Origin of the sequence: Chlorobaculum sp. 24CR, assembly GCF_004118635.1 — a bacterium.
In the GTDB taxonomy this organism is placed as follows: Bacteria; Bacteroidota; Chlorobiia; order Chlorobiales; family Chlorobiaceae; genus Chlorobaculum.
The window spans coordinates 34374-92044 of sequence record NZ_SDGU01000005.1; the positions used below are offsets into that span (position 1 = coordinate 34374).

A 57671-nucleotide genomic window follows, 5' to 3' on the forward strand; every position below is an offset into this window, starting at 1 on the left:
CGCCGCTTCGAGCATATCCCAAGGCTTGTCGCAAGGCAGAAGAATGACGCCATTGCCGAAATGCCGGACAATCACCTCCTTGCCCTCGAAACGATACTCTTTCGGCAACCGAACCGCCTGACTGCGACCCGAAGTAAATATTTTCGCTGTGTCCATGTGCTCTCCTCCTGATGATATATATCAGAGATAATCATCAAAAAGAACAATTCAAAACGCACAGAAGTTTTCGTGTCAAGTCAAGACAGAACCGCCGTGTACATTCCCCCGTCATTGCGAGGAGCATAGCGACGCCGCAATCCATGCGGAGTCAGTGAAGGCGCACAACAGGGATGGATCGCCACGTCCCGACCTGTCGGGACTCGCGATGACGGTGTCCGGGGTCAATGCGAAACGAAACAGACAACTTCGATTTCGATGGCGATTTCGACAAAGTGAACACCCAGGAAAACTATGCGTGTTCAGGGAAAGACTATTTCCGGTTTTTCCTGTCATTCTGAGTCCAACGCAGTTGGGGGAAGAATCCAACTTTTTCGGGTAGCATCGAGGCGTTTCGACTGGATTCTTCACTTCGTTCAGAATGACAAAAAAAATAAGGGCGGCCACAAGAGCCGCCCCTACAAATCCAATCTCCCCTCTCTTCAATTCATCATTTAGAACTCATCATTCATCATTCGCTTCACCCTTCGTGCAGCGTAAAGCGCACAGGAATGGTCATCCAGACCCGCACCCTTCTGCCGTTCTGCACTCCTGCGGTGTACTTCGTCTCCATCGCGATGCGCGTCGCCTCCTTGTCGAACACTGTCTGGTCGGCGGGGATGCGCTTGACGATCTCGGCTTTCATCGGACGGCCCTCCTCACTGATGAGTACGCGCACGAAAACCCGCCCCTCGATTCCGGCGATCCTCGCCATTTCGGGGTACATGAGCCTCGGTGTGCTGACCACCGTCGGCGGATTCTGGCAATTCACAAACTCCACGATGGTTTCGCATGATCCCGATCCGCCGCCATCCTGAGGCGCGCCCTGCTGGATCGCCTGCTTGATCTCCTTCTGCGTAGCGAAGGTTTGATCCGGCGGCGCTTCAGCCACCTTCTTGATCTTGCCCACCTTCGGCGCGTCCACCGGTGCTGCTGCCGCGCTCGCCTTCGGCGGCTCAGGAGCCATTGGCGGAGGAGGAGGCAACTGCGTCACGTTGGTGACGATCTCGTAGCACTGCACATCTGTCTGGGCGTTATGGCCGCCTCCAAACATGCCCATCACGCGATTCCAGTTCGCGCTGACAAGCCAGAAGAGCGACAAGAGCAGCACGGCCACCACCACGCCGTGAGTCAGAAACAGATGAGCCTCGCGCCTCAGACTGAGATTGCCGTAATCGATCTTTCTCAGCCGGTCGGTATCGAGGAACTGCTCGCGGAACGTCCAGCGCTGCGCCTTTCTCGCCGCATCTTCATGTACCTGTTTGAACTTTGACGACACCTTTCCGTACTCCTGTTTTCTGGTTCACGAACTGCACAAAACCGCGCCCCGCCCCTTCACTGCATGGCCACGACCTTCTGAATTGCGGCCTCGTCCTGCGCGGTGAACTCGTCGAGGCTGAACCGGTCGATCTTCATCATGTTGAACTCGTCGATGATGTCAACCAGCGATTTGTACTTGGCCTTGTCGCTGATCTTGACGACAATCACCAGCTTTTTGTTGTTCCCGAACTGCTGGCGCAGCACCTGGCGAAGCTCTTTGCTGAGCATGGCGAAGTTCTCGCTCTGGTCGTAGAGCGGTGTGCGGCGCGGCGCGTCCTCACCGAGCGACCAGTAGGCGAAGCCGTCGCCGGGCACGCGGAGCGTCATGACGTTCAGCTCCGCCACATCCACCTCGCCGGTCTCTGGCGGAATGTTGATCTCCATCGTGTTCGACTTGGCGAAGGTGGTTGTCAGCATGAAAAAGGTGAGCAGAAGGAACGCTACATCCACCATCGGCGTCATGTCGAGCCGGAACCCGAGCCGTTTGCGCTGGCGCGCGCTTCGCTTCGAGCCGCGCCGCTCTCCGGGGGAATCGACCATACCCATCAGCGCACCTCCTTTTCGAGAACGGTCACGAGGTTGAAGTTGAGCAGGTTCATCTTTTTAAACACCTTGATGACGTAGTTGACCGCTTCATAATCGGCCTTGTTGTCCGCCTTGATGACCGGCCTCATCCGCTGGTCGGCGAAGCGCGACATCATGATGTAACGGGCCAGCTCCTCTTTTTCGATTTTAAAGCTGTCGTCGAGCCTGAACTTCCGGAGCGAATCGGCCACCGCCGCCTGGGAGATGCCCGCATTTTCGAGCTTCGGCCTGACCACCGTGTCGAAAAGCCGCTCCCTGGTGCGCTGCGACGAAACCCCCATGTAGATCGAGTTGTCCTTCGCGACGGTCACGGTGAGCACATCGGACTCCGGCAGCTTCATGTTCGAGTGCGACGACGGCAGGTCGATCGTCACCGTTTCCGGCGGACGAAACTTGGTGGTCAGCATGAAGAAGGTCAGGAGCAGGAACGCTACATCGACCATCGGCGTCATGTCGAGCCGGAAGCCTACCCGTTTTCGTTTGATTTTGGACATGGGTCACGATTGAACTTTTCCGGTGCCGAGCGTCTGGATGATGTAGAAGGCCGCTTCGTCGATCTGGTAGCTGAACTTGTCAACCCGGTTGGTGAAGACGTTGTAGGTCACGATGCCCATGATGCCGCCGAGGATGCCGAGCGCCGTGTTGAAGAGCGCCTCGGAGATACCGAGCGAAAGCTGCACGGCGTCCGGCGCGCCGCTGGTGGCCATCGCCGTGAAGGCGCGGATCATGCCAAGCGTGGTGCCGAGCAGGCCGACCATCGTGGAGATCGAGGCGATGGTCGAAATAGCCACGAGGTTCTTTTCGAGCAGCGGCATCTCCATGACGGTCGCCTCTTCGACCGCCTTCTGCATTTCGCTGACACGCTTTTCACGGTCGGTCACATTGTGCGCGGCGAGCATCTTGTAGCGGTCGAGCACGGCCCGCATCACGGCGGCAAGCGAACTCTGGTGGTCGTCGCAGCGGGAGATCGCCTGGTCGATGGAACCCGAATCGACATCCTGCTTGAGGCTCTGCACGAACTCCGTCATGGAGCCTTTTCCGGAAGCCTTGTTCAAGGCCACGATTCGCTCGACGATGTAGGCGATCACCATCAGAATCAGCGCCATCAGCACCGACACGACCGGCCCGCCTTTCCAGACGGCGTGGAACATGGATTCCGGTGGCGTCGTGCCCATCCAGACATAAAAACCGAGGGATACCGCGTAGGTCACCACAATCAGTATCGCCGTAAAAAATCCCTGTTTCATATGGTTGGTATTGAGATGTTGGAAGTAACGGAATCCACGACAAAGCCCTCTTTCAAGTCAGAATAAAGCGCATCCGGAAGGTCACTTGCAAGCCCGCCAGCGGGGCAGGCGTTTCGGGAAAGGATACTCATGAGGCGGTATGAAGAAACTGCAAGGCCGATAATTCTAAAACCAATCAGAAAAGGAGGCTGTCACTGTGATAATGTAGTAATAAAGCATAGACTCGCCAACCTGCCACGGAAGGAACTCCCGGAGAAATCGTGTAAAACAGTAATTATTTTCAAAAAAAGTAGCCTCTGGACGGCAGAATCGCTGAACGTTGCGATTTCTTTTTTTTCAGCTTATCATAGCATCGAACAGAAAAAAGGACGAGCAATGGCAGGCATGATACCGGAACGAGTGATCGACGAGGTTCGTCAGAGCACGGACATTGTTGATGTCGTGTCGGATTATGTCCGGCTGCAACCGTCGGGCCACCGCTTCAAGGCGCTCTCGCCCTTCACGCAGGAGAAAACCCCGTCGTTCATCGTCTCGCCCGACAAACAGATTTACAAGTGCTTTTCGAGCGGCAAGGGGGGCAACGTCTTCACCTTCATCATGGAAATGGAGAAGGTGAGTTTCCCCGAAGCGGTTGAGATGCTGGCCAAGCGCGCCAATATCGACATCGGCAAGTACCGGCAGCAGCACGCGCGGCAGGAGGAGGAGAAGCAGCAGGAGAGCAGCCAGTTCGATACGCTCCGCTGGGCAGCGCGGCTCTTTCACCGCACCCTCGAAAGCGAAGCCGGAAGCCCGGCGCTCGCCTACCTCATCAGCAACCGTGGACTCGAACCCGCCACGATCCGCCGCTTCGGCCTCGGCTTCGCGCCCGAGTCGTGGGACTTTCTGCTCCACGCGGCGGAGCGGGACAAGGCGCCGATGGAGCAGCTTATCGCGCTCGGCCTGTTGACGCGCCACCCAAAGCGCCATACGCTCTACGACACCTTCCGCAACCGCGTCATCTTTCCGATTCTCACCATCGGCGGCCAAGTCGCGGGCTTCGGCGGGCGGACGCTTTCGAGCGACGCCGAGACGCCGAAGTACATCAACTCGCCGGAGAGCGCCTCCTTCGAGAAGTCGAAGCTGCTCTACGGAATGCACGCCGCGAAGGACGAAATCCGGCGGCAGGAGACAGCCATTCTCGTCGAGGGGTACATGGATGTGATCGCCATGCACCAGGCGGGCTTCCCGAACACGGTTGCCTCGTGCGGCACCGCGCTGACCCGCTACCAGTCCAAAATCCTGAAGCGCTACACCTCGCGCGTGCTCTTCCTCTACGACGGCGACAACGCTGGCAAGAAATCGATGCTCGCCGGAATCGACATTCTGCTCGCCGAAGGCCTGACGCCGTGGGTGGTGATGCTGCCCGGCGCGGAAGACCCCGACAGCTTCATCCGCAATCGGGGCAAGGAGGCGTTCGCAGAGGTGCTGGAGCACGAACGCGCCTCGTTCCAGGATTTCCAGCTCCGCTGCTACCGCGACGCCGGATGGATGGAGAGTCCCGACACGGCCTCGAAAGCGGTCTCCGTCATGACGCGGAGCATCTCGCTCATCGCCGATCCGGTACAGAAGGAGCTGTACATCGACGAACTGTCCAGAAAGCTCGACCTCAGCCGACAGACGCTGCGCAAGGCGATGGCAGGCAGCGGCGGACGCGGTGGCTCGCGGGAGCCGTACCGGCAGCGCAACGAACCGCCGCCGGAACTGCCAGCGCAATCGGCGCCGCTCTCCGTGCCGGAGCGCACCTTTCTCGAAGCGCTGCTCGAAAGCACCTTCTACGGCAACGAAGTGCTCGACTTCGCCGCCTCGCACGAAACGATGTTCCACCTCGCGAACCCCGCCGCCCGCGCCATCTTCAGCCATCTGGTCAAACGCTTCCGCGAAACGGGCGAACGGGACGGCCACCTCGACATCACCTCGGAGATCAGCTCCATCGGCATGGAGGAGGCGAGCAACCTCGGCTTCGACATCCTCTTCCGCCTGCCGGTCAACGAAACCACGCACCCAACCCTCGCCGAAATCGAACAGCACGCCCGCCGCTGCCTCACCCACTTCCTCGTCGCGGTGAAGACGCTCGTGCTTGAGCCGATGCAGAAAGAGAAGCAAAGAATTATCGCGCAACTCCAGTCAGCTCCCGTCGCGAGCGAACAGGAACAGCTATCGAGAGAGTTGCTCGAACACAACAAGCAATTCCGGGCGATGGAGCAGGAGGTGAACGAGTCGATCCGGGGGATTCTTGGGGAGTGAGGGGGAAGAAAAGCGCTGCGGACTTTGTGGACAGAGTGGACTTGGTTGACGAAGATCGAATGCCTTTCTTTTTTTCCCTTGTCCACTCAGTCCACGCCGTCCACAAAGTCCACTCAGTCCACCCTCACTGCAACCGGTTCGGGTAGTTCCGGCTCTTTGCCGCGTGCCACTCACCGAGGAGCCAGCGCACCACTGGACGGAGCAGTAACGCCACGAGGATGATCGCGGCCAGAACGATAACGGCAATCACGGCAAGTATCGACGGCATTCTTTCCCCTCTTTTGGTCTCTCGTTTTCGTTCAATATAGCCACAACCCGTTACAGGTCGCACACCTGGCCCACAGAATGCGGAGAAAACAAACGGCTACACGACAAAGAATAACTATTAATTATTTCGCATATTTTTCATTATATTTAATCGTTGCGGTACTCCCAAACTCCTTCGCAGCAAAACATGAGCACCATACCCCTCAACCCCGATCATGGCGGATACAGAGAGCTGAAAAGCTTTCAGGTCGCGCGGCTGCTCTATGACGTAACCGTGCGATTCTGCAATCGCTATATCGAAAAGCATGGTCAAATCCACGACCGGATGGTGCAGTTCGCGCGATCTGGAGTTGAAAACATTGCTGAAGGTTATCGAACCGCCGGTGATCCAAAAATGAACGAACTCAAACTGACCCTCGAAGCTCGCTCATACATAGCTGAGTTGCGGGGCGATTATGAGGATTTTCTTTTTCAGAATAACCTGCCCATCTGGCCACATGATGATTGGCGGCGCAAATCACTGATGAACCGTCAATGTTCCTCGGTCGATGAAGTCGCCCTCTGGGTTCTGCGAAAGCACAAGAGCCAGCCAAGCAAGCACAACCCGTCCGCTCCCGCCCAGGCTTCCCTGCCCGAAATTTCCGCCAATGCCGCCATTACGCTAACCATCGTTGCCTGTAACCTCCTTGACCGCCAGATCAGCGCTCTCGAAAAACGCTTCGGAACGAAATGAACTGAATAGACCCCGTGGACAAAAAACAAGCATCCGCTCTTCATCCACAAAGTCCACTTTTTCACACAAAAAAAGCCGGCCACCTTTGCGGGGCGCCGGCCTTTGTAATGCTTTGGTGCTGCCTGCTTATGACTGCAAACCGTAGCCGTTCAGCGGAAACTGCAAGCACAGTTCTTTGACTTCCTGCCTGACCTGCTTGCAGACCTCGGCGACGTTGGCGTCGTTGGCGGCTGAAATGACGCGGTCGATCAGTTCGACGATCTTCTCGCTTTCGGCGACCAACATGCCGCGCGTGGTCATGGCCGGGGTGCCGACGCGGATGCCGCTGGTGACGAAGGGCGATTTGTCGTCGAAGGGCACCATGTTCTTGTTGACCGTGATGCCCGCTTCGTGCAAGAGATTCTCGGCGACCTTGCCGGTGACGTTCTTGTTACGCAGGTCGAGCAGCATGAGGTGGTTCTTCGTTCCGCCGCTGACGATGTGGTAGTCGGCTTCGAGAAACTTCGCGGCCATCGCAGCGGCGTTCTCCTTGATCTGCCGGGCGTAGGCCTTGAACTCCGGCCGGAGCGCTTCGCCAAAGGCGACCGCCTTGCCGGCAATGATGTGCATCAGCGGGCCACCCTGGATGCCGGGCATCACCTCGGCGTCCATCACCTCGCTCATCAACTTGACGCGCGGGCCGTTCTTGGTGTTGATGGTCAGGCCGAGCGGGTTCTCGAAATCCTTGCCCATCATAATCATGCCGCCGCGCGGGCCTCGCAGGGTTTTGTGCGTGGTGGTGGTCACGAAGTGGCAGTGCGGCATCGGGTCGGCGGAGAGGCCCGCGGCGACCAGACCCGCCGGGTGGGCGATGTCGGCCATGAGCAGCGCGCCCGCCTTGTCGGCGACCTCGCGGAACGCCTTGAAGTCGAAGCCCTGCGAGTAAGCGCTCGCGCCGGTGATGATGAGTTTCGGCTTGACCTGCATGGCCAGCTCCTCGACCTTGTTCATGTCGATGATGCCGGTCTCCTTGTCAACGCCGTAGGAGTGTGCGTCGAAGAACTGACCGGAGAAGTTCACCTTGCTGCCGTGAGTCAGGTGGCCGCCGTGGGAGAGGTCGAGGCCCATGATGGCGTCGCCCGGCTTGAGCACGGCGAACAGCACCGCCATGTTGGCGCTGGAGCCGGAGTGCGGCTGCACGTTGACGTAGTCGCAGCCGAAGAGCTTTTTGGCGCGGTCACGGGCCAGGTTCTCGGCCACATCGACGAACTCGCAGCCGCCGTAGTAACGCTTGCCGGGGTAGCCCTCGGCGTATTTGTTGGTCATCACCGAGCCGCACGCTTCCATGACCGCGTTGCTGGTGAAGTTCTCCGAAGCGATCAGTTCGAGCGTCTCGGTCTGGCGTTTCGTTTCATTGGCGATCGCCTCGAAAACCTCGGGGTCGAGCCGTTTGAGAATATCGTTATCCATCGTTCTTTTTTCTCCCGGTGGAGGTTAATCTTTTTTGTGCTGTTTCAACTGTTCGTCGGCAAGGCGCTCGAAGAGGATGCGTTCGTTGCCCGTCGCCATTTCAATCATGTGGCCAAGCTTGTCGCGCTTGGTTTCGAGATAGTGGCGGTTCACCTCGTTCGGTTCGATTTCGAGCGGCAGGCGCTCGACGATTTCGAGGCCGTAGCCTTCGAGGCCGACGATCTTTTTCGGATTGTTGGTCAAGAGACGCATCTTGCGGACGCCGAGATCCTGAAGAATCTGCGCCCCGATACCGTAGTCGCGCAGGTCGGCCTTGAAGCCGAGCTTCTCGTTGGCCTCGACCGTGTCGAAACCCTCGTCCTGCAAATTATAGGCCTTGAGTTTGTTGATGAGGCCGATGCCGCGCCCCTCCTGCATGAGATAAACCAGCACGCCGCGCCCCTCCTTTTCGATCATGCGCAGGGCGGTTTCGAGCTGGTGGCCGCAATCGCAGCGCAGCGAGCCGAAGGTGTCGCCCGTGGCGCACTGCGAGTGCACCCGAACCAGCACCGGTTCGCCGTCGGCGACGTCGCCCTTGACGAAGGCCATGTGGTTTTGCTGATCGACGAGGGTTTCGTAGGCAATCAGGCCGAACTCGCCATGCGCGGTGGGAAGCTTCGACTCCACGGCGCGGTGCACCAGCTTGCTCTCCTGCATCCGGTAAGCGACCAGATCCTTGATGGTGACGATCTTCATGCCGAGCTTCTCCTTGAGCTTCAAAAGCTCAGGCACGCGCGCCATGCTGCCGTCGTCGTGCAGGATTTCGCAAAGCAGACCGGCGGGCTGGCAACCAGCCAGGCGGCAGAGATCGACGGCGGCCTCGGTGTGACCAACCCTGCGGAGCACGCCGCCATCCATCGCCCGAAGCGGAAAGATGTGGCCGGGGCGAGAGAAGTCATCCGCCGAGCACGACGGATCGGCGATCATCTTGAGGGTCATGTAGCGATCGTAGGCCGAAATGCCCGTGGTGACTCCTTCGGCGAGCGCGTCGATGGAGACGGTGAAGTTGGTTTCGTGCTGCGAGGTGTTGCGCTGCACCATCGGTTCGAGCTGCAACTCGCGAGCGCGCTGCATGGGAATGGCCACGCAGAGCAGGCCGCGCGCCTCTTTGGTGATAAAATTCACCATCTCGGGGGTCACGTGCTCGGCGGCGGCGATGAAATCGCCTTCGTCTTCGCGGTCTTCGTCATCGACGACGATGATGAGTTTACCGTTCCTGATGTCTTCGAGGGCCGATGCTATAGAGTCAAACTTTTTATCGCTCATCGCAAAGTATGCTTACTGGACTGATGCCTATGGTTAACGGTCGGAAATTACACGAAAAGAGAAGAATATAATAGCGATAGTCGAAAAAACTTCCGGAACCGGCCCGCGCGGCGGTGGCTGAAAGGGACGGGCACAAGACCCGTCCCTACAGTAGAGAGGTGGCAGGATAATCATGTTCATGGTTCGAGTGCGGTATCCAATCCCGACTTCGGGATGGCTCGCAATGGCGGTGGATGCGGGACATTGTCCCCATTGACTCGACACTTTCCTGAACTTTGAGTTCGGACGCCTTTTTATTATACTCCGGCGGTTGTAAAGTACGGCCATGAATTGTTAACTTTGGCGACGCTCTTCAAACATGATTTTCCAATACGACGCTGCATGACCACACCACTCCCTGAACTCTCCGGCGAGGCGCAGAATCTCGCGCTCAGGTTGCCCGCTCCGAAGATGAAAAAGGCCAAGGAGCACGGCTTTTCCGATTTCCAGATTGCTACCATATTCCAGACCGGCGAAGCCACAGTACGCGAGCTGCGCACCCACTACGGCGTGGTGTCGGTCTTCAAGACCGTCGATACCTGCGCCGCCGAGTTTGACGCCAGCACCCCCTACCACTACTCGACCTACGACGAGGAGAACGAGTCGGTGCGCTCCGATCGCAAAAAAGTGATTATCCTCGGCGGCGGCCCCAACCGCATCGGCCAGGGCATCGAGTTCGACTACTGCTGCGTGCAGGCGGTCTTTGCCCTGCGCGAAGCGGGGTACGAAACCATCATGGTCAACTGCAACCCCGAAACGGTTTCGACCGACTACGACATCGCCGACAAGCTCTACTTCGAGCCGCTCACCTTCGAGGACGTCATCCGCATCATCGAGCACGAACAGCCGCTCGGCGTGATCGTCAGCTTCGGCGGCCAGACCCCGCTCAAACTCTCGACCAAGCTCGACAAAGCCGGCGTGAACATCCTCGGCACCTCCTCGGACGGTATCGACCTGGCCGAAGACCGCAAGCGGTTCGGCGCCTTGCTCGAAAAGCTCGACATTCCGCATCCCGACTACGGCACGGCCACCACCTTCGCCGAAGCGCAGGAGATCACCCGTCGCATCGGCTATCCGGTGCTGGTGCGCCCCAGCTACGTGCTTGGCGGACGCGCCATGAAGATCATCTACAGCGATGACTCGCTCAAGGAGTACGTTGACCAGGCGCTCTTCATCACCGAAAAGTATCCGCTGCTCATCGACCGCTTCCTCGAAACCGCCGTCGAGTTCGACATCGACGCCATCGCCGACCGCACCGACTGCGTCATCAGCGGCATCATGCAGCACGTCGAGGCCGCCGGCATCCACAGCGGCGACTCCACCTCGATTCTGCCCTACTACAATATCGATCCGGCGGCCATCGCCACTATGAAGGAGCACACGCGCAAGCTCGCCGAGCACATCGGCGTCGTTGGCCTGATGAACGTGCAGTACGCCGTGCAGAACGGCAAAGTCTATGTGATCGAGGTCAACCCGCGCGCCAGCCGCACCGTGCCCTTCGTAGGCAAGGCCACGGCGATTCCGGTGGTCAAGATCGCCACACGCGTCATGCTCGGCGAAAAACTCAGCGACCTGCGCCGTGAGTTCGACCTGAAGGATTGCGACGAGCTTGGCCTGAAGCATATGGCCATCAAGGAGCCGGTCTTCCCCTTCTCAAAGTTCGTCAAGTCCGGCGTCTATCTCGGCCCCGAAATGCGCTCCACCGGCGAGGCGATGAGCCTGGCTGAATCGTTCCCCGAAGCATTCGCCAAAGCCTACCAGGCGGCCAACATGCACCTGCCGCTCTCCGGCACGGTCTTCATCAGCGTCAACGAGCAGGACAAAAACCAGCGAATCCTCAACGTCGCCCGCGAACTCTACCGCATGGACTTCGACCTGGTGGCTACCACCGGCACCCACGCTTTTTTGACCGAAAACGGCATTGAGTGCAAGAAGGTTTTCAAGGTGGGCGAAGAGGGACGGCCAAACATCTTCGACATCATCAAGCTCGGCAAGGTGGACTTCGTCATCAACACTCCGCGCGGCGAAAAGGCGCTGCACGACGAGGAGGCCATCGGCTCGGCCTCGGTGCAGAGCGGCGTGCCGTTCGTCACCACCGTCGAGGCCGCCGAAGCCTCGGTGCGGGCAATCGACTGCACCCGCTGCCAGCCCTTCGGCGTCAAGAGCTTGCAGGAGTACGCGAAGTATCGCGAGCAGTAGGTGTTTCGCTCGTTCTTTAAAGAAAAGGACTTCAGGGACAGCAAGGACTGAAGGGACAAAGAGCATTGAATCGCACTCCTTGCTGTCCCTGAAGTCCCTGATGTCCTTTGCGTCCCTTTCCTCTTCAATGTCGCCGCCGTTCATTATCTTGCCCCTGTTTGAAATTCAAGTCACCCGTCACCGACACCTGTTACTTCCATGTCAACCTCACCGACCATCGCCGCTCTGCTCGACGAATCGATACAGCTCGAACTCAATCTCGCGAAGCTTTATACTCTTTTCAACGACCGGTTCGAAGAGGACGAGGAGTTCTGGTGGCAGCTCTCGATGGAGGAGCGCAGCCACGCCGCCCTGCTCCAGCAGGAGAAAAAGCAGCCGCAGCCGTTGCCGTTTTTTCCGGAAAATCTGCTCTCCAGAGACCTCGAAGCCCTGAAGGCGAACAACGCCCGCATCCTCGCCGAGGCGGAGCGCTTCGCCGCCTCGCCGTTCTCGCGGGAGGAGGCGCTGAACCTGGCGCTGCACATCGAAATGTCCGCCGGAGAGGCGCACTTCCAGGAGTTCATGGACAGCGACACCGGCTCCTTGACCGCCGATATTTTCAAACAGCTCGCCAGCGAAGACCAGAACCACGCAGTCCGCATCCGCGAGTACATGAAAGAACTGGGTGTCAAGGAAGAGAAACTCTCCTGAAAAACCCCGCCCGGATCGTCAGAACGCAAAGCTCAGCGAGGGTCTTGCGCTCACACGCTATTGTTGTCGCAGTCGAGGTTTCGATTGGGGCAACGATTCCGCCGGTCTCCCCCGTTACACCGAAACTCTCGTTTTATTGAGAAGAGCGAGTTGCCCTGCCAGTTCCTGAAAAGCCCTGCGCTGAAACGATCAGCCGCCCGGCATGGTTGAAATGCCCTGACAGACAATCGCAAAACCAACCATCAGCAAAAAGAGGTGTACCCATGCTCAGCAAAAAACTTCAGCAAGCGTTCAACGAACAGATCAACCACGAGATGGCTTCGGCCTACCTCTACCTGTCGATGGCCGCCTACGCCCACTCGATGAATCTTCCCGGCTTCGCACACTGGCTCGAACTCCAGTTCAAGGAGGAGCAGGGCCATGCTATGAAGCTCTACAAATTCGTCAACGAACGCGGCGTCAAGGTGGAGCTGCTCCCTATCGCCCAGCCGACGTCGGACTTCCAGTCCCCGGCGCACCTGTTCGAGGAGGTGCTGAACCACGAGCGCAAAATCACCGCGCTCATCAACAAGCTGTATGAAGCCGCCGTCGATGCCAAAGATTACGCGGCGCAGGTGCTTCTGCACTGGTTCATCGAAGAGCAGGTCGAGGAGGAGGCTGCCGCCAGCGAGATTCTCGGCACCATCAAAATGGCCGGAGAAAAGGGGCACGCACTCGTTATGATGGATCGCCAACTCGCCCGCCGCGGCATGAACTGATGCGCCGGCGAACGCTCCCTTCTTGCGATCAACACTCGAACCCTGGCATCCGCCGGGGTTCTTTTTTTGCACCCGGAGTCAGAAAAAAGCCGACACGCTACCGCTTGAGGGCGAGGTTGACGAAGCGGTGCGACCACCTGCCGTTCGCGCCGATGGTCAGCTCGCCGTACCGTTCGGGAGAGTAGCGGAAACTGCCGCCGTTGATAAAGTCCATGCCGCCAACCTGATAGACCTGGAAACGGTGGAAGTGGCCGTGCAGCACCAGTTTCGCGCCGAGACCTTTCATCGCCCCGAGGTATTCGTCGCGATTCTTGAACTCCATGGTCCAGTCGAACGCCTGATCGACCAGCATACCGGTGCCATAGACCTTGTAGGCGTGGTGACAGAGGCCGATGACGAAACTTTCGTCGAGCGCCTGCCGGACATTCGGCTCCCGGAGCGCCTTGAGCGTTTCGTGCGAAACGCTGCCTCGCGCGCCGAGCGGATTGTCTGCTCCCGACCACGGATCGACCGTATTGACCGCCACGAACGAGAGCGCAATCTGGCCAAAACGCATCACCTTGACAAAGGGCACGCCCGCCGCCTCTCCGCCGTCGCCGCTGATGAGCGGACGGAAAACGGCGTTGAACTGCCGGAGACGATGGTCAAGTCTTCGCTGACGGCTCCGGTCATCGGGATTGAGCGCGTTGTAAAAGCGCATCTCCTCTTCGAGGTCGATCAGGTCGTGATTGCCCGGTATCACCGTGGTTTTTGTCCAGTCGAACAGCCCGTGGCGCACCAGAGCGTCCCGGATGATCGTCCAGAGCACCGGTGAGGCGGTGTCGATCAGGTCGCCGGTCATCACGAGATGATCGTACCGGCGGCGAACGAACTCGGCAAACATGACGTCAAGCCTCGCTATCAGGTAACGATCGTTCTTGCTTGCAAAGTGCAGATCGGAAAGATGGGCGATAGTTACTTTCTTATCAAAGGACACCGTTGCACTGTTGATTTACGGATTGAAAGACTTAAATTCAGCAAGGTAACGAATGAATCTGGCTGGATCGGAGCCGCCGTGAATCCCGATACCCCTTTGTTCATCCCCGCATCCTTTTCACGGATGCTCTCTGTAAGATACTCCGTTTTCTTAACCTGCGCCACTTTCGGAACGTAGCAAAACCCGCAAATCCAACATGTCGAAAAATATCTCCGCTGTAAAAAAACTTTCCCGGAACCTCTGGTGGTCATGGGACACCGATGCCAAATCGCTCTTCAAGAACCTGTCGCCGCTGCTCTGGGAACGGGTCAACCACAATCCGGTCGAGCTGCTTCGGCACATTTCAGCCGATGAACTCGAAGCGCTCTGCTCGTGCGAACTGGGCGTCACGATCGACCAGGTGAGCAAACGGTTCGAGCAGTACATGGTCGAAAAAAACACCTGGGCCGCCCAGCACGCTCCGCAGCTCGTCTCCAACCCGGTCGCCTACTTCAGCGCCGAATTCGGCGTTCACGAGAGCCTCCGCATCTACTCGGGCGGCCTCGGCATTCTTTCGGGCGACCACATCAAATCGGCCAGTGACCTCGGCCTCAATTTCATCGGCATCACCCTCTTTTACAAAGAGGGCTATTTCCGCCAGCACCTGAACCAGGACGGCTGGCAGAATGAGGATTACCCGCTGCAATACCCCGAAAGCCTGCCTATCGAAAAGGTCACGACCGCGGACGGCAAGGATCTGATTATCGAAATCACCATCGCGCAGAGCACGGTGTTCGCCCAGGCATGGAGCCTGAAGGTCGGACGCGCCACGCTCTACCTGCTCGACACCAACATTCCGGTCAACGAAATGCACTACCGGGATATTTGCTCGCGGGTCTATGGCGGCGACCAGAACATGCGCATCAACCAGGAGATTCTGCTCGGCATCGGCGGCGTCAAGCTGCTGAAGGCCCTGAAGCTCGAACCCGCCGTCTATCACATGAACGAGGGCCACTCCGCTTTCCTGACGCTCGAACTGCTTGCTGGCGAACTCGCCAGCGGGCGCTCTTTCGACGAGGCGAAGGCCAAGGTCAAGGAGCAGTGCGTCTTTACCACCCACACGCCGGTTCCGGCGGGGCACGACCGTTTTTCTCGCGACATGATGCAATATACTTTCTCGAAGTACGTGGCGCTCTCCGGCATGGAGATGGAGGAGGTCTTGCGGCTCGGATCCGAAAATCCGGCAGACACTTCGGGACTGTTCACCATGACCGTGCTCGCCTTGCAGCTCTCCCGCTGCGCCAACGGCGTCTCGAAGCTGCACGGCGAAGTTTCACGCGAAATGTGGAAGCATCTGTACGGAACGGACGATCCAAAAGAGGTGCCGATCGGCCACATTACCAACGGCATCCATACCAAAAGCTGGAGCAGCGGCTACACCGAGCGCTTCTGGAGAAACCGTGCCGAAAGCATCGAAGAGTTGTTCGCCTCAAGGGAATCCGCAGAAGCGGTGCTGTCGAAAGTTTCCGACAGCGAGCTGTGGTGCCTGCGCTACCACCTGAAGCGCAACCTCATGGACTACATCGCGCGCTACCTGTCGAACCAGCTCTACCATCAGCACCAGTACACCACGCCGTACAAACCGTGCGACTCTTCAAAATCGGCCAAGAGCGCGCTGTCGCCCGACGTGCTGACCATCGGTTTCGCCCGGCGCTTCGCCACCTACAAGCGCGCGCCGCTGATTTTCCAGGATCTCGACCGGCTCAACGCCATCGTCAACCACCCGAACATGCCGGTGCAGATCATCTTCGCAGGCAAGGCGCACCCGCACGACGATGCCGGAAAAGAGTACATCCGCCAGATCGTGGAGCACTCCCGCCGTCCGCAATTCCTCGGCAAGGTGGTCTTTCTTGAAAACTACAACATCGGCGTAGCCAAGCGGCTCGTGTCCGGCGTCGATGTCTGGCTCAACAACCCCGTCAGGCCGATGGAGGCGAGCGGTACCTCCGGCCAGAAGACGGTGCTGCACGGCGGGCTGAACCTGAGCATCATGGACGGATGGTGGTGCGAGGCCTACAACGGCACCAACGGCTGGTCGATCGGCCACGGCGAGGAGAATGAGAACTACGACGAGCAGTACGGCTTCGACGCGAACAGTCTCTACGAGGTGCTCGAACACCAGATCATCCCGACCTTCTACGAGCGCAACGAGCACAACGTGCCGGTCAGGTGGCTGAAGAATATCCGCAATGCCATCGCTACCATCGCGCCGGTTTACAACACCGACCGCATGGTCAAGGAATATACCATGCGCTACTACCTCGAAGAGCCGCGCCCCTGAGCCATCGAAACAGCATTATGATTTCACCTTCGACAACAACAACCATGAACTCCCCTGCCGCCGTCAGTCTCGGCAGGGGACTCGACCTTCGCTCGCCGGTCATGCTCGCCTCCGGCACCGCTTCATACGGCCAGGAGCTTTCGCAGCTCTGCGACCTGACGAAAATCGGCGGCCTCGTCACCAAGGCGATCTCTCCCGAACCGCGCACCGGCAATCCGCCGCAGCGCATCGCCGAGACCTCGTGCGGCATGATCAATGCCATCGGTCTGGCCAACGTCGGCCTCGACAAATTTGTCTCGGACAAGGTTCCGTTTTTGCAGACGATTGGTACGCGGGTGATCGTCAACATCGCCGGAAAGTCGATTGACGACTACCGCCAGGTGGTCGAACGGCTCGACGCGGTCGAAGGCATCGCGGCCTACGAGTTGAACCTCTCGTGCCCGAACGTCAAGGGGGAGTGCATGATTATGGGGGTCAGCCCGGAGGCGACCCGCGAGATCGTCTCGACCTTGCGCAAGCTGACCGGGCGGCACCTGATGGTCAAGCTCACGCCGAACGTCACCTCGATCAGCGCGATCGCGATCGCCGCCGAACAGGCTGGCGCGGATTCGGTCTCGCTCATCAACACCGTGGTCGGCATGGCGGTCGATCACCGCACCCGCAAGCCGCTGCTGAAAAACGTAACCGGCGGCCTCTCAGGCCCGGCCATCAAGCCGATAGCGCTGGCCAAGGTGTGGGAGGTGTCGCGAGCCGTGAAGATTCCGGTGGTCGGCATGGGCGGCATCGCCTCGTTTGCCGATGCGATGGAGTTCCTGCTGGTGGGAGCCAGCGCGATCCAGATCGGCACGATGAACTTCGTCTATCCCGACATCGGCGAAAAGATCGCTGTGGCGATTCACGAATTCTTCTCCGCGCCCGACGCTCCGGCATTTGAAGAGTACGTCGGCAGTTTGATCGTGTAACGTCAAATAGGTCAAATAGGTCTTATAAGTCCTATACGACCTATACGACTTATAAGACCTATTTTTTTAAAACTCATTTACACCACCAAAAACACCATGCGCATAGGAATCGGCATAGACGTTCACCAGTTTGCCGAAGGGCGCAAGCTCATCATCGGCGGGGTTGACGTTCCCTCCCCGGTCGGCCTTCTCGGCCACAGCGATGCCGACGTGCTCTTGCACGCCATTGCCGACGCCCTGCTCGGAGCGGCGGCCCTTGGCGACATCGGCAAGCACTTCCCCGACACCAGCCCCGACTACAAGGACATCGACAGCATGATTTTGCTGAAGCACGTTGGCAAGCTGCTGGCGCGCGAAGGGTACAAACCGGTCAACGTCGATGCCATGCTGCTGCTCGAAAAGCCGAAGATCGCCCCCTACATCGACGAGATGCGTCGCAACATCGCCCGCTGCCTCGACCTGGAGCTGAACGCCGTCTCGGTCAAAGCCACCACCAACGAAAAACTCGGCTACGTAGGCCGCCAGGAAGGCGCCTGCGCCCACGCCGTGTGTTTGATCGAAAACGCTTGACAGCCCGGAATCGCGATCTCACATTCAGGAGGGTTTTAACCCTCCTGACATTGAACATCTTACATTCTCTTCAGTTGCCCCGGTCTTCAGACCGGGGTTGACAAAGTGAACGCGCCCCCAATGCAAGAAAGAAATTCCGTTGCTTGTCCGCATTTCCTGTTCCTCCACCAAGTCCGCAACGCCCACTCAGTCCACCATCTCACATTTCTACCCCACCTCACCGCGAAGCACCTGCACGGGCAGATAGCTCGTGGCCTTTCTTGCCGGCCCTACTGACGAGATCACCGCAATCAGAATGCCGAAGCCGATCACGATCAGGTGCACGTCGGGAGTTTCAGCAACGAGCAGGCGGTCGGCGCTGACGACGCCCGCGCTCGATGGCGCGAAGCGGATTCTGCTGATGAGGTCGCAGATCAGGTGCCCGATCGGGCTGCCAACCAGGACGCCGAAGGTGCCGATCAGCAACCCTTCGAGCATGAAAATGCGCGTGATGCTCTTGCGCTGCACGCCCATCGAGCGCAGAATGGCGATATCCTTCACCTTTTGCAGTACTACGGTCGTCATGACCGACGACACGCCAAGTCCGGCCACCACGAACACGAAGCTCACCAGCACCAGCGTGATCGTTCCATTGCGCTTGTAGAAATCGATCACGTTCTTGTTGCTTTCGCTCCAGCTCTTGGTGTCGTAGCCGGTCAGCTTCTCGATCCTCGCCGCAAGCGCGTCGGCCTGGCCAATATCGGCGATCCGCAGCCCGATGCCGGTGACGCTGTTCGCCGCCAGCGACTCCATTCGCTGCGCCAGCGCCAGATTGACGTAGGCCTCCCGGTCATCTTTGGTGTTAAAACCGCTCCTGAAGCGCCCCACCACCATGACCGGATATTCGTTCCCCGCCTTGTCCACCAGCATAATCGTGTCGCGATACCTGGCCTTGAGCTTGTCGGCCAGTATCGAGCCGAGAATGATGCCGTTCGGCGTCCAACCCAGCTCGGTGAGCGCCTCGGAATCGAGCAGGTTTTTTTTCAGCCCGGCGATCTCGCCTTCGAGCGACGGCGAAACCCCTTTGGCGAAGCAGGGGGTGAAGCGATTCTTGTTGCGGGCGAGCAGCTTGCTGGTCACGTAGGGCGAAATATCGACAATCTCTTTTATCGGACTGATCGTCGCAATCACCTGGTTATAGTTCTTGATGACCACCTTGCGATCGGTGGTCACGTTCTTGCGAACAAAAGCGACACGCCCCTGCATGATGCCGAGGAGGTTGTCGGGCACCTCCGGCACGATGCGATCCGCGCCGATGGTGATGTGCGGCGCGACATCGATGAGCTTCAGGAAAACGCTCAGCGACGAACCCCGCGCTACCCCGATGGTGGTAATCATCATCGCCGAACCGACCGCCACGCCAAGCACCGTCAGAAAGGTCTGGCGCTTTCTCTCGCGCAAGTGCACCCAGGCAAAGCGAAGATGGTCGAGGAAGGTCATGTCTGAATGGATTCAGGGAATTCGACGCACCGTATTTCATCACGCAGCAATGAAATATCAGCCAAATACTCTATCTTGATCTTCATAAAACGCGCCGTGGCTTCACTGGTGTATTTAATGAAATTAAGCCATCAAAACCTAACCTGAGCAACCGAGGAGAGAACAGCGTGAAAAAAATCGGAATTCTTACAAGCGGCGGCGACTGCGGCGGCCTGAACGCCGTCATCAAGGGCGCCGCGCTCATGGCCCTGAACAAGGACCTTGAGCTCTATGTGATCCCCAACGGCTACGCCGGACTGTACAACCTCCTGAACCAGGACAGACTGGTGAGATTCGACGAGGCCCGCCTCGACCAGTTCGAGGCAAGTTTCGCCGGTTCGGAAGCGGGCCATTCGCGGGTGAAAATCAAGGCGATCAGCAATCCCGACAAATACAACCGCATCAAGGTCGGCATGAAAAAGTTCGATCTCGACGCGCTCATCATCAGCGGCGGCGACGACTCCGGCAGCGTGATGATCGACCTGAACCAGAACGGTGTGCAGTGCATCCACTGCCCGAAAACGATGGACCTCGACTTGCAAACCTACTCGGTCGGCGGCGACTCGACCATCAACCGCATCGCCCAGTTCGTCGAGGATCTGAAGACCACCGGACGTACCCACAACCGCGTACTCGTCACCGAGGTGTTCGGGCGCTACGCCGGTCACACGGCCTTCCGCAGCGGCGTGGCCGCCGAGGCGGACTGCATCCTGATTCCGGAAATTCCGGTGGACTGGGATGTGGTCTATGAACACGTTGTCGAGCGCTTCACCCGCCGCATCCGCCAGAGCGACGTGCACAGCGGCACCTACACCATCGTGGTGGCCGAAGGCATGAAGAACGCCGACGGCACCGACATCGTCGATGAGTCGGCGGGCATCGATGCCTTCGGTCACAAAAAGCTGGCTGGCGCGGGCAAATACGTCTGCCAGGAGATCAAGCGACGCTTCAAGTCTGACCCCCGGATGCCGCTCTTCATGAAGGAGACCGGCATGTTCGTCGAGGGGATTTATGAAATTCCGGAGGTTCGCGAAGTGCATCCGGGCCACCTGGTGCGCGCCGGACACTCCTCGGCCTACGACATCAACTTCGGCTTCGAGGCTGGCGCGGCGGCGGTGCTGCTCTTGCTCGAAGGCAAAACCGGCGTGACCATTTCAAGGGTCAAGGGACGCAAGGTCGAGTACATCGAAGCCTCAAAGGCGATCGAACAGCGCTACGTCGATCTCGACCAGGTCGCCATGTACGAATCGCTCGGCACCTGCTTCGGCAGACCTCCGGTCGAGTACGAACCGATCCTGCGCGAAGTTGAAGGCGTCTATGAGCGGATTTACTGAAGAATAGTTGACCAAGCGGGCTTGGTGGACAAAGAATTTTTCTTCCGTCCACCAAGCCCGCACTCCACTGACGCCCTCGCTCAAATTAGCTCCTCCCCGCTTTCAAAAAATCCAAAACAGACTATCTTAGAAGAAAAATTCTTTACCGTTTTTTTCAGGGCGGCTCTAAAAAGTGTCATGAGCGGCCCGAGTGCAAGGCGGCTGGAGCGCAGAAACCGGAGCGTACTTACAGTACGTGAGGATTTCGAGCACCACCCAACGCAGCAATCGGATCGCGCAATAAGTTTTTAGAGAGGCCCTTCACTCAATTCCATCTGTTCATGTACAACTCGCTTAAAATATGGATGAACGGCGAACTGGTTGACTGGAGTGATGCCAAAATCCACGTCATGTCCCACGTCGCCCACTATGGTTCATCGACCTTCGAGGGCATACGCTGTTACGATACCGCCAAAGGCTCGGCGCTGCTCTTCCTCGATGAACATGTCCGCCGCCTCTGGGAGTCGTCGAAAATCTACCGCATAGAAATTCCCTATTCGGAAACCGAGATCAAGGACGCCATTATCACCACCATCAAGACGAACAACCACAAAGCCTGCTACGTCCGTCCGCTGGTTTTCCGCGGCCAGGGCGCGCTTGGCGTCAATCCGCACCGGGCCTCCATCGAGGTCGCCATCGCGACCTGGGAGTGGGGAACCTACCTCGGCGAGGATGTGCTCGAAAACGGCGTGGATGTCAAGGTCTCCTCATGGCACCGGCTCGCGCCGAACACCCTGCCTTCATGGGCAAAAGCTGGCGGCAACTACATGAACTCCCAGCTCATCAAAATGGAGGCCATCTCGGACGGTTACGCCGAAGGGCTGGCGCTCGACCACAACGGCTACGTTGCCGAGGGCAGTGGCGAAAACATCTTTGTCGTCCGGCACAACATCATCTACACGCCGCTGGCCGCGCAGTCGATTCTGCCGGGATTCACCCGCCATGCGGTGATGCACATCGCAAAGGAACTTGGCTACGAAGTTCGCGAAACGCTCATTCCGCGCGAGGCGCTCTACATCGCCGACGAAATCTTTTTAACCGGCACGGCTGCCGAGATCACCCCGGTCAGAAGCGTGGACAAGTACCCGATCGGCAACGAACGCCGCGGCCCGGTCACCGAAGCGTTGCAGCACGAGTATCTCAAAATCGTCCACAGCGGAGAAGATTCGTACAACTGGCTGACTTTCATTTGAACGGCAAGGCATGAGCTGGCAAAGTATTATCGGCCACGAACCCCAGCTCCGGGTGCTGAAAACGGCGCTCGGAGCCAAACGTCTGGCTCATGCCTATCTCTTTGCCGGGCCTGAAGGTTCGGGCAAGGAGACGGTGGCGTTTGAACTCGCCAAAATCCTCAACTGCCGGAGTTTCCGTGACTTGCCGGGCGAAGGCTCGTGCGGCGAGTGCGAAAGCTGCCGCCAGGCCGACCGGCTCATGCACCCCAACATCGAGTACCTCTTCCCTGTCGAAGCGGCCCTGCTCGAAACCATCGATCCGTCCAAAAAAGAGAACAAAAAGCTCACCGAAGCGCGGGAGCGTTACGAAGCGCTGCTCGGCGAAAAACGGCGGAACCCGTTCTTCACGCCCGCCATGGAGCGCTCGATGGGCATTCTGACCGAGCAGGTGGTGATGTTGCAGCACAAGGCCTCGCTCGCCCCGCGCGACGGCGGCAAGAAGGTGTTCATCATCTCGCAGGCGGAGCGCTTGCACCCGACGGCGGCCAACAAGTTGCTCAAACTGCTCGAAGAGCCACCGGCGCACGTGGTGTTCGTGCTGGTCTCGTCGCGCCCGGAATCGGTGCTTCCCACCATCCGCTCGCGCTGCCAGCTCCTGAACTTCGCCCGCCCGCGCCCGGCGGAGATCGAAGCATGGATAGCGAAACGCGCCCCGCAGCTCGACGAAACCGGACGGCGCTTCATCGTCAGCCTTTCTCGCGGCAACCTCTCCAGCGCGCTCGAACTGATCGAAGCCGAAACCGGCGACGGAGCCGCCCCGGCGGTGGTCGGCATCCGCAACAAAGCGATCGACTACCTCCGCAACGTTCTCGTCCCCGCGAAGTTCCACGAAGCGATCGGCGCGTGCGAAGAGCTGTCGAAAAGCTCCACGCGCACCGAACAGCTCATCTTCCTCGATGCCCTGCTGCTTTTCTTCCAGGACGTCACCCGCCGCGCCATCGACCCCGCCTTCCCGGAACTCAACAACCCCGACATCGCGGAGAACACCAACCGCTTCGTCAAAGCCTTCCCCAACCGCGACCTCTACCAAGCCTCGACGGCCATCGAAGAGGCCATGCGCGCCATCAACCGCAACGCCAGCGTGATTCTGGTGCTGGCTGGTTTGACAGCGGAGTTGCGGGGGATTTTGCAGGCGAAGTAACAAGCAGGCAGTATCCGTCTTCAGCTCTTTTTCGTATAGGACTTATAGGTCGTATAGGACTTATAAGACCTATAGGTACGATTCTCCCTCACCCCTCCCCCGTCGTGGCATCAAGCCAAGCGAGATACTCCGGCGATCCGCCGGTGATCGGGAGTTGGATAATCTCCGGCACGTCGTAGGGGTGGTATTCGCGGATGTAGCTTTCGAGCTCGGCATACCGCTTTATCGTGGTTTTGATGAAAAGCGACACTTCGTTGTCGTCCTGAATCTGGCCTTCCCAGAAAAAGAAGCTGCTGATGCCGGACAACTGAACGCAGGCGGCAAGCCGGTTTTCGAGAATGCCACGGGCCAGCTTTTCAGCCTCCTCCCGCTCAGGTACCGTTGTGATGACCATGCAGTAGCCACTCTCGTTCTGTTCCATGCTTGTTCCTGCTTTTGATTTTGCTGTTCGTCAAAACTGACGGGCCCTGACGCCTATTCGAAGAAGGGCAACCGCGAGGGTTGCCCCTACGGTACACCTCTCCCCAACTATCAACTATCAACTATCAATTATCAATTCACAACTCAATCAAATCCTTCGTGAACCGCTGCAACGGCTCCGCACCGTCGGGGCCAAGCGTCACCATGTCTTCGATGCGGACGCCGAAGCGGCCCGGCAGGTAGATGCCCGGCTCGATGGTGAAAACGGCGCCTTCGCGCAGCGCGCCAACGGAAGCCGTACCGACTCGCGGGGCTTCGTGCACTTCGACGCCGACGCCGTGGCCGAGGCCGTGGCCAAACGCTTCTCCGTAACCTGCGGCGGCGATGAAGTTGCGCACTTCGGCGTCGAGGTCGCGGGCGGCCATGCCCGCCTTCGCCGCGTCGATACCAAGCTGCTGCGCCTCCCGGACGATGCGATAGACCTGGCGCTGCTCGTCGGACACCTTGCCGAAGGCGACCGTGCGGGTCTGGTCGGAGGCGTAGCCATCGACGACGCACCCCATGTCGATGACGATGAGCGAGCCTGGCTCGAACTCGGCGGCAGTCGGTTTGGCGTGAGGCATCGCGCCGTGCGCGCCTCCGGCCACGATTGGCTCGAACGAGTCCCCTTCCGCGCCGAGCTTGCGGTGGCCGTAGGTGATTTCGGCGGCGAGGTCGATTTCGGTGACGCCGGGGCCGATCATGCCGATCACCGCTTCGAGCACGCTCTCGCTCAGCTCGACGGCACGGCGCATCCGGTCAAGTTCGGCGACGTGCTTGATTTCGCGAAACTCGTCGAAGAATGACGACACCGGCGAGAACTCGCGGTTGCCGAGCTTCTCCGAAAGCTGGCGCATCTCGTGCCAGGTGACGTGGTCGGCCTGCAACGCCATCTTGTCGCCAAGCCGGAACGAACCCGACGCCAGCTCTGTGGCGAGCGCGTCCTTGAGAATCACCGTGGCGATGCCGCTCGTCTCCCGGCGCACCTGCTCCTGGTAGCGGAAATCGGTGAAAAGCACGGCGGTCGCGTCTCCGGCAAAAAGCAGTTTGGCGTACGAGCCGCTGAAACCGGTCAGCCATCGGATAGTCGGCAGATCGGTCACGAGAAGCGAGTCCAATCCGGCGGAGGACAGTTTTCTGAAAATTTTTGCGCGCAGGCTGCTGCGGTATGCGTGAAGAAGGTCGTGCGCCATGAATCGGAAAGCAGGGTGAAAAAATCCTCAACCGCCCGGCAACACCCAGCCGTTTTTTTGGGAACGTGCTTCTGTTGCTAAAAGGGGCGACAGTTAGTATAATGTAAGCGAATAAATTCTTCCGGACGCCTTTAAAACGTGTCATGATGCCGACTTGCCGGACTGGGTTCCGGGCACTGACCAGCCCCGCCCAAAGCTGACGGGACTGATACGTTTTGAGAGCGCCATTCATTTTGATCCCCCATTGCATCACTATGCGTCAACAGGAGATTCTTCAGAAGCTGCTGGAGGGCAACGACCTTTCCCGGCAGGAGATGGAAACGTGCATGAATTCGATCATGGAGAACCTGTTCTCCGAAGTCGGCGCCGGAGCGATCCTGGCGCTGTTGCAGAACAAGGGGGTTACTGCCGACGAGGCGATCGGGGCTTGTGAAAGCATCGTCTCGAAGGCCACGCCGGTCAAGCTCGACCCGCAGGCTGTCGATACCTGCGGCACGGGGGGCGACCACACAGGCACCTTCAATATTTCCACCGCCGCGGCCTTCATCGCCTGCGGCGCGGGCGTGCCGATAGCCAAGCACGGCAACCGCTCGATCACCAGCAAATGCGGCAGCGCCGACGTGCTCGAAGCGCTCGGCTACCGGGTCGATCTTCCGCCCATCGCCACCGAGGAGCTGTTCCGCGAAACCGGCTTCGCCTTTCTCTTCGCGCCGCTCTACCATCCGTCGATGAAGGCCGTGGCCTCTATCCGCAAGGAGCTTGGCATCAGGACGATCTTCAACATGCTCGGCCCGGTCATCAACCCGGCACGGGTGCGGCGGCAGCTCATCGGCGTGTTCGATCCTTCGGTGATGGATATTTACGCCGAGGTGCTCGCGCTTGCCGGATGCGACCACGCCATGCTCGTGCACGGCTGCGCGGGCAACGGCATGGGCATGGACGAACCGAGCGTCTGCGGGCCGACTTCGATGATCGAGCTGATCGACGGCGAGGTGATTCGCCACACCGTCGAGCCAGAGGAGTTCGGCCTCGGCAGGTGGGCAATCGGCGACCTGGCAGGAGGCGACAGCCGCATCAACGCAGAGATCATCCGCGAGATTCTCGACGGCTCGGCGTCGCAAGCCAAAATCGACGCCGCGCTCTTCGCTTCGGCCATAGCCTGCTATGTTTCGGGCATGGCCTCCTGCATCGACGAGGGCATGAGCATGTCCAAAGGGAGCCTCGAAACCTGCCAGGCGCTGGACAAGATGAAAACGATCATCGAAACGAACCAGCGGCTCGCGCAAAAATGCGATTCGGCAACAATCTAAATGCTTACATTTTTTACCGGAAAACAAGTATTATATTTGCTTTCTGTTTCCAGCCGAAGCAAGAATCTGTAAATCATGAACGGAAGCGATACGCTCAATCCTGAACTGCACTTGAACATCGACGAGAAACTGCATCAGTCGGGGATCAGCCAGTCCAGACAGAAAATTATCCAGGAGGCCCTGGAAAATGTCAACCGGCCTGGATTCCGTATCGAGCCATCCGCTATCTTGCCGCTCATGAAGCCGGTCACCTGGTTTCCGCCGATGTGGGCCTTCGCTTGCGGGGTGGTCTCCACCGGTGAAAGCGTCACGGAGAACATCTCGATCCTCGTCAGGGGCGTCATTCTGGCCGGGCCGCTCATGTGCGCCATGTCGCAGACCATGAACGACTATTTCGACCGCGAGGTCGATGCCATCAACGAGCCGGAGCGCCCGATTCCGTCCGGCAAAATCTCCAAGCAGGCGAGCTGGCTCATCACCTTCGGGCTGATTCTCACCGGTTTTCTGGTCGCCCTGTCGATTCATCCCTACGTGATGGCCATCGCCTTCGTGGGCGTTCTGATGTCACACGCCTACTCCGGGCCGCCGATTCGCGCCAAGCGCAACGGCTGGTACGGCAACCTGATCGTGGGCCTGGCCTACGAGGGCGTCGCCTGGCTGACAGGCAGCTTCGCGATCACGCAGGGAATCCCCTCGACCGAGTCTATCGCGCTGGCTATCATCTTCTCGCTCGGTGCGCACGGCATCATGACGCTCAACGACTTCAAGTCGGTCGTGGGCGACAAAATCCGCAAGGTCGCCTCGATTCCGGTACAACTCGGCGAAAAGAACGCCGCCATCCTCGCCTCGGTGGTCATGGATGTCGCCCAGCTCGCGGCCATCGCGATTCTGGTCACCAAAGGCGCAACCGTCACCACCGCCATCGCCGTCGCCCTCTTGCTCTTCCAGCTCCCGATGCAGAAAATCCTGATCGACAACCCCGCCGAAAAAGCGGTCTGGTACAACGCCTTCGGCACCCTGCTCTACGTGCTCTCCATGATGGTCTGCGCTGTCGGTATTCGCCCGTAGGCGTAACCTCTTCTCCTATAGGACGTATAGGACTTATAAGACCTATACGTCCTATCTCTTCGGAGCAGCACGAAAACCGTTTCGTTTTTACGAACTATTGAGTATCTTCCGGTTCAATTTTTTAACGCCAATCGATCCAACCATGTCCAAAGTTTGCATACTGACCGGAAAAAGGCCGATATACGGCAACAACGTTTCCCATGCCAATAACCACACCCGCACCCGTTTCGAGCCGAATCTGCATACCAAGAGAATCTGGATCGAGGAAGAAAAGCGCTGGGTCAAGGTTCGCCTGACCGCAAAGGCGATGAAGATCATGTCCAAGACCGGCACCGCCGAACTGGCCAGGCTTCTGAAGTAAGCATCGCCAAAAGCGAAGTTTCCCAATTCCTATTTGACAAGGCTCATCCACCGGTTGAGCCTTTTTTTATCCATGGAAAAAACCATCACCATCTACACCGACGGCGCATGCAGCGGCAATCCGGGCAAGGGCGGCTGGGGCGCGTTGCTCATGTACGGCGGCACCCGGAAGGAGATTTCGGGATACGCCCCCGCCACGACCAACAACCGCATGGAGATGATGGCCGCCATCAAGGCGCTTGAAGCCCTGAAAGAACCTTGCCACGTCGATCTGTACAGTGATTCAGCGTATCTGATCAACGCCATGAACGAAGGGTGGTTGAAGCGCTGGCTGAAAAACGGCTGGAAAACCGCTTCGAAGAAGCCGGTGGAGAACATCGACCTCTGGCAGGAAATCGTGAAGTTGACTACATTACACCGCGTCACCTTTCACAAAGTCAAGGGCCACAGCGACAACCCGCACAACAACCGGTGCGACGAGCTGGCCCGGCTTGCCATCAAGGATAACTCCTAACTTTTTCTGCCTTATGAGCGGCAATGAGTCAATGCCCGCAACGCCTGGGTTGCAGGCCCCAAAAAAGAAAGGCCCGAAAGTCATCGCCACCCTTTTTGTCATGGGGCTCGTCGTCGTGCTCACAGGCTACCTCTGGATCAACTGGAAAAAACCGCGCCTCGCGCCCGAACCGCTCTCGCCGGAGCTGACGACGATCATACAGAACATGCCCGGCACCTCCGACGCCATGATCTACGTCGGTATGAAGGATATTCGCGAGAGTAAATTCTGGAAAGAGGCCGTGCCTGATTCGATCAAAAACAGCCCGCTCCTCAGCCTCGGCAAACGAACCGACAGCCTGATGAACGTTGCGGGTATCGATCTCAACAACGATCTCGACACGCTGCTCGTCAGCTTCCAGCGCTCTGGCCGAAAGCAGCAGAACTACATTGGCATGGCCTGCGGCCCGGTCGCCCGCAAGGCGCCGTTCCTCAAAGCCGCGAGCCTCCGGACTGCGGAGGTTGCCGGACGGCAAGCGTACATGCTCGACAGCACGCTCTGGGTCAGCCCGATGGGCGGCAGTCGGCTCGCCATCGCCAGCAGCAGCGACAACCTCGAAAAGTTCTTCAGGCCATCCGGCCATCTTTTCGAGCGCGATTCGACCACGGCTTCGCTGATCAGAAAAACACCCTACAAATCGCACGTCTGGTTCGCCCTCGCCTCGCCACGGTGGACAGCGGGCGCGCTGCAAAGCCTCACCTCGAAGAACAGCGATATGAAGTCGGTCGGCAATCTGAACCGTTTGCAACAGATTTCGATGTCGGTGAAGTTCGACGACAACGGACTCAAGGGGCAGTCCGAATGGGTTTACAAGGATCGCCAGGCGGCATTCTTCGCCTCCACCTTCCTGTGGGGCGCTATCGAACTGTCGAGCATCTCCGGTTCGAGAACCTCGGAGTCGGCCAAGGAGCTGCTCAGGCACCTCAAGGTGAGCCAGAACCTCGAATCGGTCATCGTCACGGCTGACCTTCCGGAAACCATCTTCAGGAAAAGCAGCAAAAAAGAGTGAGCGCGTTACCGGTGATCTGACGGATCACCGGTTTGCCGGAACCGAAGGAATCCATCCTGCCGAACCGCCTCGACGCCCTCGCCAACCGGAACGCTCCGGCCCGACTGATTGTCGAGCAACCCCGCGATCCGGGCGAGCGACTGGCTGTCAACCGCAAGCCCCCGCAACTTCAGCGCCCGTTTGAAAATCTCTTTCCGCTCGAAAATCGAGAGCTGCCGCATCGTGCTGACGTGCAGCTTGCCGCCCGCGAGGTCAAGGCCCGGCTGCGCTTCAAGCAGGCGCGAAATGTGCAGATTGATGAACGCTTCGAGTTCACCCGCCTGCTCCGAAAGACGTTGCATCGATGGCGAAAATTTGCTCCCGAATCGCTCTTCGATCACCGGAATCACGCGATTTCGGATAAAATTACGGTCATACTCGATGCCTTCGTTGGTGTGATCGTCTCTCCAGTCGATCTGCTTTTCTTCGAGATACGTCACGATCTCCTGCCGACTGAAGGGCAGAAGCGGCCTGATGATCGCGCCGTGCCGCGCCCGTATTCCCCGCAAGCCCGAAACCCCCGTGCCGCGAAAAAGATTGAAGAGCACGGTTTCGGCATTGTCGCCGCTGTGATGGCCCGTCGCGATCCGGCTATAACCGGCCTCGCGGCACAGCTCCTCGAAAAAGTCGTAGCGCAGCGCGCGCGCACTCTCCTCGACGGACTTTTTCCACGCCGACGAAACGCTCGCCGTATCGAAGCGCCGCACGTGGCAATCGAGGCCAAGCGCCCGGCACGCAGCGCGGACGAACGCCTCGTCGCCATCGCTCGCCTCGCCACGGAGCGTAAAGTTGCAGTGCGCCACGCCGAAGCAGCAGCGCAGCACCGGCGACGCCGCCGCGAAAAGATGCAAGAGCGCCATCGAGTCCGGCCCGCCGGAGACCGCCAGCAGCACCGCGTCGCCGCTTCCGGCAAGCCTCTGCCGCCGGATATTTTCAAGAAATTTTTTCTCGATCCTGTTCATTGAGTCGCCTGTCCGCTTGCTCATTTTTGCGATGGAAAATGCTGGCCGATACCACGTTTTCGGTGATCGACGAGAAACATACTATCGCCGATCACCCGTTTTTGCAATCCTGCCGACGGCCGCCCGATCGAACGCAATGATGGTAAATAAGACAAATTTTTCTATCATGAAGCCTCAAATCTGGATCATCAGCTCATGCGCATCGCACCATACGGAACCGGCAGCGTCGTCAAAACCGCCATTTTCTGCATCGTCATCTGCATCGCGGGCATCTTTCTGCCGCAGCCCGGAGGCTCTATTCTTGCCGTCGCCGCGCTTCTGTTTCTCCTCTTCACGCTCTATTTCTATCGTGACCCCGAACGCGCCGCGCCTGCCGAACCTGGCCTCGTCATCGCGCCCGCCGACGGCAAGATCGTGCTGAAGCAAACGGTGGATCACCCCGTCACCGGGCCGAATTCGACCCTCGTCAGCATCTTCATGTCGCCCTTTAACGTCCACGTGAACCGGATTCCCGTCGATGGCACGGTGCGCGATCTGCAATACCACGAGGGCAAATTCCTGATGGCCTTCGACCACCGCAGCATGTCGGACAACGAGCGCATGGAGATCACGCTCGACACCGCCGCCGGGCCGGTCTGGTTCTCGCAGGTATCGGGATTCGTGGCCCGCAGGATCGTCTGCCGCCTCGAAGCCGGGCAGGAGGTAACGCGCGGCAAACGCTTCGGCATGATAAAGCTCGGATCGCGGGTCGATATAGCTCTTCCTGCCTCGGTGCGCGTCACGGTTTCGGAGGGGATGCAAACCACTGCGGGCGAAACGGTTCTCGGCGGAAGGGAGCGTTTTTGATCGAAAACTTTTTGGTTTGAGTGCCTTCTTTGTTAAGTTTTGTTTGCGGTAACGCGCAAACTACCGGTGTCATGAAACCATAACCGCAATCGCGGAGCAAGCTTTTCAGGACGCCACATCAATTTGTACACTTTCCGGAGATACATCCATGTTCGGTTTAGGCGGCCAGGAACTCATTCTCATTTTGCTCATCGTCCTTCTCCTTTTCGGCGCGCAGAAACTGCCCGAACTGGCCAAAGGACTTGGCAAAGGCATCAAGGAGTTCAAAAAAGCTCAGAGTGAAATAGAGGAAGAGTTCAACAAGACGGTGGACGAGCCATCGAAAAGCGAGAAAAAGTCCTGAATCAGAAGATGCGCTTCAGCCATTTTTTTTCATAGACACACTACCTGCCCGGCAGCGATTCCCCTTCTATCCGGCAACCTTTTCAGGGTAGTCGGCCACGCGGGAACCATCGCAAACAACAGACCATTCACAGTTTTCCAGACTCGCCACCGGGTCTGGAGCTGAGCTGTCGATCAACCCTATCTGACCCCTGAATGCGATGCCTCTGCCATCTTTGTTTCATGAACTCACCGCCGGGAACATCACCTGGAACGGCAGCGAAAACTCCGGCAATCCGCATCCGCCGAGCCGTTCACTGATCGCGATTCGGCGACACGCGCAGGGTGACCGGAAGCGGTAACAGCAAGCAGCGCTTTTCAAACACGCTTTTTTAGCGTTATCTTTGGAGCTGTCAGCCCGCCGAACCCATAACGCTCCATTTCATGCTCAAAAGCCTCTACGTCAGGGATTTCGCGCTCATCGACGAACTTTCGGTCAGCTTCGCACCCGGCCTGACCATCATCACCGGCGAGACCGGCGCGGGCAAGTCGATTTTGATGGGAGCGCTGAACATGGTGCTCGGCGAGCGGGCGAGCGCGGAGATGGTACGGGCCGGAGCGCGCAAGGCGGTGATCGAGGCGGTCTTCGGCAGCGAGCATTACGAGGGCATCGGCGAGATGCTCGACGAAGAACAGATCGAACGCACGCCGGAGCTGATTCTGCGGCGCGACATTTCGGCGACGGGCCAGTCGCGCTGCTTCATCAACGACACCCCCTGCACGGTTTCGCTGCTCAAGCGCGCCGGGCAACAGCTCGTCGATCTGCACGGCCAGCACGACCACCAGCTCCTCCTGCACGCCGAAACGCACGCCGGAATGCTCGACGGCTTCGGCCTCCTGCACGCCGAAACCGCGCAATACCGCGCCACGCTCGACGAATACCGCACGCTGCGCCGCGAGCTGCAAAGCCTCAACGAACGCGCAAACGCGCTCCGCGAGAAGCGCGACTTCATCGACTACCAGCACAGGGAACTCGACGCGGCGGCGCTCGTCGAAGGCGAAGAGCAGTCGATTGACGAGGAGATCAACCTGCTCGAAAACGCCGAAACGCTCTTCAGCCTTGGCACGGAGCTGGGCGAGAACCTCTACGAATCGGAAAGCTCGGCCTACACGGCGCTCGCCTCGGCGGTGCACCTGCTCGAAAAGCTCAACGCGATCGACAAAAGCTTCACCTCCTGGCTCGAAGAGCTGCGCGGCGCGACGGCCACGGTCGAGGAGCTGAACCGCCACGTGGGGCGCTACACGGGCGGCATCGAGTTCAACAGCGACCGGCTCGAAGAGTTGCGCCAGCGACAGATGCTCTTGCAGCGGCTCGCCAAAAAGCACGGCAAAAGCATCGAAGAACTGATCGCCCTGCGCGACCGCCTCGCCGAAGAGCTGTCGCTGGAGGAGAATCTGGCGGGCGAACTCGCGGCCATCGAAGCCGAAATCCAGAAGGCGCGTGCGGCGCTTTCGGCATCGGCGAACTCGCTCTCGGAGCATCGGCGCGAAGCCGCCGGGCGGCTGGAGCAGGAAATCATAGCGGGCCTCTCGACGCTCGGCATTCCGCACAGCGCGTTCGAGGTGCACTTCACACGCGAAGCCGCGCCGGACGGCGACATCGAGATCGACGGCACGCGCTACAAGGCGTTCGACAACGGCTGCGACCGCGTCGAGTTCATGATCTCCACCAACCTCGGCGAGTCGCCCAAGCCGCTCGCCAAAGTGGCCTCCGGCGGCGAAATCTCGCGCGTGATGCTCGCCATGAAGAGCGCACTCGCCCGCTCGGCGGAGCTGCCGATCCTCGTGTTCGACGAAATCGACACCGGCATCAGCGGCAAGGTCGCCCAGTCGGTCGGCTTCAGCCTCAAGCGCCTCTCGCGGATGCACCAGATCATGGCCATCACCCACCTCCCCCAGATCGCCGCGATGGGCGACCTGCACCTCGCCGTCGTCAAGCGCATTGAAGCCGACCGCACCCTCACCGGCGTCGCCCCGCTCTCGGAGGACGCCCGCACCCGCGAAGTAGCCCGCCTCTTCAGCGGAGCCGACATCACCGAAACCTCGATTCAGCTCGCCGAAGAGCTGATCGAAGCAGGCCGGTCGGCGTGAAACATGGGAACGCCGTCCCGAAAACTTTCGGGACGGCATCTTTTATTCAGTTTATGCTTGAGAAAATCTCGTAATCTTCGTATCTATAAACCGTAAGCCTCGCCGTTGGGTTTATTCAGTACCCCTCACGAGACGGCCTTCTGAATGAGCAGAACTGATCTGCTGTTACACGAGCGTCGAAAATGCTGACAGGTGCTTAGATTCTACGGTTGTTTTTATGCCGATCCTTATAAGAAGCATAAATAAAACGTAATCCGGTACTTAAGTAGTTAATAATTATGCCATTATCGGCATTCAGAATGGTTTTTCGATTGCGTCTTATATGGGTTATAATTCAAAAATCCGCGGTTTAGGCGGATCAGTATAAACAATGTTAGGTGGAGAAACCAACATGAAAAGCATTGCTCGAAAACTAAGAACCCTTGCAAAGGTAGCCCTCGGCAAGGAGTTGATCATAAAACCGGAAGTATACTGCGAGAAAATAAGATTTGGTTCAGATTATGGTGGCTGGGATGTCGTTAACGAAAGCCTAAACCCCCATTCAGTGGTTTATTCGTTTGGCGTTGGAGAGGACGCATCGTTCGATGTCGCCTTGATTGAGAAGTACGATCTCATTGTTCATGCTTTCGACCCAACACCAAAGTCAATCGAATGGGTGAAGAGGCAAGGGTTCCCAGATCATTTCATAATGCATGATTATGGAATAGCTGCATTCAATGGGAATATCTCCTTTAATCCTCCAGAAAATCCCGACCATGTTTCGCATACCATTCTTGACAGACAATCTACAAAAACGAAGGCAATATCGGTCCCAGTGAAAAATCTCAGCAGAATAATGCAAGAACTGGGGCATTCCCACATTGACATCCTTAAGATGGACATTGAAGGCGCAGAATATGATGTTATCAAAGACATCTACAAGTCGGGAGTTAGGCCTGGGCAAATCCTGATAGAGTTTCACCACAGATTCCCCGGTGTCGGCATCAGAAAAACAAAAGAAGCGATAGATAGCATAAGGTCTATGGGCTATCAACTGTTCAATGTCTCCGCTACCAATGAAGAATACTGCTTCATTCGATGCACCAGCTAACAAGGCGCTGCATCGGACGGCAATTCCGCTGCGCTTCATTGCCGCCGGTGAGCTTTGTCGTTAGATATAGGAAGCGAAACAAGCTATCAATATTCACGACAATATCTCAACATTGGATATTTCTACCCCCTTGCGAAATGACTCTGCAATATCATTCCAATCCAGAACATCAACTCAGAACGGCAATTCGGATTCCTGAAATGTTTCCTTGATTTCTGCGAGCAGTTTCCAGTCGAGCGCTGATTCGGTCTTGATGGCAAGGTCGAGGTCTGACCAGATTTTTGCCGTGCCGTGAATCCGGGAGCCGAAGACGATGATTTCAGCTTCCGGCACGAAACGATTCAGAATGTTTCGCACCACTTCGAGTTCGTCCGATTTAAGTACAGCTCATTGCCTGATGCCGTAAGCATACAACGGAGAATGCGTCATAATAACCCGATCCGAAGCCCTTTGCGTGATTGACATGCCCTGAAATGCAGAATTATCATCATCGCGGATCAGAAAATGATTGGACGGCTCTGGAAAAAATCATAATAAAAGGCGGCACAAACACCGCCTTTTATTTCTTTGCACAGTAATGCAATTCTTTACTCGTTGGATTCCCCCATCGAGGCGGCTTTCTCCATCTCCTCGGCAACGTTGACCTCCTGAACAGTGTAGCCAGCCGGAATCTCGAATTTTGACGCCGGAACGGCAACATTTTCCTCGATGCTTGCCGCTTTCATGGAGATGCTGCCCATTTCGCTTTTCAGCACGATATTCTTGTACATCACACCAAAAACACGCGCATCAGGCAGCTCCTTGTTCATCGCAACCGAGTACTTCTTGCCGGTAACTCCCGCAATCGTCTCCGTCCCCTCCTCGCGGTAATCCATGTTTTTCTTCAGCTCATTGACATCCAGGGATTTGGCCATCGCCTGCGCCATCTCCTGAAACTCCCGGAGGTCGCTCTTTGTCGCCACCTTGCTGGTTTCATCCTTGCCGTTGACGGTTTTCTTTATTTCGTAGGAAATACCGGTATGACCATCAGTGACCTGCATGGTATGCTCATACGTCTTGATTCCCATGACATTCGATTCCGTAACCCTTTCCACAGCCTCTTTTCTGCCATAATCGTCAAAATAGAGCGTTTCGGTAGTCGTTCCCATGCCCATAAGCTTCTGCGGCTCATAATGCACGATTCCCGATTTGATTTCATAACGCTTCGGGAGCGATTCTCCTGAAAGTGAAGAGACCGCATCAGATACCGGGTTATCCGATTTTGAACAGCCGGAAATCACGGTCATCACGGAGAGAAGAGCGACACCTGCCGTACGGCTTACAAAGTTTTTCATGAAAGTAACTTATTATTATATAATGATAAAACGGCGCACACACCTTTCGGCGACAAAATACGCGCCCCAAATGTAGCGAAAAATTACCCAAAAAAAAGACTGGCAATGACGAGAAAAACTTCATAGACCGTTTCGGGAAAACCTCAATATAACGTAAATGAAAAGCACTTTTCCAGAGATCGGAAGCGTCTTCGAGCGCCGACTGACGCAGCGATCAGGAGGTGCATCAGGTTTTCGGAGACGCCCTTCAGCGTGGCGTTTCTTCATACACCGAGACGATCAGCGAGCGCTTTTCAACCAGCTTTGGCGCGCGCGCTATCGAGCCGAGCGGCTCGATGCCCATTGCCGACAGGCGTTCGGTGAGTTCGCCGAGAAGCTCGTCTTGGTGAAGCCGCCACGTCGAGGCGAAGCAGCGCCAGAACGTCCAGCCCGCGCGCTCCAGAACCCGCTGGCGAGCCAGATCATGCGGCCAGCGGTCGGGGCCGTGGAACTCGTCGCCGTCGCACTCGACGGCCAAGCGAGCGTCGCCCGCGCCTTCGACAACCATGTCGATGCGGTACGCTCCCGTCTTCACCTGCGGAATCACGCGATAGCCGCGCTCGACCAGCGCGGAGTACACCTCGCGCTCGAAGCCCGATTCGCACCGGTCGATGAGCATTTCGGCCTCCTCCTTGTCGGCGATGAGCGGCTTGTCGAAGTGCTGAAGAAGCGAAACCCGCAAATCCTTGGCGGAGAGATGCGACGCCGTGACGGAGCGCACGAGGTACATCCGGTCGCGCGCGCGGCTGGCGGCCACGTTGAAGCGCTGCTCGAACATGTTGCCCGAAAGCGCCTTGCAGTTTGCGGGATCGACCACCATCGAGAGGAAGATGATGTCGCGCTCGCTGCCCTGAAAGGTTCGCGCATCGCCGCACTCGAACCTGCGCCGAAACAGCTCGGCGGTGTTGCACCGGTTGCGCACCAGCGTATCGATATATTTTGCCTGCTCCATGCCAAGCAGTGACACCACGCCGATGGTGCGGCCCTCGAAGCGCTCGCTTGCGAGCAGCGCCGCGATTTCGTCGGCAATGAAGCTCGCCTCTTCGCGGTTGCAGTCGTCGCGGCTTCGCACGCCATTTTCGACATGGACATCCACCAGCGGCGGGTCGATCCGTTCGCTCCCTTTCGGAATCCGCAGCGGCTGGATCGCGCCCTTGTAAAACGTCCGGTTGGAGTAGGCGATGATCGGCGGTACGCACCGGAAGTGCTCGCGCAGCATCACCTGCCGCGCCGCGAAGACCCGCGCCGCCAAGTCGTAGAGCGAGCTGCCCGGCGTCATCGCCTCCCGGAAAGGCTGCTCCGCGAGGAAGCGGTCACGCAACTCCTGCACTCGCTCGGCGGAGACGAAACCGGCGTCGGGCGAGACCTGCTTGTCGTCGCCAACCACCAGAATCGTCTTGCCGCGCAGAATCGCGGGCAGCGCCCAGATGTCCGACTGACTCGCCTCGTCCACGATGACGAGGTCGAAAGCGCCGAGATCGGCGGGCATCGATTCAGAGACCTTGGCGTGGCTCATGATCCAGCACGGAATCGCGCCAGCGGCGCTGGTCATGTGGCGCCGCGCATCCCGGCGATGGCGCGTCGCGTTGGGGCCTGTGCCGCGCCCGATGCGCCGGATCGCGGTGGCGTAGCCTTGCAGCGCTTCGAGCACGCGCGGCGATGCGTGGAGCTTGGTCTCCATCCACGCCGCCAGAGCGACCATCTCCCGGTAGAGCTTCGCAAGCCCCTCTTCCAGATCGCGGCGGCGGGCCGAGAGCTTCACCAGCTCATCGCGCGACTCGATCTGTTGGAGGTAACGCTTGACTCGCGCCCAGCTCCAGGCCATGCGCCAGTTCACCGGAAGCGCCGCGTCCTCGCCGGTTTGCGCCACCGGCACGGAGCGGATGCGGGCCGCGAACTTCGGCGCTCCCGCCTGGGCGAAGCGGTTCGCGGCTTCGCTGACGCACCCAAGCTCCGGACTCAGCGCCTTGATGCGCCGAAGCTCGCCAAGCAGCGCCGCGTATTCTGCGGCAACCCGCTCTGCCGCAAGCGCATCGTTTCCGAGAGATTCATCGACCAGCGCCTGGAGTTTTTCCGAAACGGGACCGGAAGTGCCCGCCAGTTTGGCCTTCAGGGTTGACAACTGCGTCGCCGCCTTTGCCAGATCGGCGCGGCTCAGATGAACCGTCAGATGCTCCCTCACCTTCGCAAGCGCTTCCGATGTTCCGTGCAGCAGCGTAACCGGCGCCTGAGCGAACACCGCCTCCGCGCGGCGCACGAGCGTGACATCATGCTGCGTGGCGAGCTGGTGCGCCTTGCGGGCCGTCGAGGCGACAATCTCGATTCGGCGCAGGTCGCCGACGCCGCCCTCCAGCACCGGAGCGGAGAGTGTCGGCGCGAACTGGTTCCAGCGCGTCAGGAACGAGACGACGCGCAAATGCAGCTCCATGAAGCTTTTGACATGTTGCCACTCCTCGGCGCTCGACGGCGGCAAGCCCGCCACCCTCACTTTCGCCACCGTATCCCTGACCTCGCGATTGCCGAACGCGATGAGTCCGAAAGGTTTGCCGGTCTGTGCGCCGCGCTCTACCGCCTCGCTCACCTTCGGCGAACCGAGCGCTTCCGGCGGAATCTCGACCGGCTTTTGCAGAAAAGTGGCGCGAGCATCCGTCAGCGCCGTGATTTCGCCGAACAGCGCTTCGAGCGCCTGGCGTTCGGCCTCGAACGATTGTTGACGGCACTTCCGCCTCAGCTCATGCGCCCAGCTCTCGCCCAGCTCGTCGATCGCTTTCAGAATCGAACAGACCACCTCGATAGCGCCCAAAAGCTGCCGCGCCTCATCGAGCACTTCGGGTGTCACCGCCTTCAGGGCGGGTAAAGCTCCCTCGTCCACCAGCCTCTCGATCTCGCGCATCCGCACCAGCACGCCGTGCAACTGCGCCACATCGGCTGGTTGCGGCAGGTCGTCAGCCGACGGCGTGTTCGCTTCGACATACGCCAGATCGCCACCAAGCTTGCGCCGCGCCTCGCGAAGCCTCCCGGCCTCCTCATCCGAAAGCGGCGGCGCGAATTCGGGCGAGAGCGTGATTTCGTCGTCGAACCAGCCATGTTCGGCCTCGCCGCTGATGACCAGTTCGGCGAGCTCTTGGGCGCGCATCGGGTGGCCATCGACCGGCACTTCGGCAAGTTGCGTTTCCGCGATGTCGTCGATACGGCTGTCGATGCTCGCGAGTTCGGCGTGCGCCCGGTCAATCTTGCTTTTACAGCGTTCGATCTCCTGGCGGGTAAGTTCCGGATTGAGCTGCGAGACACGCGCCTGAATCGTGTTGATCGAGTTCTCGAACTGCCGCAGGCTTTCACGGTCGCCGGTGAGCATCGCCACGGTCAGCGGTTGCACCTCTTCGGGAATCTTGCCTTGCAGCACCGCGAGCGCCGGTTCGCCCTTCGAGGTCACGAGCACGCGCCTGCCGGTGGCGAGGTAGTGGCAAATGATGTTGGCGATGGTGTGCGTCTTGCCGGTGCCGGGCGGCCCCTGCACCGCGACGCCCTCGGCCTGCTCGAGCTGCTGGACGATGGTGACCTGCTCCTGGTTGTACGGCAGCGGAAAGAACAGCTCCCGAATCTCGCCCTTGCCGCGATCCGGGGCGCTGCCGGACAGCCCCCGAAAGCTGATATTCTCGAACGGCACCGGCTCGTCCGAAGGCAGCGTGACGAATGCGCCCGGGCCGTTCGGAATGTCACACCCCTCAGCGAGGCGCGTCCTGAGGCTTTGCAGGTCGTCGAGCAGGTAGTTGTTCGAGCGGGGCCGCGTGAACAGCGCCCACGAATCGGTGACGACGAGATGCTCGCCCGGCGGCGGCACGGCTCCATCTCCTTCCGGCGAAGGCCGGTACGCGCCGGAGCTGTCCATGTTGGTGGCGACGAGCTTCAGAAGGTCGGCATAGGAGCCGGGATCGAACGGTGTGACGGGGCGCTCCTGATTCAGCTCGATCTGCTGACGCGCCGCCCGCTCGACCTCGACGGCGACTCGACCCATGCAGCTTGCGAACGCATCGCCCTCGTAGCGGGTATCGGTGGCTCGCGGACGCAAACAGAGCGCCATCGTCGCCTCGTCGATGCCGACCTCCATCTGCTGCGTCAACAGCGGATACTCGAAATCGACCCGTGAAACCTTGCTCTGCGACTCCTGCCACCGCAACCGCCAGGTCGCCACGCCCATTCCCCAAACAAGCTCGGTGGGCCGGGCAGTCTCTTCGGCTTCGAGCTGGTGCTTGATGGCAAACAGCGCACCGTAAAGATCGATCGTCTGGCGGCGCGGTTTTTCAGACTCCGCCCACGCCTCCCAGAGCGCCGAGTATTGAGCGAGGGCCTCGTCAAGCAACTCGCGATGCTGCCGCTCCAGCGCCTCGATCTCCTCCGCCGTTTTACCCTCCGCGGCGGACAAGGCGTGCGCCGTCACCGCGTCATCATCGATGGATGGTTTGGCTCCGTCGGGATCGTCGCTGAAGTGGATGAATCCCCTGTTTTCCTCGTCGGGCGCGGGAGGCTTGTGTGCTTCGAGTCGATGAACACGCAGCCAGAAGTGGTCGCCCTCGACGCTGATGTCAGATTCGACGCTCGGAAGTCCGGCGAGATCGGTACGATGCCGGAGAAACTCCCTGGTATTTGACAGCCTGAAAGCGCGAGGATTGATCTCCTTAGCTTGCTCCTCGATATAGTCAAGCAGCCGTGTCAGCAGATCGCGCGAATTCACATCCATTCTCTTTTCTTTTTCATCGTTGAGGCCGGTCGCTTAATTAACCTGAAAATAATGAAACAACAGCAACCTGTCCGGTTTGGTCAGAACAGATTGTTACCTCGCGCCTGTTTGCCTGGCTGACAGGTTTTTGGAAGCTCTGCTTCGCCGTTCGATTTACAGTTTTTTATAAATCCATCTCATTGGCTACATTCAATTCATCATGAAGGCTGAATCGAGTGCGCTCCCGACCCGGCGTCCCCAGAGCGCTGGCAGCCTTTAACCACTTTAGAATCAAGCAGTTCTCATGTCCAATCGCCTTATTTCAGGTTCAGCCGTAGCCCTTGTCACGCCGTTCCACCAGGACGGATCGATAGATTTCGACGCCATCCGGCGGCTGGTGCGGTTCCATCGCGAAGCCGGAACCGACATCGTGCTTCCCTGCGGCACCACCGGCGAGTCGCCCACCCTCACCAATGAGGAGGAGGCGGAGATCATCCGCACGGTGCGCGAGGAGGCTGGCGAGTCGATGATGGTGGCCGCCGGAGCAGGCACCAACGACACCCGGCACGCGGTCGAGCTGTCGCGCAACGCCGAAAAGGCCGGAGCGCAGGCCATTCTCTCGGTCGCGCCCTACTACAACAAGCCTTCGCAGGAGGGATTCTACCAGCACTTCCGCCACGTGGCCGAAGCGGTTTCGGTTCCGGTGATCATCTACAACGTGCCGGGCCGCACGGGCTGCAACGTGAGCGCCGAGACGATTTTGCGCCTCGCCCGCGATTTCGAAAACGTGCTCGCCGTCAAGGAGGCGTCGGCCAACTTCGAGCAGATCATGACGCTCATCGACGAGCGCCCGGAGCGCTTTTCGGTGATGACCGGCGAGGACGGGCTGATGCTGCCCTTCATGGCGCTCGGCGGCGACGGCGTCATTTCGGTGGCGGCAAACCAGGTGCCGAAGGTGGTCAAGGGGCTGATCGACGCCATGAAGGCAGGCAACCTCGAAGAGGCCCGCGCAATCAACCGCAAGTATCGCAAGCTTTTCCGCCTGAACTTCATCGACAGCAACCCCGTGCCGGTAAAGTACGCGCTCTCGCTGATGGGCATGATCGAGGAGGTTTACCGCCTGCCGCTGGTGCCCATGGCCGAAGCCAACAAGGCGATTTTACGCGACGAGCTTCAAAAGCTCGGGCTGATTTGAGAAAGAAGAATAGGTCTTATAGGACTTATAGGACTTATAGGACCTATACGACCTATAGGTCCTATAATGAAAAAAGCCGCCCAAAGAGGCCGCTTTTTTCATTTCTCGCGAGGCTTTTCAGCCGAAAGCGGCAAGTTCGCTGACGAAGCTGTCGAGTTCCTCTTTCGTGCGTTTTTCGGTGACGGCGACCAGCAAGCCATCTTCTCCCCATGCGGAGAGATCGACACCGGCGAACACCTTTTTCTCCAGCATCTTCTCGATGATCGTCGCCGCCGGAACGGGCGTTTCGACCACGAATTCGCGGAAGAACGGCGCGCTGTACTTGAGCGCGAAACCGGGAAGTCCGGCGATGCGGTCGGCCAGGTAGTGCGCCTTCTGCATCGAGCGGTTGGCGACCTCCTGAATTCCCTCCTTGCCGAGCAGCGAGAGGTGCACCACCGCCTGCAACGCGCAGAGCGCCTGGTTGGAGCAGATGTTCGAGGTGGCCTTTTCGCGTCGGATGTGCTGCTCGCGAGTCTGGAGCGTGAGAATAAACCCGTCGTTGCCATCCTTGTCTTTGGTCATGCCGACCAGTCGGCCCGGAATTTTGCGCACGTATTTCTGGCTGACGGTCAGAATGCCGAGGTACGGCCCGCCGAAGCTCTGCGCGTTGCCGACCGACTGACCTTCGCCGACGGCGATGTCCGCGCCGTAATTGCCCGGCGCTTCCAGCACGCCGAGGGAGACCGGATCGGCGGAGACGATAAACATCGCGCCATTCTTTTTCGCAATTTCGCCAATCGCTTCGACCTCTTCGAGACAGCCGTAGAAGTTCGGCTGCTGCACGATCACTGCGGCGGTTTCGGAAGAAACCAGCGCTTCGAGCGCCGCGACGCTGCCGATGCCGTTTTCGATGCTGTTCTGGACGATGGGCCGGTCGCCCGCGGCTTCAAGGTAGGTTTCGAGCACCTGGCTCGTGTAGGGGTGCAGCTTGCCAGCCACCACGATGCTGTTGCGCCCGGTGGTGTTCAGGGCGATCAGCGCCGCCTCGGCCAGCGCGCTCGCGCCGTCGTACATCGAGGCGTTGGCCACGTCCATGCCGTACAGGCGACACATGGCGGTCTGGTATTCGTAGATCGCCTGCAAGGTGCCCTGCGACACCTCGGCCTGATATGGCGTATAAGCCGTGTAGAATTCGCTCCGCGAGGAGATGGTTTTGACCGCCGCCGGAATGAAGTGGTCGTAAGCGCCCGCGCCGAGGAAGCTCACGTGATCGCAAGTGGCGGCGTTGCCCGACGCCATCTTTTCGAGCAGACTTTTCACCTCCGGCTCGCCCATCGCAGGAAAAAGGTCGAGCGCCTTTTTGAGGCGAATCTCTTCGGGAATGTCAGCGATCAGCGCCTCGAAATTCTCGACGCCGATTTCGCGCAGCATCTCGGCCCGCTCGGCATCGGTATTGACAATGAAAGGCATGGTTGCGTATTGAAATTCAGTTGAAAATCTTACTCGCCGATCAGGGCGCTGTAGTCCGCCGGAGAGAGCAGCGACTCGACCGACTTGGGATCGTCCAGCTTCATCTTCACGATCCACCCCTCGTTGTAGGGATCGGAGTTGACAACCGCCGCATCGTCGAGCGCACCGTTGACCTCGACAATTTCACCCGCCACCGGAGCGAACAGGTCGGCCACGGTCTTGACCGCCTCGACGGTACCGAACGCGCCGTGCGCCGCGACCTTCGTGCCGACAGCTTTGGTTTCGACGAACACGATGTCGCCAAGCTCGGACTGCGCGAAATCGGTGATGCCGACCACAGCGGTCACGCCGTCATCGAGAAGCTGGAGCCATTCGTGGTCTTTGGTATAGCGGAGATTGTCCGGGATGTTCATGGCGGAACGCGATTTAAGTTGCTTTGAGGTAGTGAACAAATGATGTTCAAGGTAACATTTTTTCGGCGCTGCGAAAACAACAGCGACCAAAGGGACGCAAAGGACAGCAAAGACAACAGGCTGAAAAACTGCTCCTGTTTTCAGCCTTCTGTCCACCAGGTCCACGCCGTCCACTTCGTCCACCGCTCCCCTACCCCAGCCGCTGGCGCATGGCTTCGTACAGCATCACGCCTGCCGCCACGCTGACGTTGAGCGACTCGACGCAGCCGGCCATCGGGATGCGCACGATCTGGTCGCAGCGCTTGCGGGTCTCCGAGCCGAGGCCGCTGCCCTCCGCGCCCATCACGAGCACCGTCGGGCGCGTCCAGTCGAAGTCGGTGTGGTTGTGCTCGGCCTCCATGTCGGCGGCCACGACGCTGAATCCGCGCTCACGCAACAGGTCGAGCGTCTTGACCACGCTTTTGACCTTGCAGACGCGCATGTGCGAGAGCGCGCCCGCCGATGCTTTGTGCACACTCGCGCTGATCGGCGCTCCCTTGCCGTCGATCATGATGACCGCGTCGGCGGCTACCGCCTCGGCGGTGCGGATGATCGCCCCGACGTTGTGCGGGTCTTCGAGGCCCTGCAAAACGACGAGCAGCAGCGAACTGTTGCGCGGCGCGGCGAGCACCTCGTCGAGCGTGTAAAAGGTCACGCTGGTCAGAAGCGCGCAGACGCCCTGGTTTTTGGCCGTGCCGGCGATGAGCGAGAGCTTCTCCATGCGCGCCTTGCCGCAGGGAATCCTCAGGCGACGGGCCGTGATGATGATCTCCTTGAGCTTGGGATGGTTGGTGTTGAACTGGAGATAAATCTTCTCGACGCTCTCAGGCTTTGACTGCAACAGCTCGATGACGGCATTGCGGCCATAGACGACCTGTTCCTGAGGTTCCGGAGCCGGGATTTCGGCGTGGTCTGTTCTGTCCAAAAATCAGAAAAGTTAGATTTGCCGGGACTTCGTCCCGCCTGCCCGTCAGATGCAAAAAAAGCGTATCATTGAGCAAAAGCTATAATAGTATTCACGATTGAAACTATATTAGTTTTTTTTCCTATCTTCGGAAGCACACTCGAAGCTTTTTCTCACCTGCGAACGTAACTTTCCCGTTCTTTCGTAGTTGTACCCATCGAGGATCACACAGTCCCAACAATCATAATCCAGCTATTGATCGTATGACCCGGACATTCAAGACAATGGAGGGGAATGAAGCGCTTGCTCATGTCGCCTATCGCACGAACGAAGTTATTTCGATATACCCGATCACTCCGGCCTCACCGATGGGAGAATACTCCGATGCCTGGGCCGCAGTCGATGTAAAAAACATCTGGGGAACCATACCGCTCGTCGATGAGATGCAGAGCGAAGCGGGCGCGGCGGCTGCCGTTCACGGCGCCCTGCAGACCGGTGCGCTGACGACCACCTTCACGGCCGCCCAGGGTCTCTTGCTGATGATCCCGAACATGTACAAAATCGCCGGCGAACTGACCCCCTGCGTGATCCATGTGTCGGCGCGTTCGCTGGCCGCGCAGGCGCTCTCGATCTTCTGCGACCACGGTGACGTGATGGCGGTCAGGGGCACCGGCTTCGCACTGCTCGCCTCGTGCTCGGTGCAGGAGGTGATGGACATGGGGCTGATTTCGCAGGCCGCCACGCTCGAATCACGAGTGCCGTTCCTGCACTTCTTCGACGGCTTCCGCACGTCGCACGAAATCTCCAAGATCGAGGTACTCTCGGACGCCGAAATCCGCTCGATGATTAACGATGATCTGGTGATCGCGCACCGGATGCGCCGCATGTCGCCGGACGAGCCGATCATCCGCGGCACCTCGCAGAATCCGGACGTCTATTTCCAGGCGCGCGAGAGCGTCAACAGCTTCTACAACGCCTGCCCGTCGATCACCCAGAAGGCGATGGACCAGTTCGCCGAGATGACCGGCCGCAGCTACAAGCTTTACCAGTATTATGGCGCTCCGGACGCCGACCGCATCATCATCATGATGGGCTCTGGCGCCGAAACCGCGCTCGAAACCGTCGAGTACCTGAACAACCAGGGCGAAAAGGTCGGTCTGGTCAAGGTGCGTCTCTACAGACCGTTCGACGTGGCGACCTTCATCGCTTCGCTGCCGTCGAGCGTCAAGTCGATCTCGGTGCTCGACCGCGTCAAGGAGCCGGGCAGCGCTGGCGAACCGCTCTACCTCGACGTCATCAACGCCGTCGCAGAGTCGTACCAGGATGGCAAATGCGTCTCGATGCCCAAAGTTGTCGGCGGACGCTACGGCCTGTCATCGAAGGAGTTCACCCCGGCGATGGTCAAGGGTGTGTTCGACAACATGAAGGCAGAAGCGCCGAAGAACCACTTCACCATCGGCATCGACGACGACGTAACCCGCACCAGCCTCGCCTACGACGAAACGTTCTCGATCGAGCCGGACTCGGTCTTCCGCGCGCTCTTCTACGGCCTCGGTTCTGACGGCACGGTCGGTGCGAACAAGAACTCGATCAAGATCATCGGCGAGAACACCGACAACTACGCGCAGGGTTTCTTCGTCTATGACTCCAAGAAAGCCGGTTCGATCACCACCTCGCACCTGAGGTTCGGTCCCGAGCAGATCCGCTCGACCTACCTCATCACCGAGGCCCAGTTCGTCGGCTGCCACCACTGGGTCTTCCTCGAAATGATCGACGTGGCCAAGAACCTCAAGCAGGGCGGCACGCTGCTCATCAACTCGGTCTATTCGCCGGAAGCGGTGTGGAACAAGCTGCCGCGCCTCGTGCAGCAGCGCCTGATCGACAAGCAGGCAAAGCTTTACACCATCGACGCCTACAAGGTCGCCCACGAAAGCGGCATGGGCCAGCGCATCAACACCATCATGCAGGCTTGCTTCTTTGCGATTTCTGGCGTGCTGCCAGGTGAAGAGGCGATCGAGAAGATCAAGGACGCGATCCGCGAGACCTATGGCAAAAAGGGCGACGAAATCGTTCAGCAGAACATCCAGGCGGTTGACGACACGCTGGCCAACCTGCACGAAGTGATGATCGGCGCGGTGGCCGACAGCACGAAAGAGCTGCGCGCTCCCATCGTCGGCGACGCGCCGGAGTTCGTCTGCAACGTGCTGGCAAAGATCATTGCCGGCGAGGGCGACTGCCTGCCGGTGAGCGAACTGCCGGTCGATGGCACCTATCCGGTCGGTACCGCGAAGTTCGAGAAGCGCAACCTGGCGATGGAGATTCCGGCTTGGGTGCCCGAGCTTTGCATCGAGTGCGGCAAGTGCTCGATGGTCTGCCCGCACGCAGCCATCCGCATCAAGGTCTATGAGCCGGAGCATCTCGAAAACGCGCCGGAGACCTTCAAGAGCCTCGAAGCCAAGGCCGCCAACTGGAAAGGGATGCGCTACACCGTTCAGGTGGCTCCCGAAGATTGTACCGGCTGCCAGCTCTGCGTCAACGTCTGCCCGGCCAGGGACAAGCAGGTCGAGGGACGCAAAGCGCTGAACATGCACGAGCAGGCTCCGCTGCGCGAAACCGAAGCTGCCTGCTGGAGCTTCTTCATCGACCTTCCGGAGTTCGACCGCAACAAGATCAATCCGAGGCACATCAAGGAGCAGCAGCTCCAGCAGCCGCTCTTCGAGTTCTCGGGCGCTTGCTCCGGCTGCGGCGAAACGCCGTACGTCAAGCTGATGACCCAGCTCTTCGGCGACCGCCTCGTCATTGGCAACGCCACCGGCTGCTCGTCGATCTACGGTGGCAACCTGCCGACCACGCCCTATGCGTCGAACCCGCAGGGTCTCGGACCAACGTGGTCGAACTCGCTCTTCGAGGACACGGCGGAGTTCGCGCTTGGCTTCAGGATTTCCATCAACAAGCAGCAGCAGTTTGCGCTGGAGCTGGTCAAGAGGCTGGCAGGCGAAATCGGCGAAACGCTCGCTACCGGCATTCTCGAAGCCTCGCAGCAGAGCGAGCCGGAGATTTTCGAGCAGCGCGAGCGCGTGGCCGTGCTGAAAGAGAAGCTCCAGCAGATGAAGTCGCCTGAAGCGAAAAACCTGCTCTCCGTGGCCGACATGCTGGTCAAGAAGAGCGTCTGGGCGGTTGGCGGCGACGGCTGGGCCTACGACATCGGTTACGGCGGTCTCGACCACGTCACCGCCTCGGACAAGAACGTCAACCTGCTCGTGCTCGACACGGAGGTTTACTCCAACACTGGCGGTCAGGCCTCGAAAGCCACGCCGAAAGCCGCGGTCGCCAAGTTCGCCGCCGCGGGCCGGGTCGCCACCAAGAAAGACCTTGGCCTGATCTCGATGTCCTACGGCAACGCCTATGTGGCCAGCGTCGCCATGGGCGCGCGTGACGAGCAGACGTTGAGGGCCTTCCTCGAAGCCGAGGCATACGATGGCCCGTCGATCATCATCGCCTACTCGCACTGCATCGCGCACGGCTTCGACCTCGCGGCGGGTCTGGAGCATCAGAAAGCGGCGGTCGATTCCGGCCACTGGCTGCTCTACCGCTACAATCCGGAGCGGCGCAAGGAGGGTTTGAATCCGCTGATGCTCGACTCGAAGAAGCCGAAAATCCCGGTCGCCCAGTTCCTGAACATGGAGAACCGCTTCAGGATGCTGAAGAAGACCCATCCCGACCTCGCCAAACAGTACTTCGAGGCTATCCAGCATGAGGTGGACGCCCGCTGGGCCCACTACGAACACCTCGCCAACCGCTCGGTTGAAGGTGAATGATACACTGAACGTACAGTAGCAGAAAAAGGCGTCCCGACATGTGAGGACGCCTTTTCTGTTTTATGCAGAACGAATCCCGCATCCCGACGCTCCGCCGACTGGCGGAGGGAATCGCATAAAGCCAAACGACGGAAACAGCCTCTCAACTCACGACAGGCCTAACTATAGTCAAATACGGAATTTATCATTGAAAATGGCAAGGTAATTCCAATTTTAAAACAATAAGACTATTATATACCCATCAACAAAAAAATGAGGGTATATGGCACGACCGGCGACAGGCAAGGAGGTTCTGGCAAGAGCAAAGGAAGCTTTAGCCAAAGCGCGAACCGTAGAACAGATGCGCGAGGCTCAAGCGGTAATCTTGCCACTGGAACATGGTTTATCGATGGATCAGGTAGGCGCAATCCTTGGTATTTCAAGAGGTTGGGCCTGTAAACTCAGGCGGCGCTTTATCCAGTCCGTCGGCAAGCCGCAGACGCCGAAACAAAAGCGTGGCGGTCGCCGAAGGGAAAACATGACACTCGAAGACGAGGTTGAATTCCTTGCTCCTTTTTTCGATAAAGCGGCTCGTGGCGGCATCCTGGTCGTCGGCGAAATCAAGCAGGCGCTCGACAAGCGATTGGGCCGAACCACGGCGCTCGCCTCGACCTACAATCTGCTGCACCGGCACGGCTGGCGCAAGCTTGCGCCGGACAAACGGCACCCGAAAAGCGATCCCGAAGCGCAGGATACGTTTAAAAAAACTTCGGGAACCTGATTTCCACGATCGACAAGGAGTGGTCTGGCGCCAATAAAGACGGTGCGCTTCGGGTGATGTTTCAGGATGAGGCGCGGTTCGGTCGTATCTCCGATACGCGGCGATGCTGGTGCCCCCGCCCAATTCGTCCGTTGGCGCAAGCGATGGTAACACAACAATATACCTATGCTTACGCTGCGGTGTCAGTGAGCGATGGTATACTGGATACGCTGATTCTGCCGCATGTCAATAGCGAATGCATGCAGCTTTTTCTTGATGAAGTCGCCGCCAGACACCCGAAAGATCGAATCGCCATGATCCTCGATGGCGCAGGCTGGCACAAGTCGTCGACGCTGAAGATCCCGAAGAACCTGTTGTTGGTTTCATTGCCACCCTATGCGCCAGAACTCAACCCTGTCGAGCATGTGTGGGATGAACTGCGCGAAAAAGCATTCGGCAATCTGGTCTTCGACAGCATCGAAGCTCTTGAAGATCAGTTGGAAGTTTCGTTGAAAGCGATGGAGCTGGATACACCGAGAGTGCATTCTATCGTCGCTTGGCCTTGGATTATTAGTGCTTTATAGATTTAGAAATGGAATAACATCTATCGTCATCCAGCCTGTCAAAGGCAAAAAGGTCTTGCCGCGAAAAAATAGACAGGAGAATCAAATGATTTCGGATGAACAGGTGATTTGGATAGAGCAGGCCAACTACCTGGGCGACTACAGGCTGGAGCTGTTCTTTAATGACAATACCAGTCAACAGATTGACTTTTTTCCGTTTCTTTCATCGTCTCGAAATCCCCTCATCAGGAAATACCTCGATATTGAGGAGTTTCGTAACTATTCTCTGGATGAAGGCGATCTGCAATGGAATGATTATGATCTTTGCTTTCCGATCGCTGATCTTTATGAAAACAGCATCATCCGCTGATATTCACCGCTTCTTCACGTTCTTCGCCTTCTCCAGCATCTGCCGCGCTTTGGCTTCGTTGCCGAGTTTCCGGTACGCCTCGGCGAGGTGACGGTACACCTCGGTTTCATCGATGCCGGTGGCGACCGCTTTTTCGAGAGTCTGCCGGGCGAGCTCGTGGTTGCCGAGTTTGAAGTGTACCCAGCCGAGGGTGTCGAGAAAGACGCCGCTGTCCGGTTCGAGCATCACGGCGTTGGTGGCCAGACGCAACGCCTGCCGGAGCCTGATGCCCTCTTCGGCAAAGAGGTAGGCGAGATTGTTCATGGCGAGGGTGTTGTGCGGATCGAGTTCAAGCACCCGCTCGTACGCCGCTCGGCTACGCTTTTTCATGCCGAGCAGATCGCAGGCCATCGCCAGATTGGTGTTGGCCTGTATCAGAAGATTCTGATCGGGCTGCGGCTTGGCCGCTACCACCGATTCAAGCACGACAACCGCCCTGCGCAGTTCACGGGAAGAGAGCAACAGGGAGCCTTCGATGACGCGCCACCGCTGCCTCTGCCGGGGAAACATTCGCCTGACGTTGGCCAGCAGCTCGAACGCCTCGCGCTTTTGGCCAAGATCGAACTGCGTGGTGATGAGGTACTCCCACGCCGTCGCATTGCCGGGATCGAGCTGAACGGCTTTTCTGAAAAGCACGGCCCCCTCCTGCTGCCGTCCGTGCATCGCGCCATACATCCCCGTCAGCATGATAAGTTCGCTGTCATGCGGGCGGCGGACGATCAGCTCATTGAGCAGAATCCGGGTTGGCTCAACGTAGAGCGAATCCTTGCCCGAACGCAAAATATAGAGCTTGGCGAAATCGTACAGCTTCTCCGGCGGCATTGAGGCCTTGTCGAAAAAATCGATCACGGCGCGATGATACTCGACCGTGCGCCCGCCTTCGATGTAGTGGTCGAACAGCGCGATCCGGAAGGCGATATTGTCGCGATCGGACTCGATCAGCTCCCGGAGCGTCCGAACGGCCAGCGCCTCCTGGCCGGTTTTCACGTAAAGCCCGGCAAGCGTGATGCCGACTTTCCGTTCATTTCCACCAAGCCCGAGCAACTGCCTGGAGGTCTCGATGGCTTCAGGATAGCGTTTGAGTCCGATTTCGAGCGTCAGGGTCTGGATAAGCGCGGCTTCGTTGTACGGATCGATCCGCGCAGCCTTCTCGAACACTTGAAGCGCCTGCTCCGGCCGTTTTGCTGCCAGGTATTCAAGCCCTTGCAGATAGAGAATATCGGTGCGATCAGGCTCCAGAACCGACTCCTGCCCGTACAGCGCCGCCGCCCGGTCGTAGTCGCGCATGTCATGGGCCACGCCGGCCAGATACCGCAGATAGTAGCGGTTCGAGGGATCGAGCTTGACGGCTGCTTCGCCATACACCCGCGCCGAGTCGAGCACGGCCAGGCGGAGCCAGGATTTTGAGATCGAATAGTTCACGGCGGCATTGCCAGGCGTTTTGGCTATCACCTTTCTGAACAGGTCGATGGCCTCCCAGTAATCCCCCTTCATATCGAGAAAAAGACCCTGCGCGTATTCGGGCAAACCGTCGGAAGCGGCGGCAGTTGACGTGCTGGACGTCGCGGTGCTCTCCCGGCTCGACGCCGCCTTTGCCGGTGAAGCCGACAGCGCCGCGCCGACAAGAAGCGCCAGCAGCGCGACAAGCCGCCGGAACACAGCGATGCGACAGGGCCTATCCATCGCGACCTTCGGCGGCGTCGAACAGCGGCCCCTCGCCGGAGATGCCCGGATGGGAGAAGCGGCTCATGGCGAGCCGGGTAGCGACGCGACCCCGTGGCGTCCGGGCGAGGTAGCCCATCTGGATGAGATAGGGTTCATAGACCTCCTCAATGGTGTCCTGCTCCTCGCCCACCGAAACGGCGAGCGACGCCACGCCGACCGGCCCACCGTTGAACTTGCGCACGATCGCTTCGAGGATTTTCTTGTCCATGTCGTCGAGGCCACCCTCGTCGATTTCGAGCGATTCGAGCGTGTGGCGGGCGACGGCGAGCGAAATCGACTCTTCACCCCCCACCTGCGCGAAGTCGCGCGCGCGGCGCAACAGGCGGTTGGCGATGCGCGGGGTGCCTCGCGAACGGCGGGCGATCTCCATCGCCGCGTCCTCATCGACGCCGATGTTCAGAATGCCCGCCGCGCGGACGATGATGCCCTGGAGGATATCGGGGGTGTAGTAGTCAAGGCGGTTGTTGATGCCAAATCGCGCCCGCAAGGGCGAGGTCAACAGGCCCGCCCGCGTGGTCGCGCCGACCAGCGTGAAGGGTTCGAGCCTGAGCTGCACCGCCCGCGACGCCGGGCCGCTGTCGAGCAGGATGTCGATGCGGTAATCCTCCATCGCCGAGTAGAGGTACTCCTCGACCGCCGGGGCGAGCCGGTGAATTTCGTCGATAAAGAGGATGTCCCCCTTTTTCATGCTGGTGAGCAAACCGGCGAGGTTGCCCGCCTTGTCGATGAGCGGGCCGGAGGTGATCTTGATGCCTCCGCCCATCTCGGCGGCGATGATGTGCGCCAGCGTGGTCTTGCCGAGGCCGGGCGGGCCGGAGAGCAGCACGTGGTCGAGCGCCTCGCTGCGCTTGCGCGCCGCGGTGATGAACACCTTCAGGTTGTCGGTCAGCTTTTTCTGACCGGCGAAATCGCCCATCTTCTGCGGCCGTATCTGCTCCTCGAAGCGGACTTCCGTCGCGTCCGGAGCGGTATTCAACGCTTCAATCCTCACTCAGGCTCACCATTTTGATTCACAGTTTGATCCTCGGATCGACCACCGCGTAGAGCACGTCGGCCAGGAGATTACCGAAGACGATCATCGTGCCGGAGACGAAGGTGTTGGCGATAATCAGCGGATAGTCGCGGGCGAAGATCGCCTCCACGGTCACGCGCCCCATGCCGGGGAACGCGAAAATCACCTCAATGAAAAGCGCCCCGCTGAAGATGAACGGCAGCGAGCTGCCCATCAGCGTCACCACCGGCAGGAGCGCGTTGCGCAGCGCGTGCTTGAGAATCACCACCCGTTCGCTGAGACCTTTGGCCCGCGCCGTGCGAACGTAGTCCTGCCGGATCACCTCCAGCATACTGCCGCGTACGTAGCGGGCGATTCCGGCGGAACCGTTGATGCTCAGCACCGTCACCGGCAGGGCAAGATGCCAGATTCTGTCCATGACGAAGCCGAACGCGCCGTAGCTCTCCGCGCCGATTTCGTTGAGGCCGGAGACCGGGAAAAGCGGCCACTTCAGGGCGAAAAGGATAATCATCATCAGGGCGAGCCAGAACTCCGGCATGGAGTAAAAAAAGAGCGCCGTGACAGTCAGGAAGCGGTCGAGAAAGCTGTTCTGCCTCACCGCCGAGATCACGCCGATGATGATGCCGAAGGCGAAGTTGGCGATGAGCGTGAGCACGGCGATGGTCATCGTCACCGGCAGCGCCTCGGCAATCACCTCGATCACCGGCTGCTGGGCGCGGCTGAAGCTGCGTCCGAAATCGCCGTGCAGCACGTTGCCGAGCCACTTGACGTACTGCACCGGCAGCGGGTCGTTCAGCCCATACTGCTGGCGGATCTGCTCGGCGACGTTGGGGCTGATGCCCGGCTGGATGAAGAACGCCGCCGGATCGCCCGGCGCGAGCCGGATGATGAAGAAGGTCAGGGTCAGCACCCCGAAGATGAGCGGCACGGCGATCAGCAGCCGTTTGAGAATATATCTGAGCATTTCGTTACGGCGCGATTGACGGTTTCAGCGTCCAGTCGTCGATGTTGTAGTAGGTTCCGGAGATATTGAGCTTCGCCCCCTGGATGCGCTTGCTGAAACCCTGCGTCTCGCGAATCCAGTACAGGAAGGTGATCGGCTGCTCTTCGTGCAGAATTTTCTGGTACTCGATCCAGTAGGGGCGGGCCTCCTCGGTGCGCATCTTGTTCTTGGCAAGCTCGCAGAGCTGGTCGATCCTCGGATTGATGAAGCCAGGGAAGTTGAAGCGGCTCTTTTTCAGATCGGAACCCCACACGTCGAGCGGATCGATTTCGAGACCGATCGCCCAGCCCGCCATCCACGCGCCGAGCTTGCGCTCCTGAAGGTTCTGGAAAAAGACGTTCGACTCCTGAATTTCGATCTTGCAGTCGATGCCGATCTGGCGCAGGTTCTGCTGGATGATGACGCAGGCGTAGTTCCTGCGGGCGTTTCCGGCGTTCGTGTAGAGCGAGAAGCTGAAGCGCTTGCCGCTCTTCTGCCGGATGCCGTCAGGCCCCGGAAGCCATCCCGCCTGTTCGAGCAGCTTGACGGCCTGCGCCTGATCGAAGCCGTAGGGCTTGATCGAGTCGTCGTAGGCCCACTTCAGCGAGGGCGAAATATCGGTTTTGGCGATGACGCCGTAGTCGCCGAGATAGCCGTCGATGATCGACTGCCGGTCGATGGCCAGCGTCAGCGCGCGGCGCACGGCGGGATCGCCAAAGAGCGGATGCGGGCGCGCCTTGCCGGTGCTGTTGTAGTACTCGCCGTCGATATTCTGCCACCCCACATAATCGTAAACCCGCAGACCGATGGTCTTGATATCGACATTCGGATTGGCTTTCTGCACGGCAGCGAAATCCTCCGGCTTGACGTTTTCGACCACATCAACGTCACCCGTCTGGAGCTGCGCGAGCCGGACGGTGTAGTCGGGAATGATGCGGTAGATGATGCGCTTGATGTTGCCCGGCTTGGGCAGGTTGCAGGAGGCGCTCGACGAGAGCACGAGCGACTGCTGCTTGTTCCAGGCCGCGAGGCGGTACGGCCCCGCGCCCACCGGCTGCTGGTTGAGCTTCGACTCGCGGAACTCCTGCGGCTTGACGTTTTTCCAGAGATGCTCCGGCAAGGGCGTCAGCGAAGTGTGGAAGAGCGCCAGATGCTCCGGCACCGGTTTGTAGAAATGGAAAATCAGCGTGGTGTCGTCGGGCGTTTCGATGGCTTTGTCGAAATCGACGACACCCTTGTCCGCGCCGACCAGCTCGGAGAGGAACTGCTGGCGCGGGCTGGCGATCACCGGATTGCCGTAAAGCCGGTAGGCGAACTTGAAGTCGCGCGAGGTGATCGGCTGGCCGTCGGCCCACTTCGCGTCACTCCTCAGAATGTAGGTGATGGAACGATGGTCGGGCGACATTGTCCAGGTTCGAGCCAGCGCGGCTTTCGGCGACTTTTCGTCGGAATTTCCCGACGAGGGACGCAGCCTCTTTTCAAGCGCGAGATAATTCAACAGGCCGGTCTTGGTATCGAACTCGCCCTGCAGGAGTCCCGGATAGATCAGGCCGGTGATCTCGCTCGACGTGAGCGACGCCCCGATGACCGGGTTGAGGTAATCGGCGTCGCCGAGCATTCCGATGACCAGCGTACTGTCCCTGGCTGCGCCCGAAAGCGCGCCCGCCTTGCCACCGGACTTCGAGCAGGCCGTCAGGAGCGTTGCCGACGCAAGCAGGAGGAGGAGGAGGAGCGGCGCGAACCGGAAGCGGCGCTTATTCGATTTCATCATCATACTCTTCGGAAATGGTTGTCGGAGCGGGCGCGTCGGCGCGATCCTTGTTGATAACGTTGCGGATCCTGTCGGTCAGCGCCTCGGCGGGCACATACCCGGCGTAACGCTTCAGGAGGAAGTTCAAAGCCACCACTTCGATAATGACCGTGATATTCTTGCCGGGAAAGATCGGAAGCTGCACGAGCGGCAGTTCGACGCCAAGCATCTTCACCAACTTCTGGTCGAGGCCAAGCCGTTCGTATTCGGCCTCCCGGCTCCATTCGAGCAGCTCGACCACCACCTGCACCTCTTTGGAATCGCGAATTGCCCGGATGCCGAAGTTGGCCCGCACATCGACCACGCCAAGTCCGCGAATCTCCATGAAGTGGTCGATGATGTTGTTGCGCTGGGCGACCAGCGTCTTGGTCTCCCCCTTGCGCTTGACCACCACGACGTCGTCAGCCACCAGTCCGTGGCCCCGTTCGATCAGGTCGAGCGCCACTTCCGACTTGCCGAGGCCGCTCTTGCCGGTCAAAAGCACGCCGACCCCATAGACATCGACCATCGAACCGTGAAACTGCTGGTAAAGCGAGAACTCTTCGTCAAGAAAATCGGTGATCGAGTAGATGGTCTTGGTCGAGGAGCAGCGGGTGACATACACCGGAATCCCGGCGCTGGTGGCCATGTCGATCAGTTCCGGTTCGAGCTTGTTGTTGCTGGTCAGAATAATGCACGGAATCCTGAAGCTGACGAAAATAGCGAAGGCCTTGCTGCGCTCTTCAGCGGAAAGATGGTTCAGATATCGGGTTTCGGTGTTGCCGAGAATCTGAAGCCGCTTGTAGGTGAACAGTTTGGTAAAGCCCGCGATAGCCAGGCCGGGTCGATGAAGATCGCGTTCGGGAATGCGCCGTTTCTGCGCATCGACCTCGTTGAGAGGCCGAAACTTGATATCGAACCGCTTCTGAATGTTCTCAAAAAAATAGGCGACCGTGACCGATCGCTTCCTCAGGCCTTTCTGATCAAAATTCATGCTCGGCAGATCATGGTTTTCGGGAAGCCTCATACCATAACAGGGCCAGCATGCTGACCCTGTTACGACGACTTATTTCAGATATTGCGTTGCTTGTCCTTGAGTTTTTTGAGCTGTCTCTCCAGCACATCGAGACAACTGTCAATTGCCTGTTCGTAGGTCGGAGCCGACTCTCTGGCCACGAAATCGTGCTGTGGCACATGAACGGTGATTTCGGCCATCTTGTTCTGCTCGTGATCGTTTTTCTGGTGATCGAGAATGACATGACAGTTGAGCGCACCCGAATAGAACTTCGAAAGCCCCGAAGCCGCATCACGCGCGTACTCTTCTATGCCGCCGTGATTGTTGGAATGACGAAGAGTGACCTTGACGGAAACCGCATCACTGGTAACTGAGTTTGTCATACCTGCCTCCCTTGAAAGAGTTGAAATACCTTGAAAGAACGGGGCCGACATCGCTCATGCCTGTCTGGCGGGCACATGCCGGTCATTACCAAAAAATCAGGCTCTCGGATGCGCTTTGGCGTACGCCTCCTTCAGCCTGTTGAATGTCACATGGGTGTAAAGCTCCGTGGTCGTCAGGCTGCTGTGGCCCAGCATTTCGCTGACGCTTTTCAAGTCCGCGCCGCCGTTGAGCATGTGTGTCGCAAAAGTGTGCCGGAGCATGTGGGGATTTTTCCTTTCCGATTCGGTGACCGCTGAGAGATAACGCTTTGTCATTCTCTGCACAAGCATGGGATATATCTGTCTGCCTTTTGCCGTAACGAAGACTCTTGAAGCCTCGCCGACCCCCTCTTCTGATATTCTAAAGAAGTTTCGCCGGACTTCAAAATAATTTCTGAGCGCCACGGCGGCGGGTTCTCCGAGTGGCACGATCCGCTGTTTGCGCCCCTTTCCGGTAACTTTCAGAAAGCCGTGCACAAAATCGACATCGGCGTTTTCCAGGCCGGTCACCTCCGACAGGCGCAGGCCGCAGCCATAGAGCACTTCAAGCACCGCGCGGTCTCTGGCGAACTCGAACTTCC

The 57671-nt window shown here is 58.8% G+C and carries 52 protein-coding genes (1 of these 52 only partly in view); 26 read left to right on the top strand and 26 right to left on the bottom strand.

The genetic code is table 11. The features are described from left to right. The 5 genes from EST62_RS00620 to EST62_RS00640 form a co-directional block, all read right to left on the bottom strand. Positions 1–156 (bottom strand): antitoxin (locus EST62_RS00620; protein ID WP_129050273.1); only part of this gene is annotated, 156 nt, incomplete at its 3' end. A gap of 520 nt (positions 157–676) precedes the next feature. Then, on the bottom strand, positions 677–1474 hold the full coding sequence (locus tag EST62_RS00625) for an energy transducer TonB (protein ID WP_129050183.1): 798 nt from the start codon (positions 1472–1474) through the stop codon (positions 677–679). 56 nt (positions 1475–1530) lie between these two features. Continuing rightward, entirely contained in the window at positions 1531–2061 is a 531-nt protein-coding gene (locus EST62_RS00630) for a biopolymer transporter ExbD (protein ID WP_129050184.1), read from the bottom strand. Then, a complete protein-coding gene (locus EST62_RS00635) occupies positions 2061–2594 on the bottom strand; it encodes a biopolymer transporter ExbD (protein WP_129050185.1) in 534 nt (177 codons plus the stop codon). Before EST62_RS00635 ends, EST62_RS00630 begins: the two co-directional genes overlap by 1 nt. A gap of 3 nt (positions 2595–2597) precedes the next feature. Beyond that, positions 2598–3347, bottom strand: coding sequence for a MotA/TolQ/ExbB proton channel family protein (locus tag EST62_RS00640; protein ID WP_129050186.1), 750 nt, complete (start codon positions 3345–3347; stop codon positions 2598–2600). Between the two features lie 384 nt (positions 3348–3731). Between EST62_RS00640 and dnaG the strand changes: the two genes are divergently transcribed. Beyond that, positions 3732–5630 (top strand): DNA primase, encoded by a 1899-nt coding sequence (gene dnaG / locus EST62_RS00645; RefSeq protein WP_167599095.1) that lies wholly within the window; start codon positions 3732–3734, stop codon positions 5628–5630. Between the two features lie 124 nt (positions 5631–5754). Here the strand turns inward: dnaG and EST62_RS13330 are convergent, their stop codons facing one another. Continuing rightward, complete coding sequence (locus EST62_RS13330) at positions 5755–5898, bottom strand: hypothetical protein (RefSeq protein ID WP_167599086.1); 144 nt, start codon at positions 5896–5898, stop codon at positions 5755–5757. A gap of 186 nt (positions 5899–6084) precedes the next feature. Between EST62_RS13330 and EST62_RS00650 the strand changes: the two genes are divergently transcribed. Next, positions 6085–6630: a four helix bundle protein gene (locus tag EST62_RS00650; protein ID WP_129050187.1), complete on the top strand. Its 546-nt coding sequence runs from the start codon at positions 6085–6087 to the stop codon at positions 6628–6630. A 126-nt stretch (positions 6631–6756) separates the two neighbouring features. Here EST62_RS00650 and glyA read toward each other — a convergent pair whose 3' ends face one another. Then, complete coding sequence (gene glyA, locus EST62_RS00655; RefSeq protein ID WP_129050188.1) at positions 6757–8079, bottom strand: serine hydroxymethyltransferase; 1323 nt, start codon at positions 8077–8079, stop codon at positions 6757–6759. 24 nt (positions 8080–8103) lie between these two features. After that, entirely contained in the window at positions 8104–9384 is a 1281-nt protein-coding gene (locus EST62_RS00660) for a bifunctional 3,4-dihydroxy-2-butanone-4-phosphate synthase/GTP cyclohydrolase II (RefSeq protein ID WP_129050189.1), read from the bottom strand. Positions 9385–9765: 381 nt separating this feature from the next. On the opposite strand from EST62_RS00660, the gene carB reads away from it, so the two are divergent. The 3 genes from carB (at position 9766) to EST62_RS00675 (ending at position 13070) form a co-directional block, all read left to right on the top strand. Continuing rightward, on the top strand, positions 9766–11622 hold the full coding sequence (gene carB, locus EST62_RS00665; RefSeq protein WP_129050190.1) for a carbamoyl-phosphate synthase large subunit: 1857 nt from the start codon (positions 9766–9768) through the stop codon (positions 11620–11622). Positions 11623–11820: 198 nt separating this feature from the next. After that, positions 11821–12312: a rubrerythrin family protein gene (locus EST62_RS00670; RefSeq protein ID WP_167599087.1), complete on the top strand. Its 492-nt coding sequence runs from the start codon at positions 11821–11823 to the stop codon at positions 12310–12312. 263 nt (positions 12313–12575) lie between these two features. Then, complete coding sequence (locus EST62_RS00675; RefSeq protein ID WP_129050191.1) at positions 12576–13070, top strand: ferritin; 495 nt, start codon at positions 12576–12578, stop codon at positions 13068–13070. A 97-nt stretch (positions 13071–13167) separates the two neighbouring features. Here EST62_RS00675 and EST62_RS00680 read toward each other — a convergent pair whose 3' ends face one another. Beyond that, on the bottom strand, positions 13168–14046 hold the full coding sequence (locus tag EST62_RS00680) for a metallophosphoesterase (protein ID WP_129050192.1): 879 nt from the start codon (positions 14044–14046) through the stop codon (positions 13168–13170). Positions 14047–14242: 196 nt separating this feature from the next. Here EST62_RS00680 and glgP point away from each other — a divergent pair, with 196 nt between their 5' ends. From glgP to ispF, 3 genes are all read left to right on the top strand, one after another. Then, positions 14243–16366 (top strand): alpha-glucan family phosphorylase, encoded by a 2124-nt coding sequence (glgP, locus tag EST62_RS00685; protein WP_129050193.1) that lies wholly within the window; start codon positions 14243–14245, stop codon positions 16364–16366. 44 nt (positions 16367–16410) lie between these two features. Further along, complete coding sequence (locus EST62_RS00690) at positions 16411–17328, top strand: dihydroorotate dehydrogenase (protein ID WP_129050194.1); 918 nt, start codon at positions 16411–16413, stop codon at positions 17326–17328. Between the two features lie 96 nt (positions 17329–17424). Continuing rightward, on the top strand, positions 17425–17898 hold the full coding sequence (gene ispF, locus EST62_RS00695) for a 2-C-methyl-D-erythritol 2,4-cyclodiphosphate synthase (RefSeq protein WP_129050195.1): 474 nt from the start codon (positions 17425–17427) through the stop codon (positions 17896–17898). A 207-nt stretch (positions 17899–18105) separates the two neighbouring features. Here ispF and EST62_RS00700 read toward each other — a convergent pair whose 3' ends face one another. After that, positions 18106–19377, bottom strand: coding sequence for an FtsX-like permease family protein (locus tag EST62_RS00700; protein ID WP_129050196.1), 1272 nt, complete (start codon positions 19375–19377; stop codon positions 18106–18108). Between the two features lie 167 nt (positions 19378–19544). On the opposite strand from EST62_RS00700, the gene EST62_RS00705 reads away from it, so the two are divergent. The 3 genes from EST62_RS00705 to EST62_RS00715 all read left to right on the top strand — a co-directional run bounded on the left by EST62_RS00705 (position 19545) and on the right by EST62_RS00715 (position 23162). Next, a complete protein-coding gene (locus tag EST62_RS00705) occupies positions 19545–20750 on the top strand; it encodes a 6-phosphofructokinase (RefSeq protein WP_129050197.1) in 1206 nt (401 codons plus the stop codon). A 320-nt stretch (positions 20751–21070) separates the two neighbouring features. Beyond that, positions 21071–21982 (top strand): branched-chain amino acid transaminase, encoded by a 912-nt coding sequence (locus EST62_RS00710; RefSeq protein ID WP_129050198.1) that lies wholly within the window; start codon positions 21071–21073, stop codon positions 21980–21982. A 10-nt stretch (positions 21983–21992) separates the two neighbouring features. Then, entirely contained in the window at positions 21993–23162 is a 1170-nt protein-coding gene (locus EST62_RS00715) for a DNA polymerase III subunit (protein ID WP_129050199.1), read from the top strand. An 88-nt stretch (positions 23163–23250) separates the two neighbouring features. Here EST62_RS00715 and cutA read toward each other — a convergent pair whose 3' ends face one another. Together cutA and EST62_RS00725 are read right to left on the bottom strand one after the other, a co-directional pair. Beyond that, entirely contained in the window at positions 23251–23583 is a 333-nt protein-coding gene (cutA, locus tag EST62_RS00720) for a divalent-cation tolerance protein CutA (protein ID WP_129050200.1), read from the bottom strand. A gap of 136 nt (positions 23584–23719) precedes the next feature. Continuing rightward, on the bottom strand, positions 23720–24814 hold the full coding sequence (locus EST62_RS00725; RefSeq protein WP_129050201.1) for a Xaa-Pro peptidase family protein: 1095 nt from the start codon (positions 24812–24814) through the stop codon (positions 23720–23722). A 254-nt stretch (positions 24815–25068) separates the two neighbouring features. Here EST62_RS00725 and trpD point away from each other — a divergent pair, with 254 nt between their 5' ends. The 5 genes from trpD to EST62_RS00750 all read left to right on the top strand — a co-directional run bounded on the left by trpD (position 25069) and on the right by EST62_RS00750 (position 29114). Beyond that, positions 25069–26124, top strand: coding sequence for an anthranilate phosphoribosyltransferase (gene trpD / locus EST62_RS00730; protein WP_129050202.1), 1056 nt, complete (start codon positions 25069–25071; stop codon positions 26122–26124). Positions 26125–26199: 75 nt separating this feature from the next. Then, entirely contained in the window at positions 26200–27192 is a 993-nt protein-coding gene (chlG, locus tag EST62_RS00735) for a chlorophyll synthase ChlG (RefSeq protein WP_129050203.1), read from the top strand. Between the two features lie 142 nt (positions 27193–27334). Further along, positions 27335–27553 (top strand): 50S ribosomal protein L28, encoded by a 219-nt coding sequence (gene rpmB, locus EST62_RS00740; RefSeq protein ID WP_129050204.1) that lies wholly within the window; start codon positions 27335–27337, stop codon positions 27551–27553. Between the two features lie 72 nt (positions 27554–27625). Continuing rightward, positions 27626–28066 (top strand): ribonuclease HI, encoded by a 441-nt coding sequence (rnhA, locus tag EST62_RS00745; protein WP_129050205.1) that lies wholly within the window; start codon positions 27626–27628, stop codon positions 28064–28066. Between the two features lie 31 nt (positions 28067–28097). Further along, positions 28098–29114, top strand: a complete 1017-nt coding sequence (locus EST62_RS00750) for a hypothetical protein (RefSeq protein ID WP_245153374.1) — start codon at positions 28098–28100, stop codon at positions 29112–29114. 5 nt (positions 29115–29119) lie between these two features. Here the strand turns inward: EST62_RS00750 and tilS are convergent, their stop codons facing one another. After that, positions 29120–30115, bottom strand: a complete 996-nt coding sequence (gene tilS, locus EST62_RS00755) for a tRNA lysidine(34) synthetase TilS (RefSeq protein ID WP_129050207.1) — start codon at positions 30113–30115, stop codon at positions 29120–29122. Positions 30116–30310: 195 nt separating this feature from the next. On the opposite strand from tilS, the gene EST62_RS00760 reads away from it, so the two are divergent. From EST62_RS00760 to EST62_RS00775, 5 genes are all read left to right on the top strand, one after another. Continuing rightward, positions 30311–30961: a phosphatidylserine decarboxylase gene (locus EST62_RS00760; protein WP_129050208.1), complete on the top strand. Its 651-nt coding sequence runs from the start codon at positions 30311–30313 to the stop codon at positions 30959–30961. Positions 30962–31109: 148 nt separating this feature from the next. After that, positions 31110–31304 carry a twin-arginine translocase TatA/TatE family subunit gene (locus EST62_RS00765; RefSeq protein ID WP_129050209.1) on the top strand — a complete coding sequence of 65 codons (195 nt, stop codon included), beginning with the start codon at positions 31110–31112 and terminating at the stop codon, positions 31302–31304. A gap of 199 nt (positions 31305–31503) precedes the next feature. After that, positions 31504–31644 carry a hypothetical protein gene (locus EST62_RS13335; protein WP_167599089.1) on the top strand — a complete coding sequence of 47 codons (141 nt, stop codon included), beginning with the start codon at positions 31504–31506 and terminating at the stop codon, positions 31642–31644. A gap of 82 nt (positions 31645–31726) precedes the next feature. Continuing rightward, positions 31727–33433 carry a DNA repair protein RecN gene (recN, locus tag EST62_RS00770; RefSeq protein ID WP_129050210.1) on the top strand — a complete coding sequence of 569 codons (1707 nt, stop codon included), beginning with the start codon at positions 31727–31729 and terminating at the stop codon, positions 33431–33433. A gap of 391 nt (positions 33434–33824) precedes the next feature. Further along, positions 33825–34523, top strand: a complete 699-nt coding sequence (locus tag EST62_RS00775) for an FkbM family methyltransferase (protein ID WP_167599090.1) — start codon at positions 33825–33827, stop codon at positions 34521–34523. A gap of 174 nt (positions 34524–34697) precedes the next feature. On the opposite strand, the gene EST62_RS00780 is transcribed toward EST62_RS00775, so the two are convergent. From EST62_RS00780 to EST62_RS00790, 3 genes are all read right to left on the bottom strand, one after another. Then, on the bottom strand, positions 34698–34880 hold the full coding sequence (locus EST62_RS00780) for a nucleotidyltransferase domain-containing protein (protein WP_209019395.1): 183 nt from the start codon (positions 34878–34880) through the stop codon (positions 34698–34700). 230 nt (positions 34881–35110) lie between these two features. Further along, positions 35111–35857 carry a hypothetical protein gene (locus EST62_RS00785; protein WP_129050213.1) on the bottom strand — a complete coding sequence of 249 codons (747 nt, stop codon included), beginning with the start codon at positions 35855–35857 and terminating at the stop codon, positions 35111–35113. A 247-nt stretch (positions 35858–36104) separates the two neighbouring features. Further along, complete coding sequence (locus EST62_RS00790; RefSeq protein WP_129050214.1) at positions 36105–40634, bottom strand: AAA domain-containing protein; 4530 nt, start codon at positions 40632–40634, stop codon at positions 36105–36107. A 283-nt stretch (positions 40635–40917) separates the two neighbouring features. On the opposite strand from EST62_RS00790, the gene dapA reads away from it, so the two are divergent. Further along, entirely contained in the window at positions 40918–41808 is an 891-nt protein-coding gene (gene dapA / locus EST62_RS00795; protein ID WP_129050215.1) for a 4-hydroxy-tetrahydrodipicolinate synthase, read from the top strand. Between the two features lie 117 nt (positions 41809–41925). Here dapA and gcvPA read toward each other — a convergent pair whose 3' ends face one another. The 3 genes from gcvPA to rlmB form a co-directional block, all read right to left on the bottom strand. Then, complete coding sequence (gcvPA, locus tag EST62_RS00800) at positions 41926–43260, bottom strand: aminomethyl-transferring glycine dehydrogenase subunit GcvPA (protein WP_129050216.1); 1335 nt, start codon at positions 43258–43260, stop codon at positions 41926–41928. Between the two features lie 29 nt (positions 43261–43289). Continuing rightward, positions 43290–43673: a glycine cleavage system protein GcvH gene (gene gcvH, locus EST62_RS00805; RefSeq protein ID WP_129050217.1), complete on the bottom strand. Its 384-nt coding sequence runs from the start codon at positions 43671–43673 to the stop codon at positions 43290–43292. Between the two features lie 190 nt (positions 43674–43863). Continuing rightward, positions 43864–44637, bottom strand: coding sequence for a 23S rRNA (guanosine(2251)-2'-O)-methyltransferase RlmB (gene rlmB / locus EST62_RS00810; protein ID WP_129050218.1), 774 nt, complete (start codon positions 44635–44637; stop codon positions 43864–43866). 242 nt (positions 44638–44879) lie between these two features. Between rlmB and nifJ the strand changes: the two genes are divergently transcribed. The 4 genes from nifJ (at position 44880) to EST62_RS00830 (ending at position 50106) form a co-directional block, all read left to right on the top strand. Continuing rightward, positions 44880–48434, top strand: a complete 3555-nt coding sequence (nifJ, locus tag EST62_RS00815; RefSeq protein ID WP_129050219.1) for a pyruvate:ferredoxin (flavodoxin) oxidoreductase — start codon at positions 44880–44882, stop codon at positions 48432–48434. A 340-nt stretch (positions 48435–48774) separates the two neighbouring features. After that, positions 48775–49194 (top strand): winged helix-turn-helix domain-containing protein, encoded by a 420-nt coding sequence (locus EST62_RS00820; RefSeq protein WP_371414665.1) that lies wholly within the window; start codon positions 48775–48777, stop codon positions 49192–49194. An 8-nt stretch (positions 49195–49202) separates the two neighbouring features. Continuing rightward, positions 49203–49757 carry an IS630 family transposase gene (locus EST62_RS13610; protein WP_256372340.1) on the top strand — a complete coding sequence of 185 codons (555 nt, stop codon included), beginning with the start codon at positions 49203–49205 and terminating at the stop codon, positions 49755–49757. Positions 49758–49842: 85 nt separating this feature from the next. Further along, positions 49843–50106: a DUF2442 domain-containing protein gene (locus EST62_RS00830; RefSeq protein ID WP_129050221.1), complete on the top strand. Its 264-nt coding sequence runs from the start codon at positions 49843–49845 to the stop codon at positions 50104–50106. 3 nt (positions 50107–50109) lie between these two features. Here EST62_RS00830 and EST62_RS00835 read toward each other — a convergent pair whose 3' ends face one another. The 7 genes from EST62_RS00835 to EST62_RS00865 form a co-directional block, all read right to left on the bottom strand. Next, complete coding sequence (locus tag EST62_RS00835) at positions 50110–51828, bottom strand: tetratricopeptide repeat protein (RefSeq protein ID WP_129050222.1); 1719 nt, start codon at positions 51826–51828, stop codon at positions 50110–50112. Continuing rightward, positions 51821–52861 carry a Holliday junction branch migration DNA helicase RuvB gene (gene ruvB / locus EST62_RS00840; protein WP_129050223.1) on the bottom strand — a complete coding sequence of 347 codons (1041 nt, stop codon included), beginning with the start codon at positions 52859–52861 and terminating at the stop codon, positions 51821–51823. Before ruvB ends, EST62_RS00835 begins: the two co-directional genes overlap by 8 nt. 19 nt (positions 52862–52880) lie before the next feature. Then, on the bottom strand, positions 52881–53846 hold the full coding sequence (locus EST62_RS00845) for an ABC transporter permease (RefSeq protein ID WP_129050224.1): 966 nt from the start codon (positions 53844–53846) through the stop codon (positions 52881–52883). Positions 53847–53850: 4 nt separating this feature from the next. After that, entirely contained in the window at positions 53851–55635 is a 1785-nt protein-coding gene (locus EST62_RS00850; RefSeq protein ID WP_371414663.1) for a peptide-binding protein, read from the bottom strand. After that, positions 55619–56647: an HPr(Ser) kinase/phosphatase gene (gene hprK, locus EST62_RS00855; RefSeq protein ID WP_129050225.1), complete on the bottom strand. Its 1029-nt coding sequence runs from the start codon at positions 56645–56647 to the stop codon at positions 55619–55621. The genes EST62_RS00850 and hprK overlap by 17 nt, the downstream gene beginning before the upstream one ends. Before the next feature lie 77 nt (positions 56648–56724). Then, the gene (hpf, locus tag EST62_RS00860; protein WP_129050226.1) at positions 56725–57051 is read right to left on the bottom strand and encodes a ribosome hibernation-promoting factor, HPF/YfiA family; all 327 of its coding nucleotides are present in this window, start codon (positions 57049–57051) and stop codon (positions 56725–56727) included. A gap of 96 nt (positions 57052–57147) precedes the next feature. Beyond that, positions 57148–57671, bottom strand: the 3' portion of a protein-coding gene (locus EST62_RS00865; protein ID WP_129050227.1) for a tyrosine-type recombinase/integrase. The gene runs 487 nt beyond the window's last position; only the last 524 of its 1011 coding nucleotides appear in the window; the start codon falls outside the window, past its right edge; the stop codon is at positions 57148–57150.

What these genes read in the sequence shown, in the direction of transcription:
- EST62_RS00630 (WP_129050184.1), bottom strand. Translation starts at nt 2,061, where the DNA reads ATGGGTATGGTCGATTCCCCCGGAGAGCGGCGCGGCTCGAAGCGAAGC.
- EST62_RS00635 (WP_129050185.1), bottom strand. Translation starts at nt 2,594, where the DNA reads ATGTCCAAAATCAAACGAAAACGGGTAGGCTTCCGGCTCGACATGACG.
- EST62_RS00640 (WP_129050186.1), bottom strand. Translation starts at nt 3,347, where the DNA reads ATGAAACAGGGATTTTTTACGGCGATACTGATTGTGGTGACCTACGCG.
- dnaG (WP_167599095.1), top strand. Translation starts at nt 3,732, where the DNA reads ATGATACCGGAACGAGTGATCGACGAGGTTCGTCAGAGCACGGACATT.
- EST62_RS13330 (WP_167599086.1), bottom strand. Translation starts at nt 5,898, where the DNA reads ATGCCGTCGATACTTGCCGTGATTGCCGTTATCGTTCTGGCCGCGATC.
- EST62_RS00650 (WP_129050187.1), top strand. Translation starts at nt 6,085, where the DNA reads ATGAGCACCATACCCCTCAACCCCGATCATGGCGGATACAGAGAGCTG.
- glyA (WP_129050188.1), bottom strand. Translation starts at nt 8,079, where the DNA reads ATGGATAACGATATTCTCAAACGGCTCGACCCCGAGGTTTTCGAGGCG.
- EST62_RS00660 (WP_129050189.1), bottom strand. Translation starts at nt 9,384, where the DNA reads ATGAGCGATAAAAAGTTTGACTCTATAGCATCGGCCCTCGAAGACATC.
- carB (WP_129050190.1), top strand. Translation starts at nt 9,766, where the DNA reads ATGACCACACCACTCCCTGAACTCTCCGGCGAGGCGCAGAATCTCGCG.
- EST62_RS00670 (WP_167599087.1), top strand. Translation starts at nt 11,821, where the DNA reads ATGTCAACCTCACCGACCATCGCCGCTCTGCTCGACGAATCGATACAG.
- EST62_RS00675 (WP_129050191.1), top strand. Translation starts at nt 12,576, where the DNA reads ATGCTCAGCAAAAAACTTCAGCAAGCGTTCAACGAACAGATCAACCAC.
- glgP (WP_129050193.1), top strand. Translation starts at nt 14,243, where the DNA reads ATGTCGAAAAATATCTCCGCTGTAAAAAAACTTTCCCGGAACCTCTGG.
- EST62_RS00690 (WP_129050194.1), top strand. Translation starts at nt 16,411, where the DNA reads ATGAACTCCCCTGCCGCCGTCAGTCTCGGCAGGGGACTCGACCTTCGC.
- ispF (WP_129050195.1), top strand. Translation starts at nt 17,425, where the DNA reads ATGCGCATAGGAATCGGCATAGACGTTCACCAGTTTGCCGAAGGGCGC.
- EST62_RS00700 (WP_129050196.1), bottom strand. Translation starts at nt 19,377, where the DNA reads ATGACCTTCCTCGACCATCTTCGCTTTGCCTGGGTGCACTTGCGCGAG.
- EST62_RS00710 (WP_129050198.1), top strand. Translation starts at nt 21,071, where the DNA reads ATGTACAACTCGCTTAAAATATGGATGAACGGCGAACTGGTTGACTGG.
- EST62_RS00715 (WP_129050199.1), top strand. Translation starts at nt 21,993, where the DNA reads ATGAGCTGGCAAAGTATTATCGGCCACGAACCCCAGCTCCGGGTGCTG.
- cutA (WP_129050200.1), bottom strand. Translation starts at nt 23,583, where the DNA reads ATGGAACAGAACGAGAGTGGCTACTGCATGGTCATCACAACGGTACCT.
- EST62_RS00725 (WP_129050201.1), bottom strand. Translation starts at nt 24,814, where the DNA reads ATGGCGCACGACCTTCTTCACGCATACCGCAGCAGCCTGCGCGCAAAA.
- trpD (WP_129050202.1), top strand. Translation starts at nt 25,069, where the DNA reads ATGCGTCAACAGGAGATTCTTCAGAAGCTGCTGGAGGGCAACGACCTT.
- chlG (WP_129050203.1), top strand. Translation starts at nt 26,200, where the DNA reads ATGAACGGAAGCGATACGCTCAATCCTGAACTGCACTTGAACATCGAC.
- rpmB (WP_129050204.1), top strand. Translation starts at nt 27,335, where the DNA reads ATGTCCAAAGTTTGCATACTGACCGGAAAAAGGCCGATATACGGCAAC.
- rnhA (WP_129050205.1), top strand. Translation starts at nt 27,626, where the DNA reads ATGGAAAAAACCATCACCATCTACACCGACGGCGCATGCAGCGGCAAT.
- EST62_RS00750 (WP_245153374.1), top strand. Translation starts at nt 28,098, where the DNA reads ATGCCCGCAACGCCTGGGTTGCAGGCCCCAAAAAAGAAAGGCCCGAAA.
- tilS (WP_129050207.1), bottom strand. Translation starts at nt 30,115, where the DNA reads ATGAACAGGATCGAGAAAAAATTTCTTGAAAATATCCGGCGGCAGAGG.
- EST62_RS00760 (WP_129050208.1), top strand. Translation starts at nt 30,311, where the DNA reads ATGCGCATCGCACCATACGGAACCGGCAGCGTCGTCAAAACCGCCATT.
- EST62_RS00765 (WP_129050209.1), top strand. Translation starts at nt 31,110, where the DNA reads ATGTTCGGTTTAGGCGGCCAGGAACTCATTCTCATTTTGCTCATCGTC.
- EST62_RS13335 (WP_167599089.1), top strand. Translation starts at nt 31,504, where the DNA reads ATGCCTCTGCCATCTTTGTTTCATGAACTCACCGCCGGGAACATCACC.
- recN (WP_129050210.1), top strand. Translation starts at nt 31,727, where the DNA reads ATGCTCAAAAGCCTCTACGTCAGGGATTTCGCGCTCATCGACGAACTT.
- EST62_RS00775 (WP_167599090.1), top strand. Translation starts at nt 33,825, where the DNA reads ATGAAAAGCATTGCTCGAAAACTAAGAACCCTTGCAAAGGTAGCCCTC.
- EST62_RS00785 (WP_129050213.1), bottom strand. Translation starts at nt 35,857, where the DNA reads ATGAAAAACTTTGTAAGCCGTACGGCAGGTGTCGCTCTTCTCTCCGTG.
- EST62_RS00790 (WP_129050214.1), bottom strand. Translation starts at nt 40,634, where the DNA reads ATGGATGTGAATTCGCGCGATCTGCTGACACGGCTGCTTGACTATATC.
- dapA (WP_129050215.1), top strand. Translation starts at nt 40,918, where the DNA reads ATGTCCAATCGCCTTATTTCAGGTTCAGCCGTAGCCCTTGTCACGCCG.
- gcvPA (WP_129050216.1), bottom strand. Translation starts at nt 43,260, where the DNA reads ATGCCTTTCATTGTCAATACCGATGCCGAGCGGGCCGAGATGCTGCGC.
- gcvH (WP_129050217.1), bottom strand. Translation starts at nt 43,673, where the DNA reads ATGAACATCCCGGACAATCTCCGCTATACCAAAGACCACGAATGGCTC.
- nifJ (WP_129050219.1), top strand. Translation starts at nt 44,880, where the DNA reads ATGACCCGGACATTCAAGACAATGGAGGGGAATGAAGCGCTTGCTCAT.
- EST62_RS00820 (WP_371414665.1), top strand. Translation starts at nt 48,775, where the DNA reads ATGCGCGAGGCTCAAGCGGTAATCTTGCCACTGGAACATGGTTTATCG.
- EST62_RS00830 (WP_129050221.1), top strand. Translation starts at nt 49,843, where the DNA reads ATGATTTCGGATGAACAGGTGATTTGGATAGAGCAGGCCAACTACCTG.
- EST62_RS00835 (WP_129050222.1), bottom strand. Translation starts at nt 51,828, where the DNA reads ATGGATAGGCCCTGTCGCATCGCTGTGTTCCGGCGGCTTGTCGCGCTG.
- EST62_RS00845 (WP_129050224.1), bottom strand. Translation starts at nt 53,846, where the DNA reads ATGCTCAGATATATTCTCAAACGGCTGCTGATCGCCGTGCCGCTCATC.
- EST62_RS00850 (WP_371414663.1), bottom strand. Translation starts at nt 55,635, where the DNA reads ATGATGAAATCGAATAAGCGCCGCTTCCGGTTCGCGCCGCTCCTCCTC.
- hprK (WP_129050225.1), bottom strand. Translation starts at nt 56,647, where the DNA reads ATGAATTTTGATCAGAAAGGCCTGAGGAAGCGATCGGTCACGGTCGCC.
- hpf (WP_129050226.1), bottom strand. Translation starts at nt 57,051, where the DNA reads ATGACAAACTCAGTTACCAGTGATGCGGTTTCCGTCAAGGTCACTCTT.